Below are 53,840 nucleotides of genomic sequence, written 5' to 3'. Positions count from 1 at the left end.
GTTGCCGCGCTGCTGATCACCACCGAGGCGATGATCGCCGAGCGGCCCGAGAAGAAGGCTCCGGCCGGCGCTCCGGGCGGCATGGGCGGCATGGGCGACATGGATTTCTGATCCCTCAACGGATCGGAGTTGCTGCAGAGGGGGCGGTCCGCAAGGGCCGCCCCCTTCGCCGTTTCGGGGCTGCTGGGCGTGGCAGTTTTCGTTGACAGACCATTAACGATCTGCCCCACTAATCGGCAGCCAACCGCTTCCGCTCGCCTTGCCGTGCCTCCGGAGACCCGGTCGCCTTCAAGCCGTCCCGGGACATCGGCTGGGTCCATGGCAGCGGCGCTGGTGCTTCTGCCGACGCGAAGAGGAGTGCATCGCATGGCGATTGGCACCGTGAAGTGGTTCAACGCGACGAAGGGCTTCGGCTTCATCGTCCCGCAGGATGGCGGCAAGGACGTCTTTGTCCACATCACCGCCGTGCAGAAGGCCGGGCTGCAGGGCCTGCAGGAGAACCAGAAGATCAGCTACGAGGTGGTGATGGAGCGCGGCAAGGCCGCGGCCACCAACCTCAAGCCGCTCTGAGCGGCCAAGGCCGCCGGCGGCACCGGCCCCGGCGGCACGGAACCGGGAGGGCGCCACCCTCCCGGGCTTCAGACCATCTGGTAGCGGGCCTTGGCGGCGCGCTCGATGGCGCCGGCGACCAGCCGGTCGATATCCATCTCGATCCGGAAATCCTGCAGGAAACGCAGCTCCTCCTGAGTGGCATCGCCATCGGCGGCGGCGACCTCGCAGGCCAGGAGATAGGCGGTCTCGCGCAGGCGGGGCGGCAGGGCCTCGCGCATCAGCGAACAGGCATGGTCCAGCCCATCGCGCTCGCGAAGCAGGGTCAGGCAGGATTCGGTGACGAGCTCGATTTCCTCCGCCCGGAAACCGGTGAAGACCGGCAGCTCCTGGACCAGCCGCGACATCATGTTCAGCTCGGCGTCGGACATCTGCTGATCGGCGGCGGACATCAGCACCATGGCGCAGACCAGGGCCTCCTGCGCCGTGAAGCGGATTTTCGGGTGCTGCATCGAGGGGCTCCTTCCAGGCGCAGGCCTATCCTAGCGCAGGCCGCCGTTCAACACCCGGGCGGCGCAGGGGTTTGTGACAAGAACGCGGCTGTTTGCCGCACCGCCTCGGCCAGACCCAGGCGCTGCGGCACCACGCCCTCCGGCAGGCCGGCCAGCAGGCGGGAGGGCGTGCGGGGGTCGAGCAGGACGAAGACGCCACGGTCATCGGCGCGACGGATCAGGCGGCCGAAGGCCTGGCGCAGCCGGTGGCGGGCGATGGCGTCGTCATAGCCACCGGGGCGGCCGCCGGAGAGATGAATGCGGCGCTCGCGGTGCAGGATGGAAGGGCGCGGCCAGGGCACGCGGTCGAAGACCAGCAGGCGGAGGGCGCGGCCGGGGACATCCACGCCGTCCCGCAGGGCATCGGTGCCGAGCAGGCAGGAATCCTCCTCGGCGCGGAAGATGTCCACGAGGGTGGCGCTGTCCATCGCGTCCACATGCTGGGCGTAGAGGGGCAGGCCGGCTTCCGCCAGGGCGGGGGCGATGCGGGCATGCACGTCGCGCAGCCGGCGGATGGCGGTGAACAGGCCGAGCGCGCCGCCCCCCGCCGCCCGGAAGAGCTGCTGCATGGCGGCGGCGATCTGGCCGGGGCTGTCGCGGGTGATGTCCTCCACCACGAAGGCGCGGGTGTTGGCGGCGTAGTCGAAGGGCGAGGGGACGGCGGCGCGGATCGCGGGGCTGGGCAGGTGCTGCACGCCGGTGCGCGCCTCCGCCTCGCGCCAGGCGGATTCGGGGTCCTTGCGGGCGGCGTCGCGCAGGGTGGCCGAGGCGATCAGCACGCCATGCGCCGGCGCGGCGACCTGGGTGGCGAAGGGCACCGTGGGATCGAGCCAGTGGCGATGCAGGCCGGCATCAATGTCGCGACCCTCACGGCGGGAGAGGGCGAACCAGTCCACATAGGTCGGGCGCTGGCCGGGCTCGGCGGACGGCTCGCGCAGCCGGGCGAGCATGGCGGTCCAGGCGGCGAGCGGCATCAGCGCGCGGCGCTCGATGCTGCGGGTGGCGGTTTCCAGGCGGATGCGGGCGCCGGTCTCCAGCTCCTGCTCCGGGTCCTCCAGCAGGTCGGCCAGCAGCTTCGACAGATGTTTCAGGGGTGCGCGCAGGCGCTCCAGGGCGTCCTCCAGCATGGCGGCGGCCTGGGGCAGGTCGTCGTGCAGCGGGTGGAGGTCGCATTCGGCGTCGTAGAGCGGATCGGCCTCGGCGGTGCGGGCGAGGATCTGCGCGCGGACGGCGCGGAGGAAGGTTTCGGCCGGGCTGGGCGGGGAGGCCGCGGCGGCGGGAAGCGGGCGCGGGTCGTCCGGCGCCTCGCCGAGATCCTCGGCGCGCTGCTCCTCGGCCTGCGGCAGGGCGGCCCAGCGGTCCCACCAGCCGGGGGCGGGCAGAATGCGGGCGTTGCGCTCGACCAGTTCCAGGGGGGGCAGCAGGGCAGGATGTTCGGCCAGCAGCTCCTCCAGCCGGCGGCGCAGGCCGCGCGCCCGGCCGCGCCCGCCCTCGCTGCCCAGCAGCCAGCGGCGCAGCTCCGCCATCTCGGCGCCGGAGAGCTCGGCCGAGAAGGCGCCATCGGCGGCGTCGAAGAGGTGGTGGCCCTCGTCGAAGACGTAGCGCAGGGCGGGGCCGTCCTCGCCGCCGCCGAGCGCGGCCTGGACCATCACCAGGGCATGGTTGGCGACCACCAGATGCGCACTGGCGGCACGGCGGATGGAGTGCTCGACGAAGCAGCGCTTCCAGTGCGGGCAGGCGGAGTGGATGCACTCGCCGCGCCGGTCGGCCAGGAGGGAGATGGCGCCGGCGGGGAAGAGCTCCATCAGCCAGCCCGGGAAGTCGCCGCCGAGCAGGTCGCCGTCGCGCGTGGCCAGCGCCCAGCGGGCGACCAGGGCCAGCGGGACGAGGCGGCCGGGCATGGCGCCGCTGGCGGCCTCGTCATAGTTCAGCAGGCAGAGGTAGTTCTCGCGGCCCTTGCGGATGACGACGCGCTGGCGGCGCTCCTCCGGCTCCGGGTAGAGGCGGGCCAGTTCCTGGTCGAGCTGGCGCTGCAGGTTGCGGGTGTAGGTGGCGATCCAGACCGGGGCACCGTTGCGCTCGGCCCAGAGGCTGGCCGGGGCGACATAGCCCAGCGTCTTGCCGGTGCCGGTGCCGGCTTCGGCCAGCACGAGCTGCGGCTCGCCGGGCGCCTCGCGGGCGGCGAAGGCGAGCGAGGCGGCGGAGGCGAAATCAGCCTGGGAGGGGCGCTGCTCGGCGCCTTCACCGAGGATTTCGGCCAGGCGGCTGCGGGCTTCGGCGGGGGAGACGGGCAGGCTGGCGGGCGGCGGAGGCGGGGCGGCCTCCTCCCATTCCGGCAGGGCGCGCCAGACCTTCAGGGCGTCCCGGCCGGGGCGGGCGGTGGGCTGGCCGAGGGCGGCGAGGATGGAGTCCGCCCAGGGCCAGTCGGCGGCATCGCGCAGGCGGGCGGCGAGAGCGGCGGCATCGCGGTTCAGCGGGGCGTTGCGGGCGCGGGCGAGGCGGCGCAGCAGTTCGGTGGCGATCTCGGGCAGCAGAGCGGCAGCAGCCTCCGCATCGGCCGGCGGCGGCAGGTCGAGCGCCAAAGCGAGGCCGCGGGGGGTGGGCGGTGCCGCCAGGGCGGGCTGGCAGAAGGCGAAGAGCTCCAGCAGGTCCCAGGCGCCGGGGATGGCAGGGAGGTTCAGCCGCTTCGCGGTGGCGGGGGCGTGCACCAGGATCGGCGGGCCAAGCTCGCGCAGCGCGGCGGGCACGGCGCCGGCGCGCAGCGTCGAAAGCTCGCCATCCGGGGTCAGCAGGACGGCGCTGCCGGGAGCGGGCGCGACCAGCGCCGGAGCGTCGGGCAGCAGGAGGCGGGGAGGGAGGGCACCGGCTGCGCCCTTCATGGTCGACACGCCCGGAAACTAGGGGCAAAAGGCGAACAAGGCCAGCTTTGGCAAGGGGTTCGCTCAAAGATGACGGCTGCGCAAGGTTCCGGGGGCTGACTTGCCGCAGCAGCGCGTTGACCAGGCGCCCCGGCGCTGGCAAGGGGGCTGCCATGACCGCCGATCCATCCCTCCGTTCCGTCAAGGCCTGGCCCTTCGAGGAAGCCGCCAAGGTCGCCGATCGTATCGCGCAGGCCGGGAAAGCGGTGGCGCTGTTCGAGACGGGCTACGGGCCCTCGGGGCTGCCGCATATCGGCACCTTCGGCGAGGTGGCGCGCACCACCTGGGTGCGGAAGGCCTTCGAGCGGATGACGGGCCTGAAGGGCCGGCTGATCGCCTTCTCGGACGATATGGACGGGTTGCGGAAGGTGCCGGACAATGTTCCCAACGGGGAGATGCTGCGGCAGCATCTCGGCAAGTCGCTGACCGCCATCCCCGACCCCTTCGGCACGCATGAGAGCTTCGGGCACCACAACAACGCCCGGCTGCGCGCCTTCCTGGATGCCTTCGGCTTCGAGTACGAGTTCGCCTCGGCCACCGACTACTACCGGTCCGGCCGGTTCGACGCGGCGCTGCTGCGGATGCTGGCGGTGCATGAGGAGGTGCGGCAGGTGATCCTGCCGACGCTGGGGCCGGACCGCCGCGCCACCTACTCGCCCTTCCTGCCCGTGCATCCGCGCACCGGGGTGGTGATGCAGGTGCCGATGGAGGCGGTGCGGCCGCAGGACGGCACCGTGGTCTGGCGCGACCCGGAGACGGGGGAGCGCTTCGAGACGCCGGTGACGGGCGGCCATGTCAAGGCGCAGTGGAAGGCCGACTGGGCGATGCGCTGGTTCGCGCTCGGCGTCGATTACGAGATGTCGGGCAAGGACCTGATCGACAGCGTGCGGCTCTCCTCGCAGATCTGCCGGGTGCTGGGCAGCGAGCCGCCGGTGGGCTTCACCTATGAGCTGTTCCTCGACCAGGGCGGGCAGAAGATCTCGAAGTCCAAGGGGAACGGGCTGACCATCGAGGAGTGGCTGCGCTACGCGCCGCCGGAGAGCCTGGCCTATTTCATGTACCAGGCGCCGGGGCGGGCGAAGCGGCTCTATTTCGACGTGATCCCACGGGCGACCGACGAGTATCTCACCTTCCGCGAGAAGCTCCGCGCCAACCCCGATCCGGCCAACCCGGACTGGCACATCCATGGCGGCGAGGTGCCCAATACGCCGGAGCCGCCGCTGACCTTCGGCATGCTGATGAACCTCGCGACCGTCTCGGCGGCGGACACGCCGGAGCGGCTGTGGAAGTTCGTGCGCAACTACGCGCCGGAGGCCACGCCGGAGACCCAGCCGCTGCTGGGGCAACTCGTCGAGTATGCGGTGGCCTATTCGCACGACTTCATCCTGCCCGGGCTGACGCCGCGCGCGCCGGCGGCGGAGGAGCGGCCCTGCTTCCTCGCGCTGGCGGCGATGCTGCGGGAGCACCAGGGGGAGATCGAGGCCCTGCCGCACGGTCTGCCGCAGGCGGAACGCATCCAGACGCTGGTCTATGACGCGGGGCGGCGGGAACCCTTCATCCAGATCCAGAAGGACGGTTCGCCGGGGGTGGCGCGCGGCTGGTTCAACGCGCTCTACCAGGTGCTGGTGGGGGCCGATCAGGGGCCGCGCTTCGGTTCCCTGGCGGCGGCCTATGGCGTGCCGGAGACGATCCGGCTGATCGAGGAGGCGCTCGCCCGTCCGCCACAGGCGGCCGCGGCGGAGACGAGCCCGGCGTGAAGGGCCTGCTCGGCGCGCTGCGCCGGCACGGGCCCACCGTGTTCGGCCTGCTGCTGCTGGCCGGTGCGCTCTTCGTGGTGCAGCGCGAGGTGCGCCACCTCTCCATGGCCGAGATCCGCGAGGCGCTGGCGGCCATGCCGTCCAGCGCGCTCTGGATCGCGGGCGGCTGGACCGTGCTGGCCTATGGGGTGCTGACCATCTACGACCGGCTCGGCTCGGTCTATGCGGGGCGGCCGGTGAGCTATCTGCGCACCTCGCTGGCTTCCTTCTGCGCCTATACGCTGGCGCATAACCTGGGCTTCGCGGCGGTTTCCGGCGCGGCGGTGCGCTACCGCTTCTATGCCGCCTGGGGGCTGAGCCCAGGCGAGATCGCGAAGGTCATCGCCTTCACCAGCCTCACCTTCGGACTGGGCGGCATGGCGTTGGGCGGCATGGTGCTGATCTGGGAGCCTGAGGTGCTGCCCTGGGTGGCCGAGAACCTGCCGCACTGGGTGATGCGGGGGCTAGGGGCGACGCTGATCGGGGTGGTGGCAGGCTATATCCTGCTCTCGCGCTTCGTGCCGCATTTTACCCTTTTCGGCCACCGCATCGACCTGCCGGGCTTCCGCATGGCCTGCATGCAGACGGTGCTGGCGGGGGTGGATGTCGCGGTCACCGCGATGATCTTCTACGCCCTGCTGCCGGCGGCGGACGGGCTGACCTTCCCCCGCTTCGTCGGCATCTATTTGGCGGCCTATGCGGCGGGGCTGGCGGCCAATGTGCCGGGCGGGCTCGGCGTGTTCGACAGCGCGGTGCTGATCGGGCTGCAGCCCTATGCGCCGGCGCCGCAGGTGATCGGCGCGCTGCTGCTGTTCCGCTTCTTCTACTACATCATTCCCCTCTTCCTGGCGGGGGTGCTGTTCGCCGGCTTCGAATTGAACCAGCGACGGCATCTGCTGGGGCGGTTGGGCGCCGAGTCGCAGGTGACCGATGCGCTGGAGGGGCCGGCGCTTGCCGGGCTCTCGGGGCTGGCCGGGGTGGTGCTTCTGTTCATCGGCGCGCTGCCGGCGCGCGGCTCGCCGCTGGCGGAATGGGCAGGGGAATGGGCGGCGCTGGCCAGTCACTTCGCCGCCTCGCTGATCGGCTCGCTGTTGCTGGTGGTGGCCTATGGCATGGTGCGGCGGCTGCGCATCGCCTGGGTCTCGGGCATCCTGCTGCTGATGCTGGGCGGCATCGTGACGCTGCTGCGCGGGGAGCCATGGTTCGTGCCGGTCGGTTTCCTGTCGCTGGCGGGGCTGCTGGCCTGCCTCCGCACCGCCTTCTATCGTGACGCGCGGCTGACCGGCGAGCCGCTGACCGGCAGCACCCTGGTGCCGCTGGCGGCCAGCGTGGTGGCGGCGCTGATCCTGGCGCAGATTGCCTGGCGCGGGCCGGTGGCCAACAACCCCTGGTGGGCGGTGCCCTTCTCGGAGGAGGCGCCGCACACGCTGCGCTTCACCGTGGGGCTCTGCGGCGTGCTGATGCTGGTGGCGGTGTTGCGGCTGCTGCGGCCGGCGCGCATCCGGGTGCCGGCCTATGACCTCGCCACCCGGGCGCGGCTGGCGGCGCTGGGCGCGCGTACGCCACGCCAGGCGGATGGCGCCATCTTCGCGGAAGGAGGAAGCGGGGCCGGATTTGCCTTCGTCCGGCGCGACCGGGTGTGGATCGGCATCGGCGATCCCGCGGGGGACAATGACGCCCGCATCGCCGCGCTGTGGCGCTTCCGCGACCTGTGCGAGCGCAACGGCGTCGCCCATGCCTTCTGGCAGGTCGGGCCGGAACTGCTGCGGGCCTATGAGGATACCGGGCTGGCCGCGGTGCCGCTGGGCGACGGGCGCTTCCTGGTCTGCCGGGCGGAGGGCGACCCGCAGCGCCTGCTGGAGGAGCTGACGGCGGGGCGCTGACGGGCTATTGGCTGGCCCAGACGATCCGATGCATCCAGGTGATCTCCGACAGGTCGAAGCTGTAGTTCGGGTGCGCCGGGTTGAGGCTGGCCAGCTCGATCCGCCGGGCGGATTGGCGGATCAGCTCCTTCGCCATCACTTCGCCGCGGTTGGTGCGGGCCACCACGCGGTCTCCGCGCCGGACCGGCGAGTTGGGCGAGACGATGACCAGGTCCCCGTCGCGGAACACCGGCTCCATGCTGTCGCCCGAGATCTCCAGGGCATAGGCGTTGGGGTCGGTGAATTCAGGGGTGCTGATCTCGTCCCAGCCGCCGCCGACGGGATAGCCACCATCATCGAAGAAGCCCTCCCCGCCGGCCTGAGCCAGGCCGATCAGCGGAATGCGCCGGCCGGGCGGGATGCGGCCGGCGCTGTTGAGCGCCGGGGCGCCGCTGACCAGTGAGGCGAAGCTCTCCATGTCCGTGCCGGTCGCGGCCAGGATCTTGGCGATGCTCTCGGTCGAGGGCCAGCGCGCCCGGCCGTCGTTGCCGACGCGCTTGGAAGGGTTGAAGGCGGTGGGGTCCAGTCCCGCCTTGCGGGCGAGGCCGGAGGGCGACAGCCCGTGCTCGGCCGCCAGGGCATCCACCGCCCGCCAGATATCGTCATGACGCATGGGCCGATTATCCTAGGATGCAGGTCGGAAAGCAATAGGAAGATCATCACAAATAGGTGTTGACGCCTATAAATCGAATCGTAATGATTGGCGCTGCTGCAACCAAAAGGCGAATCCCCCGATGACTGCACTCCGCCGTTCCTCTGCCTCCCCCGTCCTCGCCAGCATGACCAAGATGGAGCCCTTCGGCAGCGCCGAAGAGGCGTGGTTCTGGACCATGGCGGCGCTGGTGGCGCGCCGCGAGGGCGCCCGCGTCGTCGCCGGTGCCGGCCGCGTCCAGCGACCCTGCGAACCGGACGACGTGGTGAAGTGCCTCGACCGGCTCTACCGGCAGCGGCGGATCGATCTGGTGCATGCCCGCATCATGCGCCTCTGGGGCGAGCGCGGCGCGGCGCCCGACCCTCGGCATGCCAGCGAGAAGGCCGACTGGCGCATCTGGAACGAGGCCATGCAGCGACTCGATTGGCCACTGCGCATGAAGGGGATCGTGGCGGGGCCGGTGATGCCGCTGCCCGCCGGCGGCGACGTGGTGGTGGCGCTGCAGGGGCGGGTTTCCGAGTGAGCGTATCGCGGCGATCGCAGGGCGCGGTGCCGCGCATCGCGCCGCGCCACGCGCTCGCGGAAGGCGAGCAGCAGGTCTGGATCGGCTTCGGTGGCCGGGCGGACCGGCTTTGGCTGCGGCTGCTGCGCCCGGGTTTCCGGCACTGCTTCGCGGTGCTGGGGGATGTACGCGGCTGGACGGTCGTGGAGCCGCTTTCGGGCCGCCTGCTGGTGGCGCGGCCCGAAGTGGGGCCGGATTTCGACCTGCCTGATTTCTACCGTCGCGCGGGTCTGGAGGTGCTGGGGCCCTTCCAGCCGGGGGCGCCCTTCTGTGGTGCGATGCCAGGAATCCTGCCCTATTCCTGTGTCTCCGTGTGCCGTGCGCTGCTCGGGGAAGGGGCGCCGCGCGCCCTGACGCCCCGCGGACTCTTCCGTCGGTTGCAGAAAATGGCGGTTATGGGAAAAAATTCCTTGACGGTGCCGATCGCGGCCGGTAAGAAGGTCCTCGTCAACGGGTGAGTTGCGCCCGCTGACCTCCTCCCGATCCCCACTGCGCGGGCCCGTCCGGACCATTCCGGACGGGCCCGCGGCTTTTTGGGGCGACCTTTCCGCTGAACCGCAAAGGAGCCGCACGCGCATGGGTGGCCTGTTCCGTGCCCCGAAGCCGGTGGTCGTGACCGCGACCGAGCCGGTCGCCTCCCCGCCCACCGGGCCGAGCCCCGACGCCGCCGAGCAGACCGCCCGGACGGCGAATCAGGACCGGTCTCGCCGCGGCCTCGCCGGCACCATCGCCACCTCGGCGCGTGGCGTGCTGGAGCCGCTGCCGCCGGGCCTCGCCGGGTCCCGCAAGACGCTGCTCGGGGAGTGAGGCGGATGACCCTTTCGCCCGAGACCATCCTGACCCGCCATGTCGCCGCGCAGGAGCGCCGCCGCCCGTGGGAAAGCGTGTGGCAGGAGTGCTACGACCATGTGCTGAACGGCACGCCCGGCAGCGGAGGCCCCGCGCTCTATGACGCGACCGCGCCGGATGCCGCCGAGCAGCTCGCCGCCAGTCTGCTGGCCGAGCTGACCCCGCCCTGGTCCCGCTGGTTTGGCCTGGCCCCGGCCCGGATGCTGGCCGACGGCCCGGAGGGCGCCGCCGCCGCTGAGGCGCTGGAGGCTGCGGCGGAGACGCTGCAGGGGCACCTGGACCGCTCGAACTTTGCGCTGGAGATGCACCAGGCGCTGCTCGACCTGGTGGTCGCCGGGACCGGCGTGCTGCTGGTCGAGGAGGCGCCGGCGGGCGGGCTCTCGGCGCTCCGCTTCACGGCCGTGCCGCTGCGCGAGGCGGTGCTGGAGGAGGGGCCGAGCGGCCGGCTGGACACCGTCTATCGCTGCGTGGCGCTCGATGCCGCGGCGATCCAGGCGCGCTATCCTGAGGCCGAGCTGCCGCCCGCGCTGCTGGGCGGCGGCGACGAGAGCGAGGCGCCGCGCCGCTACCGCGTCGTCGAGGCAGTGTGGCCGGAGCGGACGGGCAGCGGCTACCTCGCCGTGCTCGACCATGACGGGCAGGCGCTGCCGCTGGCTTTCGGGCGCTTCCTGGAGAGTCCCTTCATCGCCTTCCGCTGGATGAAGGTGCCGGGCGAGGTCTATGGCCGCGGCCCGGTGATGAAGGCGCTGCCGGACATCCGCACCGTCAACAAGGTGGTGGAGCTGGTGCTGAAGAACGCCTCCATCGCCGCGACCGGTATCTGGCAGGCGGAGGATGACGGGGTGCTGAACCCCGCTACGGTGCGGCTGGTGCCAGGCGCCATCATTCCAAAGGCGCCCGGCTCCTCCGGGCTGACGCCGCTTGCCGCACCCGGCAACTTCGATGTCTCGCAGCTGATGCTGGACGACCTGCGCGGGCGCATCCGCAGCGCCCTGCTGGCCGACCGGCTGACCGCGCCGAAGGATGCGCGGATGACTGCCACGGAAGTGCTGGAGCGCAGCGCCGAGACGGCGCGGCTGCTCGGCGCGACCTATGGCCGGCTGCAGGCCGAGCTGCTGACGCCGCTGATCGGCCGTTGCCTCAGCATCCTGCGGCGGCGCGGCGAGGTGCCGCCGCTGCTGCTGGACGGCCGCGAGGTGCGGCTGACCTACCAGTCCCCGCTGGCCCGTGTGCAGGGCCGCGCCGATGCGGCGAACACGCTGCTGTTCCTGCAGGCGGTGGCGGCACTGGGCCCGCAGGCGGCGGCGCAGCTCGACCTGGCCGCCGCCACCCGATACCTGGCCCGGACGCTCGCCGCGCCGGCCGGGATTCTGAACCCTGTCGAGGAGTGACGCTCCGCATGTCCGAGAACTTGCTTGAGGCCGCGATGGCGGAGGGCGCCGCGCCGGCGGCCGCCGAGGAGATCCCGGAGAAGTTCCGGGACCCGGAGAGCGGCGCGCTGCGCGTGGAGGCGCTGCTGCGCTCCTACCGCGAGCTGGAGAAGCGCCTCTCGCAGCGCTTTGCGCCGCCCGGCCCGGAGGCGCCGGAGGAGGAGCGGACCCGCTTCCGCCGCGCCATCGGCGTGCCGGACAGCCCCGAGGGCTATCAGGTGGAGCCGAAGCACGAGCTGTGCGGCCCCGACCCGGAGATCAACCAGCGCCTGCACGAGGCGGGCTTCACCTGCCACCAGGTGCAGCTCGTCTATGATCTCGCGGCCGAGCGACTGCTGCCGCTGATCGCCGAGGCGGCGGCCGACTACGAGGCGCAGAAGCAGGTGACGCGGCTGGCGCAGGAGTTCGGCGGCGAGGAGCAGTTCCGCCGGATCGCGCCGCAGATCGCCGCCTGGGGGCGCGCCAACCTGGCGCCGCCGGTCTTCGAGGCGCTCTCCACCACCGCCGAGGGCGTGCTGGCGCTGCATCGCATGATGGCGAAGAGCGAGCCGAGCCTGGCGCGCAGCGCAGAGCCCGCCGAATCGCTCGACGAGCAGGCGCTGCGCAAGATGATGCGCGACCCGCGCTACTGGCGCTCGCGCGAGCCGGAATACGTCAAGCGCGTGACCGACGGCTTCAAGCGCCTGTTCGGCCAGGGCTGACGCTTCGCCGGGGCCGTGCCGGCCCCGTCTTCCACCCGTTTTCCGCTGTGGCGCAACCCGCATTGCCGGGTGCCGCGGCGTGCCCGCCGCTCCGGCCCCGCGTGGCCAACCGGGGCGGCAGGCTGACCCCACCCCATTCTTTCTTCCGCCTCTCTGAAGGAAATCGGCATGTCCGCTTCCATCGACCAGGTCTTCACGAAGCAGTTCCAGTCCGAGGTGCATGACGCCTATCAGCGCCAGGGCAGCAAGCTGCGCCCGACGGTGCGCAGCAAGACCGGTGTGCGCGGCGCTTCCACCGTCTTCCCGATCGTCGGCCGTGGCATCGCGGCGGCGAAGGCGCGCAATGGCTCCGTGCCGGTGATGAACCTTTCGCATTCCAACGTGGAGTGCTTCCTGCAGGACTACTATGCCGGCGAGTGGATCGACCGGCTCGACGAGCTGAAGACCAATATCGACGAGCGCCAGGTGGTGGCGAGTGCCGGTGCCTATGCGCTGGGCCGCAAGACGGACGAGCTGATCATCGCCGCACTCGACACCGCGACCAATGAGGCGGTGGGCACCGCGCCCGGCACCGGTGATACCGATGGGCTGACCAAGGCGAAGGTGCTGATGGCCTTCGAGATGCTCGGCGGCGCCGATGTGCCGGATGACGGCAACCGCTTTGCCATCGTTGGCTGGAAGCAGTGGAGCGAGCTGCTGCAGATCGAGGAGTTCGCCAACGCACAGTATGTCGGCGACGACGACCTGCCCTGGAAGGGCACGCAGGTGAAGCGCTGGCTGGGGGCGACCTGGATGCCGCATTCCGGCCTGACCAAGAGCGGCAACCTGCGCTTCTGCTACTTCTACCACAAGACGGCGATCGGCCACGCCGTGGCGCAGGAAGTGGTGACCGACATCACCTGGCACGGCGACCGCGCGGCCTTCTTCGTCAACAACATGATGAGCCAGGGTGCGGTGATGATCGACGCGGCTGGCGTGGTGCGGATGCGCGCGGCCGAGTGACCGGCCGGGCCTGAGAAAGTGCGGGGGAAGGAATTCCCCCGCACCCCCATCTTTCTTTTGTCAGTTCCGGCGAAGGCTGTGAGCGCAGGCGGGAACTGACAGAAAAAAGATGGGGGCCTGGGGGAATTCCTTCCCCCAGCCTTCTTTCCAACCTCCGGGAGTTCCGACCGATGGCGCTGTCCGCCCTCGTCCTCTGCTCGCGCGCGTTGCTGAAGATCGGCGCACAGCCCATTGCCTCCTTCGACGAAGGCACCGCCGAGGCGGAAGTGGCAGCGCATCTCTATCCGCTGGTGTGTGATGCGCTGCTCTCCGCGCATCCCTGGTCCTTCGCCACCGGGCAGATGGTGCTGCCGCGCCTGCTGGAAACGCCGCATGCCGACTACGCCTATGCCTTCCAGCTGCCGCCGGACTTCCTGCGGGTGCTCTCTGCCGGGGATGGTGGCCGGGGTCGCGGGCTGGAGTACCGGCTGCACGAGAGCCGCCTCCATACCAATGCGCCGCAGGTGACGCTGACCTACCTGTTCCGGCCGACCGAGAGCAGCTTTCCCGCCTTCTTCGCCGCGGCGCTAGTGACGCGGCTGGCGGCCGAGTTCTGCATTCCGCTGACCGAGAGCTCCTCGCGCACGGAGATGCTGCACCGGCTGGCGGAGACGGAATTCCGCCGTGCGCGCAGCACCGACAGCCAGCAGAACACGGCACGCGCGATCGACGACTTCCCGCTGATTTCCGCGAGGGGATGAGACATGGCGGGCGACCGCAGCACCAAGACGAGCTTCACCGCGGGTGAGCTGAGCAGCGAACTGCTCGGCCGTGGCGATCTGCGCGCCTTCGAGAATGGCGCGCGGCGGTTGCGCAACGTGTTCATCCAGCCCACCGGCGGCGTGATGCGGCGGCCGGGGCTGCGGCACGTGGCGATGTTGCCTGGCGCCGCACGGCTGATCGCCTTCGAGTTCAACACCGAGCAGACCTATCTGCTGGTGCTGACTCATGAAAGGTTGCAGGTGTTCATGGGCGACACCGAGGTGGCCACTCTGGGCGCACCCTGGACTGCAGCGATGCTCGACCAGATCGCCCATACGCAGAGCGCCGACACGCTGCTGTTGATGCATCCCGAGATGCCGCCGCAACGGGTCACGCGCAGCAGCCACACCGCCTGGAGCATCGGGAACTGGCCCTGGGCGGCAGAACCCTTTTTCCGCTTCGCCGCGCCGGAGGTGACGCTGGCCACCAGTGGCACCAGCGGCAGTATCACGCTGACGGCCAGTGCTGCCTTCTTCCAGGCGAATCATGCCGGCGTGCGGCTGCGGCTGCGGGGCAAGCGGCTGCGGCTGACCGCGATCCTCTCCGGCACCAGCGCCATCGCCGAAATGGAGGAGGCGCTGACGGAGACCACGGCCAGCGCCGACTGGGACGAGGCGGCCTTCAGCCCGGTGCGCGGCTGGCCCGTCTGCGCCTGCTTCCATCAGGACCGCCTGGTGCTCGGCGGCTCGCGCGATCTGCCCAACCGACTCTGGCTCTCCCGCTCGGGCGACCTGTTCAATTTCGATCTCGGCACCGGCCTGGACGACCAGGCGATCGAGTTCGGCCTGCTCTCCGACCAGGTGAACGCGATCCGCGCCGTCTTTTCGGGGCGGCACCTGCAGGTTTTCACTTCGGGCGCTGAATGGATGGTGACGGGCGACCCGATGACGCCGGCCTCGATCCAGTTGCACCGGCAGACGCGGATCGGTTCGCCGGTCAACCGCATCATCCCGCCCGTGGATGTCGATGGCAGCACGATGTTCGTCGCACGGTCGGGGCAGGCGGTGCATGAATATGCCTATACCGACGTGCAACAGGCCTATCAGGCGAACGACCTGGCACTGGTGGCGCGGCATCTCGTGGCGGCGCCGGTCTCCATGGCTTATGACCAGACACGGCGGCTGCTGCACGTGGCCATGGCCGGCGGCTGGCTCGCCACGTTGACGCTCTACCGCGCTGAGCAGGTCACCGCCTGGACACGCCAGGATACCGACGGCGCCTTCCGGACGCTGGCGGAGATCGACGGCACCATCTGGTGCGTCATCGAGCGGGACGGTTCCCTGCGGTTGGAGCGCTTCGACGACGGCCTCGCCGTGGATGCCGGTCTGACCGGCGACAGCGCCACGGAGCGGACGCAGTGGAGCGGCCTCGGCCACCTTGCGGGCCGCAGCGTCCAGGTGGTGGCGGATGGCGCACCGCGTGGCAGCGCCGTCGTCACCAGCGGTGGCGTGAGCATCGATCCTGGTGCCTTCTCCGTGCAGGTCGGGCTTGGCTACAGCCATGTCATCGAGCCGCTGCCGCCGCAGATGATGAGCGCGGGCGGGTCGCGCAGCGGGCCGATCCGGCTGCTCTCCATCGGCTTCCGGATTCTGGAGACCGCTGCGCTGACGGTGGATCTGGGGCGCGGGTTGCAGACGGTGCCGTTCCGCCGGATGGATACGCCTTTGCTGGATGCCGCACCGCCACGCTTCACCGGCGATGTCACGCTACGCGCCTTCGGCTGGCGGCGTGACACCATGTTGCCGCTCTGGCGGATCGAAGGCGATACGCCGCTGCCACTCACGCTGCTTTCCGTCACCACCGAGACGAGGATGACCGACTGATGGCCCAGCTTGCCCCCATCGCCACGCTGATCGGCACGGGCGCCTCGCTGTATGGAACGGTGCGCCAGGGCCAGGCACAGGCCGCCCAGGCCAAGGCGCAGCAGCAGCAGCAGGCGGAGGCGCTCACCGCGCGCCAGCAGCAACTCGCCGCGCAGCAGGAGAGCGAGGCGCGTGCCCGAAAGGACCGGCTGGAGCGCACCGTCGCCTCCACGCGCGCTCGGCTGGCCGCCTCCGGCATCAGCCCCGACCAGGGATCGGCTGGCGCCATCACCGCCGGGCTGGAGCGCGACGCCGCCGAGGCCGCGGAGGACAGCAATGAGGCCTTCGCCGCCCGAATGGCGGCAGGCCGCTCCTCGCTGCTCAACAGCGACGGCTCGTTGACCACCTGGCTGCGCGCCGGCAACAGCTTCGGAGGTGCGCTGCGCTCGCTGCTGGACTAGCGCGGCTGCCGCGCGGCGGCGCAGGTCCGTCCATCCATCCAGGGCTGCGAGCATTTTCCGTGAATGCGAGGGACGGGAAATGCTCCGGCGCGCCCGCGGCCGCCCGGCCGTTCCGTTTCCCTTTCTGCATGAGAGATCAGCATGGCCGAGCATATCCGCATCGGCGACGTCGCGCCGCGTGTGCACTACGTGGCGGACGGCGCGCAGACCGTCTTCATCTATCCATTCCCGATCTTCGAGAGCGCTGATCTTGAGATCCGGCTGGATGGCCTGGTGCAGTACGAGGGCTTCACCGTCACCGGTGCCGGAGAGTCGGAGGGTGGCCGGGTGGTGTTCGCCGTGCCTCCTGCGGCAGGCCGCCAGCTGCTGATGCGGCGCGTGATGCTGATCGAGCGCGTCACGGATTTCCAGCCGAACGGCGTGCTGCGGGCCAAGACGCTGAACGATGAGATGGACCGCCAGGTCGCATCGCTGCAGGAGATGCGCGAGAACCTGACGGGGGCCATCCGCACTGATCCGGGCGACGCGCCCGCGACGCTGGTACTTCCCGGGCGCAATGGCCGCGCCAACCGGCTGCTCGGCTTTGACAGCCTCGGCAACGTCACTGCCGTGCCGCGCGATCCGGTGCTGCTCGCGCCCTTCGGGGGCGCCATTCCGCGCACCGTCGAGGACAAGCTGGCCGAGCGGCTCTCCGCCCGCGACTTCGGCGCCGCCGGCGACGGCGTCACCGACGACGGGCCGGCGTTGCAGGCGGCGATGAACGCCGCCGCCGCCGCCGGCAAGCACCTCGTCATCGGCGAGGGCACGCACCGTACCACGATTCCGCTGATGCTGCCCGGCGCTGCAGCGGGGCTGACGATGCGCGGCAGCATTCTCTATGCCGGCCCCGGTGGCGTGACGGCGCTGACCCTTGGCGACGGCGCCGCTGCGCGCAACCAGACGAAGCTCTACCAGGGGCTGCGGGTGCTGCGCGCCACCGTCACTGACTGGCTGGATGAGCGCGATATCGGCATTCTGTTGCGCAACCTTGACGCCTCCGTGGTCGAGATCCGGCAGGTGGAGGGCTTCACCATTGGCGCGCGGACCGAGGGCGTGGAACTCGGTTTCGAGGACAGCACCCTCTATCTCGGCCGCTTCGTGAACAACCGCATCGGCCTCGACGTGCACACCGCGACGGCGGCAGCTTGGAACAACTCGGTGCGCTACATCGGCGGCCACTTCGCCAACAGCGCCGCCACCAATCCCACGCGCGACCGCTTCGGTGTGCGCTTTTCCTGTGCGCCGGGGGCTTATCCGCGACACAATGCGCATTTCTTCACCGGACCGGCCTTCGAATTGCAACGGCAGGGCAGCCCGGGCACAGTGGCGGCGATTCCCTTCCTGCTGGAGGCGGGCGACGAACGCGGCATCATCGCCCGTGGCGTGCGGATGGAGCAATGCAGCCCCTATGTGGCCCGCCACGCCGGCGGTGCGAATGACTGCCTCTACGAGGTCGTCTATGTCGGCACCTACGCCTTCACCGGCGCCGACATCGAGTACACGGCCACGGCGACGCGGGCCGGCGGCACGGTCATTCCGCTGCACCAGGCCAGCGCGGCGCAGGGCACGCCGCGGCTTGTCGCGGCGGCGGAGAATGTGCGGCGCCGGGCCTTCCGACAGACCATCGACAGCACCGAGGGTGTCGGCTTCGAGCAGATGGCGGTGCTGTCCGGAAATCCCTCCGGGCCGCCGACCACGCTTACCGGCTTCGCCTTCGCGGGGCTGTCGCAGTTCACGTTGAATCCGGACAGCGTCGGCATCCCGACCAGCCGTGCCCTGGCCTTCATCGTGGATTGCAGCGTCTGCAAGGAATTCTTCATTGCCGCCGAAGGCTCCGAGCTGCGGCCGGTGGTCATGCAGTTCGATGCCAATGAGGTGGTGCTCGGTGCCACGAGTCCGGCATTGCTCTCCAACATGAACGCCGTCTGGGCGGACAGCCCGTCCTTCTTCTGGGAAGGCAACGCCGATCTCGACAGCCTGGTCGGCGGGCTGCCGATCAACCGCCTGCAGCGCGTCACGTTGCATGCCAATGCCCGCTTCGCGGCGATCGGTGTGCGCGGCGGCAGCGCCAACGCTGTGCTGAAGGCGCTGCGGCTCTACTGCTCGCCGCTGCATGCGCCGGCGCTGCTCTATGGCGGCAGCCGGAAGTGGGGGACGCGCGAGTATGGCGTGACCGATGCCGGCTGGGTGGTGCCCAGCCTCGCCGCCGGGGCCAGCACCGTACGCGACATCACGCTGCCCGGTGTGCGGCAGGGCGATTTCGTCCAGGCCAGCTTCGCCAAGAGCAGCGGCTACCAGAATGGCGGCGTTGTCTTTCATGCCGCTGTCGGCGGCACGGCGAGCGCTGACCAGGTGCGGGTCACGGCACAGAATGTGAGCGGCGGCAGCGTTGCCGTGGATGCCGGCACGCTCTACGTGCGCGCCGTGAAGCCGAGGGTCTGAGGATGGCCCTTCTGCTTCATGGAGGTTCGGGCGGTGCAGGAGCGGCGGCGCCATGAGCCGGGTGGACGTGGTCGCGATGGAGGACCTGCAACCTGCCATCCGGCATGTGATCGAGGACTACAACGCCTTTGTTGCACGCGGGCCGGCGCCCGGCGCGCATGACGATGCCAAGGCCTTCGCCGCGCATCACGCAGCGGCGAAGGCGGCCCTGGCACATCTGGAGCATCTGCTGAAGCTCGCCCGCGCCGCCGGCGCCGGTGAGGATGAGACCGGCCTCGCCCGGGCCGCCGCGCTGCTGCGCCAGGCGCGCGGCGCGCTGGCCGCGGAGTCCCCTACTGAGGAGGAGTGCGAAGCCGATGACGGACCGTCCGGCTGAACTGGCGGAATTCGTCTGGATCTGGAACAACCTGGCGGGGCAGGGCACGCCGGCCGTCCATCGCCGCATCCTGCGCTGGTTGGAGGCGCGGCGCGAAGCCGATGACCGACGCCTGCTGCTGATGGCTTTCCGCGGCTGCGGCAAGTCCACGCTGGTCGGGCTTTACTGCGCCTGGCTGCTGTTCCGCTGGCCGGAGACGCGCATCCTGGTGCTCGCAGCCGATCATCAACTCGCCGCCAAGATGGTCGGCACGGTGCGGCGCATCGTCGAGCGGCACCCGCTGTGCTGGCCACTGGTGCCTTCGTCGCCGGAGGCCTGGGCGGTGGACCGCTTCACCGTCAACCGGCAGGGCGCGCTGCGCGATCCGTCGGTGCTGGCGGCAGGGCTCGGCGGCAACATCACCGGCATGCGCGCCGACGTCATCATCTGCGACGACGTCGAGGTCGCCGGCAACTGCGACACGCCGGGCAAGCGCGCCGAGCTGCGCGAGCGGCTGGCGGAGACGGAGTTCATCCTGACGCCGGGCGGCACCATTCTCTATGTCGGCACGCCGCACTGCGCGGAAAGCCTTTATCTGCATCCGGATGAGGGCGAGGCCTATCTCGCCGGCTATAGCCGGTTGCGCATCCCGCTGCTGGACGGGGCCGGGCGCAGCGTCTGGCCGGAGCGCTTCCCGGCTGCGCTGGCGGCGCAGATGCGTGAGCGCGTCGGGCCGATCCATTTCGGGCGGCAGATGCTGCTGCGGCCGGTGGCGAGCGGCGCGGCGCGGCTCGATCCGGCGCAGATCATCCGCTACGAGGAGGAGACCGACTACCAGGAGGCGCAGGGGCGGCCGGTGCTGCGGCTGCTCGGGCGCCGGATGGTCTCGGGGGGCGGCTTCTGGGACCCGGCCTATGGCCGGCCCGGCTCGGGCGACGGCAGCGTGCTGGCCGCCACCTATGCCGATGCCGAGGGCAACCACTACCTGCACCGGCTGAGCTACCTGACGCATGAGCCGGGCGGCGCGGAGGACCCGGCGACGCAGCAATGCCAGAAGGTGGCACGCATCGCGCGCGAACTGCTGCTGCCGGTGCTGCGCGTGGAGACCAACGGCATCGGCCGCTTCCTGCCCGCCATCCTGCGACGGGAGCTGGCGCGCGCCGGCGTGCCCTGCGCGGTGGTCGAGCAGCACAGTCACCGGCCGAAGCAGGAGCGCATCCTGGCCGCGCTCGATCCGGTGCTGGCGGCGCGGCGGCTGCACGCGCATGCGCAGGTGTTCCGCACGCCCTTCCCGACGGAGATGGCGGAGTGGAAACCCGATACGCCAGGCACGCGGGACGACGCGCTGGACGCGCTGGCCGGCTGCCTGCTGGCCGAGCCCGTGCGGCTGCCTGGCGCGCCGCCGGCGCCGCGTGGCATCGGCTGGCGCGGGATCACCTAGAGCATTTTCCGTTCGCTCTGGCTCACGGAAAACGCTCTAAATGTTTGTTTTTGCTAGCATCTTCGCCCGTTCCGATGATACCATCGGAACGGGATCTGCTCTAGCGGCGCTCTCGCCGCCGAAATCCTATTGTTGGCCAAAGGAAGAAATAGTGGAAGCCGGCTCCCCCGGAAGAGCCGTCTCTCGCCTCAGGCGAGTTTCTGTCCCGGAATGTTCACTTTTTGTTGACTCTGCTGCGGCCCCTGTCTTACGCTCCGCTCGTCAACGGCCGAACTGCGTCCGCTGACCGCTCAGGCCGCGGGCCTGCTCCTCAGCACTTCTCGTTCATGCCGCGCCTCACCCTCCGGGGTGATGCGGAAACGGTCGTCTGCCTGCTGCACCGCCAGCCCCATCCCGGCCAGGCGATGCAGGCAGGGGCCATCCTTCAGCCCGTCCGGGCGACCGAGCGCGCCGCTCAGTTCCAGCCGATGCAGGGCGGAGCGGCAGCAGGTCTCAAGGTAGGGTTCGTTCCACATCATTCCATCGCAATCGTTTCCGGCCGGCGCCGGTGCCGCCCTCCCCAGGGTGGCGCCGGCGCCGTTGTCGTTCAAGAAGGCCGAGGAGGGCCGGATGAACCCGCTCGATCTGGAACCCCAGACGCTGGCCACTGCCGTGCAGGCGCCGATGTTGGGCGTACTGTTCTGGATGCTGCACGGGCTGCGGCGCGGCCTGCCCGACCGGCCGGTGGACTGCGCCGAGCCGCCGCGCGTCGAGAGCGACGCCCTGGCGCGCACGCGCGACGAACTCGCCGCCTTCAAGCTGGAGGTCGCCCGCACCTACGTTCCGCTCTCGCTGATCCGCGACGTGGACCAGCGGCTGAGCCGACAGCTGCTCCGCATCGAGGAGAAGCTGGACGCCGTGTCCCGCGCCTCGGCCGCCACCGCCGCGCTGCAGGCTGCCCGGCGCGGCCGCGATGCCGACGATCACCTCTGAACAACCCCCCCCCGAGAAAGACTGCCCCATGAGCCACCTTCCCCTGGCTGCCCCTGTCGCCGGCACTGGCCTTTCCGCGCAGGAGGTCCTGGCCATGACGCTCTGGGCCGAGGCCGGCACCCATTCCGTGCGCGCCATCGAGGCGCTGGCCGCCACCATCATGAACCGGGTGCGCCTGGCGGAGCGGGGCGGCGTGACGCATTGGGGGCGGGGGCTGGCGGCGATCTGCCGGGCGCCCTTCCAGTTCTCCTGCTGGAACCGCAACCATCTGCGGCACCTGCTGATGCAGTCCATCCCGCCCGGCGATCCGGCCATGGCCGTCTGCCGCCGCATAGCCGCCCGCGCCGCGGCCGGCGCGCTGACCGACCCGACCGGTGGCGCCACCCACGCGCATGATGCCGGCGAGCTGCCGCCCTGGGCCGTGGGCGAGGCGCCGCTGGCCGAGATCGGCGGGATGCTGTTCTACCGCCTCGCCGTCCGGTAAACCCTGGGCGCATGGAGCCCATCATCTACACCATGGTTCGTGACGTGGACTGGCGTGAGGCGCGCGCCGGCGGCGCCTATCGCGGCAGCGCGGAGGATGCGCGGGACGGCTTCCTGCACTTCTCCACCGCAGCGCAGTTGCGGGAGAGTGCCGCTAGGCATCGCGCCGGCCAGCGCGATCTCTGGCTGGTGGCGGCGGACGCCGCGGCGCTCGGCCCGGTGCTCCGCTGGGAGCCCGCCAGCGGCGGCAGGCGCCCGGGGCTCTTCCCGCATCTCTACGGGCCGCTGCCACTCGCGGCCGTGCGCTGGTCCATGCCGCTGCCCTTGCAGGCGGACGGTACGCATCTGTTCCCTGAAGAAATCCCCTGAGCGGCGGAAAAGCTCGGGGGACGGAATTTCCCCGAGCCCCCAGCCTTTTTCTGTCAGTCTGGCGCTCCGCTTCCCTTTGCGTAGGAAACTCGAAGAAAAAAGAAGGGGGTCTGGGGGAATTCATTTCCTCAGCCTTGCTTTCACTCCACCCGCAGCGCCGCCCGCAATTCGAGCGCCCCGGCGGGGTCGATCATCCCATGCAGGCGGCCGGCGGCGAGCCTGGCATAGCGCAGCAACAGGGACTTGCGCCGCGCCGGCGGCAGCCTGTGCTCCGCCGGATGCCGCAGCATCGCCGCATCCCCATCCTCCGCCACGATCAGCCCGGCTTCCTCCGGCAGCAACTCCTGCGGAAAATCCAGGTCCACGGCGAAGTAAAGCCGGTCGCACCATGCGCGGTACTCATGCCATTTATTGTCCGACTGGAAGTCGCGCGCGCAGCTCTTCACCTCGATCGCGGTGAAACCGCCATCCGGCTGCAGCGCCAGAATATCGAGGCGCCGGCCACTCGGCAGCGGTACTTCCAGCAGGGGCGCCCAACCCAGCCGGCCACACAGGCGGGAGGCGGCGCGGCAGACGCGCAGCGTGCGTTCAGGAGGTGAAAGCTCGGACATTGGGGCCCATGTTCGCTCTCCGTTCCCTCCCGCGTCAAGCCTCGAACGCCTAGAATAAGGCAATGGGCGCCGAACCTCCGTTCTGGAAGACCAAGCTGCTCGCCGCGATGACACGCGCCGAATGGGAGAGCCTGTGCGACGGCTGCGGCCGTTGCTGCCTGCACAAGCTGCGCGACGAGGACACGAACGAGCTGGCCTGGACCGAGGTGGCCTGCCGTCTGCTCGATGGGCAGAGCTGCCAATGCCGCGACTACCCCAATCGCCGTGCGCACGTCCCCGACTGCGTGAAGCTGACGCCGAAACGGCTGGCGAGGATCGATTGGCTGCCGCCGAGCTGCGCCTACCGCTTGGTCGCCGAAGGCCAGGACCTGCCCTGGTGGCATCCGCTGGTCTCCGGCCGGCCCCAGACTGTGCACGAGGCCGGTGCTTCGGTCCGCGGCCGCGTGGTGGCGGAACGCGAGGCCGGCGACCTTGAGGACCACATCGTCGAATGGCCGGGCGAATGGCCGGCAGCAGCGAAGGAGGAGCGCAAGCCATGAGCCAGTCCAGTCCCGGGCGCCCGGAGGCCATTGCGGAGCCGTTGCGCTGCCGCCCGCCCGCCACCGCCACCGTGCAGATCGACAATGCCGAAATGCGCGCGACACGCTGGGATTTCCCGCCCGGAGCGGAGACGGGCTGGCACCGGCATGGCTATCGCTATGTCGTGGTGCCGCTCTCGGCGGGGCGGATGCTGCTCGAGCTGCCCGGCGGTGCCACGGCAGAGGCGGAAATCAGCCCGGGCGCGTCCTATGAGCGGCCGCCCGGCGCCGAGCACAACGTGGTCAATGCCGGCAGCACGCCCTTCAGCTTCGTCGAGATCGAGCTGAAGGGCTTCCCCGGCTAGGATCCGGCGCGCCGCGCCTGTGGCGCGGCCAGGTTCGCCCTTTCGGTTCCCCTGGCAGGGGTGTAACCACCATGGCTAATAGGCGGGATTGGTTCATTGCGGGAAGCCTCAGGACTCATGCCGATGGATTTCGGACGGCTGCTCGATGCCGCGCCGCACCCCTACGTCGTCATGAATCCGCAGTTCGTGCTTGTCTGGGCCAACCGCGCCTATTTCGCCGTCACCGGGCGGCGCGCCGAGGATATCATCGGCCGCAACATGTTCGAGGCCTTTCCCAGCGGCCCGCATGATCCCGGCGGGGAGGGCATGCGGCAGCTCCGCCACTCGCTGAAGATAGTGGTGCAGACCCGTGCGCCGAACAGCATTGCGCACATCCGCTATGCCATCCCGATCAGCGGGCCGCAGGGCATTCGGTTCGAGGAGCGCTTCTGGAGCGCCACGCACGCGCCGATCCTCGACGAGACCGGCGAGGTGGCCTTCATCCTGCAGCAGACCGACGACATCACCGAGATGCAGCCCCTGCGGCGCCGCCCGGAGAGTGAGGGAGCGGCTGGGCTGGAAGAAAGCGTCTTCCGCCGCGCTCAGGCGGTCGAGGCGGTCAACCGCGCGCTGGACGCCGAGCGTGCGCATCTGCGCCGGCTGGTGGAGCAGGCGCCGGCCTTCGCAGCCTTCCTGCGTGGCCCGGAGCATGTGTTCGAAATCGCCAACGAGGCCTATTGCCAGCTTGTCGGGCGCGAGGATCTGCTCGGCAGGCCCGTGCGGGAGGCGCTGCCGGAACTCCAGGGGCAGCCCTTCTTCGGCATCCTGGATCGTGTCTTCGCGACCGGCGAGGTCTTCAGCGCCCGAAGCATGCCGGCGCGCCTGCGCCGCCATGCCGGCACGCCGGTCGGCGAGCTCTTCCTCGACTTCGTCTACCAGCCGATCCTCGATTCCGACGGTAGTGTCTCGGGCATCTTCGTGCTGGGCTACGACGTCACCGAGCAGAAGCGCGTTTCCGACGAGCTGGAGCGCTATAAGGATCAGCTCGAGGACATGGTGCGCGTTCGCACCCGGGCGCTGGAAGAGAGCGAGGCCGAACGTCGCCGCACCGAGGCCGCGCTCCGCCAGTCGCAGAAGATGGAGGCCATCGGCCAGCTCACCGGCGGCGTGGCGCATGACTTCAACAACCTGCTGCAGATCCTGAGCGGCAACCTGCAGATGCTGCAGCGGAGGATCGTGGCATCGGAGGACAAGCGCCGGCTGGAGGCTGCGCTGAACGCAGTGGACCGCGGCGCCAAGCTGGCCTCGCAGTTGCTCGCCTTCGCCCGGCGCCAGCCGCTGGAGCCGCGTGCCGTCAATCTCGGCCGGCTGGTGCGGGACATGGACGACCTGCTGCGCCGCGCGCTCGGCGAGGCGATCGAGCTGGAGACGGTGATCGCCGGCGGCCTGTGGAACACCCTGGCGGACCCCGACCAGGTGCAGAACGCGCTGCTCAACCTTGCGGTCAACGCGCGCGACGCGATGGACGGTTCGGGCCGGCTGACCATCGAGGCCGGCAACGCCATGCTGGACGAGATCTATGCCCTGCAGCACGAGGACGTGCAGCCCGGCCAGTACATCATGCTTGCCGTGTCGGACACCGGCTGCGGCATGGCGCCCGAGGTGCTGGAGAAGGTCTTCGAACCCTTCTTCACCACCAAGCGCGAGGGGCGCGGCACCGGCCTCGGCCTGTCGATGGTCTATGGCTTCGTCAAGCAGAGCCACGGGCACATCAAGATCTATTCCGAGATCGGGCAGGGGACCACGGTGCGCATCTACCTGCCGCGCACCCACAGCGCCGAGGAGACGGTTCCACAGCTTGCCATCCTGCCCGTCGAGGGCGGGCACGAAACCATCCTGGTGGTGGAGGATGACCCGGTGGTGCAGGCCACCGTCGTCGACCTGCTCACCGATCTCGGCTACACCGTGCTGCGCAACTCGGACGCGCAGAGCGCCCTGGATCTGGTGAAAAGCGGCGTCTCGATCGACCTTCTGTTCACCGATGTGGTGATGCCAGGGCCGGTGCGGGCGCCCGAGCTGGCGCGCCAGGTGCAGGCCTTGCAGCCGCATGCAGCGGTGCTCTTCACCTCCGGCTATACGGAGAACGCCATCGTGCATGGCGGCCGGCTCGACCCCGGGGTGAACCTGCTGTCCAAGCCCTACCGGCGTGAGGATCTCGCCCGCAAGGTGCGCCACACCCTGAACAATCGCCGCCAGGCCCTGGCCGCCGCCGCCGCCCCGCGGGTCCCGGCGCCCATCCGCCCACCGGCGGCCCCCGCCACCGGCGCCCGCGTGCTGCTGGTGGAGGATGATCCGCTGATCCTGATGGACAGCGAGGACATGCTGAGCAGCCTCGGTTACACCGTGATCAGCGCGCGTGATGCCCGTGGCGCCCTGCGCGAGCTGGAGCGCAACAGCTTCGAGGTGCTGTTCACCGATATCGGCCTGCCCGGCCAGTCCGGCGTCGAACTGGCGCAGCAGGCCCTGCAGCGCTGGCCCGGCCTGCGGGTCGTGTTCGCCTCCGGCTATGGCGCCCCGCAGCTGGCGGACGGCATGCCCGGGGCGCTGTTCCTGACCAAGCCCTATGGCCCCCGGGCGTTGACGGAGATCATGCGGCGCGCCGTGAACGGCACGGAGGCCTGACCGGCGGGGCCGCGGCATGACGCCACCGCCGGAAGCCACAGAGCGAATCCTGCTCCGCGCCACGCCGGGCACACCGTCGTTGCGCTGCCCTCTGCGCTGGCGCGTCTCCTCCCGGGCGCGGCAGGTTTCCCTGCGCATCGACCCCGTGCGGGGCGAGGCCGTGATCACCCTGCCGCACGGGGCCGGCCGGCGTATCGGCCTGGCCCTGCTGCGCCGCCATGCAGGCTGGGTGGCGGCCCGACTGCAGGCACTGCCACCGCCCCTGCGGTTCGCCCCCGGCGCGGCAGTGCCGGTCGGCGACATACCCCATCTCGTTCATCACGAGGCCGCCCATCCCGGTCCAGCCCTGCTGCGCGAAGGCCGCATCCTGGTGGGCGGCGCGGAGGAGGCACTGCCGCGGCGCGTCCTGGCGCTGCTGCGTGCCGAGGCTGCGCAGCGCATTGCTCCCCGCGCCTGGCGCCATGCCGCCAACCTCGGTGTCACGCCCCAGGCCATCCGGCTGAAGGACCCGCGCAGCCGCTGGGCGAGCTGCGCCGTGGATGGCACCCTGGCCTTCTCCTGGCGGCTGGTGATGGCGCCGCCCTGGGTGCTCGACTACGTGGTGGCGCATGAGGTGGCGCATCTCCGGGAGATGAACCACTCGCCCCGCTTCTGGGCCAATCTGGCCCGGCTCACGCCGCACCGCACGGCGGCGCATGGCTGGCTGCGGCAGCATGGTCCCCGCCTGCTGCGCGTCGGCTGACGGAAAAAAGGCTGGGGGAACGAATTCCCCCAGACCCCCATCTTTTTCTTCAAGTCCCCGCGCTGCAGAAGGCACAGCGCCAAACTGACAGAAAGAAGATGGGGGCTCGGGGGCATTCCTTCCCCCGTCCTTGTTTGCCGAGCGGGCTTCCCTCGCTCTGGGCGCGCTGCCATACGGGACAGGCACCGAGCCAGGAGCCAGTCGCATGATCCTTCTCGTCACCGGAGCCACTTCCGGCTTCGGCGCCTCCATTGCGCGCCGCTTCGCGCAGGATGGCGCCCGCATCATCGCCATCGGCCGCCGCGCCGACCGGCTGGAGGCCCTGGCTCGGGAGCTGGGCGAAGGGCAGGTGCTGCCGCTTGCGCTGGACGTGCGCGATAGTGCCGCCATCCAGGCCGCCATCGCCGGCCTGCCGGCCGACTGGGCGGAGATCGACGTGCTGGTGAACAATGCCGGCCTTGCCCTTGGCCTGGAGCCGGCCCAGCGCGCCAGCCTGGCCGACTGGGAGATGATGATCGACACCAACGCCAAGGGGCTGGTGGCGATGACGCATGCCGTGCTGCCGGGCATGGTGGCGCGCAACCGCGGGCATGTGGTGAACATCGGTTCCACGGCGGGCGAGTGGCCCTATCCCGGCGGCAACGTCTACGGCGCCACCAAGGCCTTCGTGCGCCAGTTCAGCCTGAACCTGCGCGCCGACCTGCACGGCACTGCGGTGCGCGTGACCGACATCGAGCCCGGTCTGGTCGGCGGCACCGAGTTCTCCACCATCCGCTTCGGCGGCGATGCCGCCAAGGCCGCCGGCGTCTACGAGGGCACGGAGGCGCTGACGCCGGAGGATATCGCCGATGCAGTGCACTGGGTCGCCACCCGCCCGGCGCGGGTCAATGTGAATACCCTGCAGGTGATGCCGGTCTGTCAGGCCTTCGGCCCGCTGCGCGTGCACCGCGGCTGAGGGCGGCGCTGCCCCGCTCAGGCGGGGGCGGCTGGGACGCTCAGCCCCTGGAGCGGACAGGGCGGTCCGACCAGATCGCCCTCCCTGGATCAGGGCGCAGCTCTCGTCCAACTGCCGGGTCAGCTGATGGCGGAGGCGAGGCGGTGCGGCAGCCCGGCCAGCAGGGCGAAGCGCAGCTCATGCTCCTGTGTCAGGCATGCATGGACCCTTACCCTCCACGCCGGCCTCTCCAGCCGGGCGGCGGCCGCTGCTGCTGCTGCCGGCAAGAGGCAAGGACCTGCCCGCGCTTCCGGATCATGATCTTGCGCGAATCGTGAAGCTTTGCCGCGGTGGGGCAGCATGCCGCACCGCAGCCTCCGGTCAGAGGCTGGGAGGAGCGCCTGGAAGCGCCTGCAGCGCGCGAAGGGTGGCATCAAGGATGCGTTCGATCTCCTCCAATTCCTGCGAGCCGGCCTGCGGAGGGATTGGGCCGAGCGCCAGGCGCGCCTGCCGCTCCAGGGCCTGAGCGCCGATCGAGGCGGCCGTCCCGGCCAGCGCATGCGCGCTGCGCCGGCAGCCTTCCGCATCCGCCCGCTGGGCTGCCTGCCGCATTTCCCCGGTGAGGCGGGAGAGGTCGGCCGCGAAGGTGCGCACGACTTCGTCAAAGACGTTGGGCGGCAGCTCGGCGGCAAGTTGCAGAGCGATCTGAGGGTCGAGGACATCCACGTCGTGACGGTGGCAAACCGCTCGCGCCGGGTCAACGCGCCGGGGGCTCAGGACCATGTCACCGTGCTCACGCAGCCTGCCTTGCGCCGCGCAGCGCCAGCTGGGCGCCGAGCGCGCAGCCGGCCATGGTGGCCGCCGTACCAATGCCCGAGCCCAGTTCGACCGCACCGGCCAGCAGTGTCATCACCGCGCCGCAGGCCATCTGCGCCGCCCCCACCAGCCCCGAAGCGGTGCCGGCAAGTTGTGGCCGCACGCTCACGGCGGCGGCGACGGCGCTGGGCTGTGACAGGCCGTTGCCCAGGGCCACGATGCTCATCGGCAGGAAGAACAGCAGCAGGGAAGGCGGCAGGAGTGCCTGCACCGCCACTCCCAGCAAGGTCCCCGCCGTGCTGCCCGCGAGGCCGAGATGCAGCATCCGCGCCAGTCCCAGCCGCGCGGAGAAGCGGCCGGCCAGGAAGGAGCCGGCGGCGAAGGCGACCGAGATGGTCATGAAGGCGATGGCATAGACCCGCGCCGTATGCCCCATCCCCTCCATGATCACGCGCGGCGCACCCGACATGAAGGCGAAGAACACGCCAGAGGTGCAGGCGGTGATGGCGGCGTAGCAGCGGAAGGTCCGCACGCCCGCGAGCTGCCAATAGCCCCGCGCCATGCCGCTCAGGCCGGGCAGCGGCTGCGGCTCGGCGAGGGTCTCGGGCATGCGCAGCGCCAGCAGCGCGATGACCGCCCCGAACAGCACGCAGGCCAGCATGACGGCCCGCCAGCCGAAGGCCGCCGCCAGTTCCGCCCCGATCAGCGGCGCCAGCATCGGCGCCACCGTCATGCCCATCATCACGAAGCCGATCTTGCTGGCCGCCTGGTCGCGCGGGAAGACGTCGCGGATGATGGCGCGGGAGAGCACCATGCCGGCGCAGCCGCCAGCCGCCTGTGCCGCCCGCGCCACCACCAGCCAGCCGATGGCGGGCGCCAGCAGCGCCGCCAGCGAGCCCAGCAGATAGACCCCCATCCCCAGCAGCAGCACGGGCCGCCGGCCGAAGCGGTCGGAGAGCGGTCCATAGATCAGCTGCCCCAGCGCGATGCCGATCAGATAGACGGTCAACGTCATCTGCGCGGTGGCGTAGGGCACGCTGAAGATCACTGCCAGCAGCGGCAGGGAAGGAATGATGATCTGCATGCTGAAGGGGCCGAGGCCCATCAGCAGGGTCAGCACCCAGGTCTGCGGCACTTTCCGGGGTGGCGGCAGGGCTGCCGGCAGCAAGGACGGGTCCGGTTGTACGACGTCACGCGGGCTCATGCCGCAGCCTATGGGAATGCTCCCCAAGAGCACCAGCCGTGCCGCACCGCTATCGCGCCGGAAGGCATGCTTCCGGCGCGGGTCTGGTGCGCGCCCGTCTTGACGCTTACCAGCGCAGGCTGCGCAGCGCGGCCATCGGCCGCACCCCCTCCCGTTCCGCCTCGCGGTCCAGCAGGGCCGGGGAGGGATCAGCTCCCAGATTGTCGGCGGCCAGCCCGGTCAGCGCCCAGATGGCATCGATGCCCACCGCCGCCGCGCCGGCCAGATCGGTGTGCGGCGTGTCGCCAATGGCGACGATCCGCCCGGCCGGCATCGCCAGGGTGGCGAGCACCGTCTCGTAGACCATGGCGTCGGGCTTGCCGATCTCCATCACGTCGCCACCCAGTTCCAGGTAGCGGTCGGCGAAGGCGCCGGCGCAGATCAGCCGCTGGCCGCTGACCATCACCGCGCGGTCCGGGTTGGTGCAGACCATCGGCAGCTTCGCCGCCGCGCAGGCCGCCAGCATCGGCTGGTAGGGTTCCACGCTCTGCCGGCCATGCTCGAAGTCCGGGCCGGTGTTGAGCACGAAATCCGCCTCTTCCGGCCGCGTGGCCAGTGGCACGTCCAGTTCCTCGATCACCGAGAGGTCGCGCTCCGGCCCGATATGGAAGGCGCGGCGCCCGAGCCTGGCGAACCAGGGATGCGTCCGGTCGCGCAGCAGCGTCCAGGCGACCTCGCCGCTGGTGACGATGCGGTCGAACAGTTCCGGCTCCAGCCCCATCTCGGCCAGTGCCGCGCCGACCGTCCAGGCGCGCCGCGGTGCGTTGGAGAGCAGCACGATGCGCTTGCCACGCCGCCGCATCTCCCGCAGCGCCTCCGGCACGCCGGGATAGGGCTTCTCGCCGTCGTGCAGCACGCCCCAGATGTCGAGGACGAAGCCGTCATGGCTCTCGGCCAGCGGCGCCACGGATTCCAGGATCTTCATCGCAGGTCGGCTCCCACCGCGTCATGGACATGGGCAAATCCGTCGCGCCGGAGCAGCGCGGCCAGCTCGCGTTTCAGTTTCGGCACCAGCGCCGGCCCCGCATAGGCGAAGGCGGCGTAGAACTGCACCAGCGAGGCGCCGGCGCGGATCTTGGCATAGGCCTGCTCGGCGCTGGCGACGCCGCCGCAGCCGATCAGCACCAGCCGCCCCGCCGCCAGCCCATAGACCCGCCGCAGCAGCGCGGTCGAGGGCGCGAAGAGCGGCTGCCCGGAAAGCCCGCCCGTCTCGCCCTTGTGGGCGCTGCGCAGGCTGGCGGGGCGGGCGATGGTGGTGTTGCTGACGATCAGCCCCGCAACCCCATGCGCCACGCAGGTCTCGACCAGCGCCGGCACCGCCTCCTCCGCGAGGTCGGGCGCGATCTTCACCAGCACCGGCGGCTGGCGCGGCGCCCCGGCCCGGGCCTCGGCGACGGCGGCGAGAATGGCGGCCAGCTTCGCCTCGCCCTGCAGGTCCCGCAGCCCCGGCGTGTTGGGCGAGGAGACGTTGATCGTGACATAGTCCGCCTGCGGCGCCACGGCGCGGTAGAGCGAGGGGTAGTCGTGCTCGGGGGCGGCACCTTCCTTGTTGATGCCGATATTCGCCCCGAGCACCGCCGGAAGCGGCCGCCGCAGCGCCGCGAGGCGCGCCATGAAGGCCTGCACCCCCTCGTTGTTCATGCCCATGCGGTTGATCACCGCTGCGTCCTCCGGCAGCCGGAACAGCCGGGGCCGGGGGTTGCCCGACTGCGGCCGCGGCGTGGTGGTGCCGGGCTCGACGAAGCCAAAGCCCAGCCGCATCAGCGGCGCCACCGCCACGGCGTCCTTGTCGAAGCCCGCCGCCAGCCCGATCGGGTTGCGGAAGTCGAGGCCGAGGGCGCGCGTCGCCAGCACCGGGTCGTCCGGCGTGCTGTCGGCGCCGGCCAGGCCGAGCGCCAGCGCCTTCAGGGCCAGGCGGTGCGCGCGTTCGGGGTCCATGCCGCGCATCAGCGGCATCAGGGCGGAGGCGAGGGCAGGGGTCATGTCAGGCCCGCTTGTGCCTCGCCGCGCCGCACATGGAAAGCCGCGAATTGACGCCGCGGCCTGCGCACCGCAGAAGCCCAGCCTCAATCCTGGGGGGGAGGAGGCGCGGCCTTGCGGGGTTCCGTGCTGATGCTGGCCGCGCTCGGCCTGTTCGCCGCGCTGGATGCCAACAGCAAGCTGCTGTCCGGCAGCTATCCGGTGGCGCAGGTGGTGCTGATCTGGCATGTCGTGATGCTGGCGCTGCTGGCGGCCGCGCGGCTCGCCCGCCCCGGCCTTGGCAGCGAGCTCGGCACCCGCCATCCCGGCCTGCACCTGCTGCGCGCGGCCGCGATGCTGGGCTCTGCCTTCGGCTTCTTCCAGGCGCTGCGCGAGATCCCGCTGGTCGAGGCCTATCTCGTCTACTTCACCGCGCCCTTCATCACCCTCGCCCTCGCCGCGACGGTGCTGGGCGAGCGGATGCCGCGCGCTGCCTGGCTGTGGAGCGGGGTTGGCTTCCTCGGCGTTCTGGTGGCGATGGCGCCCGGCCTGCGCGCCGGCGGCAGCCTGCTGGCCTATGGCTATTCCCTGCTCGGCGCGGTGAGCTACGCGCTGGTGCTCACCATCAACCGCGGCCTGCGGAACGAGCCCGGCGTCGCCCGGCTGATCCTGTGGTCGGCGCTGCCGGGCGGGCTGGTGCTGCTGCCCTTCACGCTGGGGCACTGGGTGCCGCCCGCGCCGGCGGACTGGTTCTCTCTCGCGCTGAACGGGGTGATCGCCGGGGCAGGGACCATCTGCCTCGCCCTGGCCTTCCGCCATGCCAGCGCGGCGCAGCTCGCGCCGCTGGAGTTCTCGGCGCTGCTCTGGGCGGTGCTGGCGGATGCCACCCTCTGGGGTGTGCTGCCTTCTCTCGCCACGCTGGCCGGCGCGGCGATCGTGGTGCTGGCCTGCGTCATGAGCCAGCGCGCACAACGCGCGGCAGGCTGAGGGAAAAAGATCGGGGGAAGGAATTCCCCCGAACCCCCATCTTCTTTTTGTCTGTTTCAGGCGGCGCGAGCCGCCAGCGCGGGCAACTCGAAGAAAAAAGAAGGGGGGCGGGGGAATTCATTCCCCCGGTCTTGCCGGCCTCACCGCCGCCGCGGCCCTGCCTCGTTCAGCGCCAGGTTCTGCTGCGCCAGGTCCGCCGCGGCGCTGTCCGGCGCCAGGCGGATGGTTTCCTGCCAGTCCGCCCGCGCCCCCGCCGCGTCGCCCTTCAGTTGCCGCAGGATGCCGCGCTCCAGCAGCGCCTCGGCATGGTTCGGGTCCAGCGTAAGCGCATGCTCGACATCCCGCATCGCCTCGTCCGTGCGGTCCAGGTGGCGCAGCGCGGCAGCGCGGAACACCCAGCTGTCAGGTCGGCTGCCGTCCTCGGCGACGGCGTGGTCGAGATCTTGCAGCGCCTCGGAATAGCGGCCGAGGCTGGCGGCGGCCACGGCACGGTCCACCAGCAGCGAGGGATCGTCCGGCCGCAGGGTCAGGGCCAGGGTGCTCGCCCCATAGGCGCGCTGGGGCGCGCCGACCATCATCCAGGCCTGCGAGGCCTGGGCGAAGACCGAAGCACGCGCTGCCGCGCTGGCACCCGAACCGGCGGCCAGCCGCTCCAGGCGCCCTGCTGCGCTCTCCAGGTCGCCGGCGGCCAGCAGGCCGAGCGCCAGGCAGTGCCGCGCCCCGTCACCGCCGCCGCGTTCCTCCCAGGCCCCGGCACGAGTGATGGCCGCCTCCGGGTCGGTGCGCAGCAGGGCGAGGCAGGCGTCGTATTCCGGGCCTTCGGCGAGGCGTGGCGGCTCGGGCGGCAGGGGCAGCGCCTCGGCGCCGGGGATGGGTGGCGCGGCGCGCCTTTCCGGCTCCGCGGCTTCCAGGGGGGTAGGGTCGTGCAGCAGGAAGCTGGCACCCGCCAGCATCGCCATCGACACGCCGGCGAACGCGCCCAGCAGCGCGGTGCGGAGGGGGGCTCGCATGGCCGGCACTCTAGCGCCGCCCCGGAGACTGCGCCACATGCCGGAAATGACACAGCCAATCTTGAAGTCCATGGTCGTGCTGGGGCTGGGCTATGCGGGGCAGGCGGTGGCGCGCGCCGCGCTGGCCGCCGGCTTCCCAGTGGCCGCCACCCGCCGTGCGCCCCGGCCAGGCGAGGCGCCCGCGGGCATCACGCTGTTGCCCTTCGCCGAGGCGGGGCCGGCTATCGCCGCCGCCACGCATCTGGTCATCACCGCCGGACCGGACGCGGCAGGGGAGGACCCGGTGCTCGCCACCCATCGCGAGGCCCTGCGCGCCGCCACCGGGCTGCGCTGGGCCGGCTATCTCTCCACCACCGGCGTCTATGGCGACCGCGGCGGCGGCTGGGTGGACGAGGCCACGCCCCCCGCGCCGCTGCAGGAGCGCACGCGGCGCCGCCTCCGCGCCGAGCAGGGCTGGGCCGCCGCGCTGGCCGGCACCGGCGCGGCGCTGGACCTGTTCCGCACCGCCGGCATCTACGGCCCCGGCCGCAGCGTGCTGGACGACCTGCGCTCCGGCCAGGCGCGGCGGGTGGACAAGCCCGGCCACCTCTTCTCCCGCATCCATCGCGACGACATCGCCGCCGCCGTGATCGCCGCCGCGCTGAACCCGCCCCCGCCCGGCGGGCCGCCCCGCGTGCTGCACTTGGCTGACGACGAGCCTTCCCCCAGTGCCATCGTGACCGAGGAGGCTGCCCGCCTGCTCCGGATCGCCCCGCCGCCGCTGGTGCCCTTCGCCGAGGCGCATGCCGCCATGTCCCCCATGGCGCGTTCCTTCTGGGCGGAGAACCGGCGGGTGGCCAATGCCGCGACCAAGGCGGCGCTCAGCCTTGCCTGGCGCTACCCGAGCTACCGGGAGGGGCTGCGCGGCATCCTGGCGGAAGAAGCATGCCAGCACGGCACCGATCCTGCGTGAAAACACGGCCCGACTGATCTATGCATCCGCGCATGGACACACGGCAGACGCTGCGGGCGCACTGCACGCAGCACCTCGAGACCATGCGGGCCGAAGGCCGCTATCGCGAGTTCGCCCGGCTGGAGAAGATCTCCGGCCGCTTCCCGATCTATCGCTGGCATCAGCCCGGCGCCGGCCCGGGAACGGCGCGCGAGATCACCGTGTGGTCGTCCAACGACTATCTCGGCATGGGCACCCACCCCACCGTGCAGCAGGCGGCGATCGACGCCATCACCGCCCATGGCGCCGGCGCCGGTGGCACGCGCAACATCTCCGGCACCTCGCCCTTGCACGCCACGCTGGAGGCCGAGCTGGCCGGCTGGCACGGCAAGCCCGCCGCCCTGCTCTTCGGCAGCGGCTACATGGCCAACCAGGCTGCGCTTCTGGCCCTCCTGGCCGCCCTGCCGGGGATGCAGGTCTTCTCCGACGCGATGAACCATGCCTCGATGATCGACGGCATGCGCCGCAGCCCTGCCAGGCGCCACATCTGGCGCCACAACGACCTCGGCCATCTGGAGGAACTGCTGCGCGCCGCCGATCCCGAGACGCCGAAGATGATCGCCTTCGAGAGCGTCTACTCGATGGAGGGCGACATCGCCCCGCTGCACGCGATCTGCGACCTCGCCGGGCGCTACAACGCCATCACCTACTGCGACGAGGTGCATGCCGTCGGCCTCTACGGCCCGAGCGGCGCCGGCATCGCCGAGCGGGACGGCGCGGCGGCGCGGATCGACGTCATCGAAGGCACGCTGGCCAAGGGCGTCGGCGTGGTGGGCGGCTATGTCGCCGCCGAGACCGACCTGGTGGACTACATCCGCTCCACCGCCGGTGGGCTGATCTTCACCACCGCCCTGCCGCCGCCCAACGTGGCCGCCGCGCTGGCCAGCATCCGCCACATTCGCACCGACGACGCCCTGCGCGGCCGGATGATGCAGCGCGCCGCCGCCCTCAAGGCGGCGCTGGACGCCGCCGGCCTGCCGCGCCTGCCCAGCCAGAGCCATATCGTGCCCATCCCGGTGCCGGGCGCCGATCGCTGCCGCGCCGTGGCCCGCCGCCTGCTGGAGGAGTTCGGCCTCTACGTCACCGCCATCAACTACCCGACCGTTCCGCGTGGCACTGAGCGCCTGCGGCTCTGCGCCACGCCTTTCCATGATGACGCCATGATCGCGGAGCTGGTGCGGGCGTTGGGGGCGGTGCTGCAGGTGGCTGAGGCGGCGTAAGGCCGGGGGGAATGAATTCCCCCCAGACCCCCCATCTTTTTTCTTCGAATTCCCCGCGCTGGCCGAAAGGGCAGAGCCGAACTGGCAAAAAGAAGATGGGGGTCCGGGGGAATTCTTTCCCCCGGCCTTTTTTCTACCCGCCGTACCCTGCCAGCCGCGGCAGCCAGAGCGCGATGCCGGGAAAGGCGATCAGCAGCGCGATGCCCACGGCCAGCATCAGCATGTAGGGGATGATGGAGCGGTTCACCTCGGCCAGCGGCGCCCCGGTGATCGCCTTGATGACCACGAGGTTCATCGCCACCGGCGGCGAAATGAGCGCCATTTCCAGGCTGATGGTCAGCAGCACGCCGTACCAGACCTTGTCGATGCCGAGCTGCCCGAGCACCGGCAGCACCGCTGGCATGGTCAGCAGGATGATGCTGAAGCTCTCCAGCACCAGCCCGAGCAGGAAGAGCAGCACCATCATGGCGAGCAGGAAGCCGGTGCGCGAGAGGCCCCAGGCCAGCACGAGGTCGGTCAGTTCCTGCGGCACCCGCAGCTTGGTCAGCATGTAGCCGTAGATGGCGGCCCCGGCGATGATCATCAGCAGCATGGCGCTGGTGCGGGTCGCCTCCTGCACGCCGTCCAGCAGGTCGCGCCAGGTCATGCTGCGATAGATCAGCGCGGCGATCAGCAGGGCGTAGAGCGTGCCGGTGCCGGCCGCCTCGGTGGCGGTGAAGACGCCCATGTAGATGCCGCCGAGCACGAAGACGGGCAGCGAGAGGCTCCAGCCGGCGCGCTTCAGCGCCTGCGCCGCGTTCTCCGGTGGCGGGTCGTCGGCGGGGGCGACGGCGCGGCCCTCGGTGAGGAAGCAGTAGGCGGCGAACATGGCGGCGATCAGCAGGCCCGGCAGCAGCCCGGCCAGGAACAGCGCGCCGACGCTGGTTTCCGTGACATAGGCGTAGAGCACCATGGGCGCCGAGGGCGGGATCAGGATGCCGAGCGTGCCGCCGCCCGCCACCACGCCGAAGGCGCCGCGCCGGCTCATGCCGTAACGCAGCATCTGCGGGATGGCGATCTTGCCCACGGTCAGCGCGGTGGCGACCGAGGAGCCGGAAATGGCGGCGAAGATCGTGCAGGCGGCGACCGTGGCGATGCCGACGCCGCCGCGCACCCGCCGCAGCATGGCGAAGGCGGCACCATAGAGGTCATCCACCACCCGGCCGCGCACCATCACATGCGCCATCAGCATGAAGAGCGGGATGGCCACCAGCAGATAGCCGTCGAGCTGCCCGATCACCAGTTCGCCGAGCGCGGGGAGGCCGCCCTCCACCCAGAGCAGCACGCCAAGCGGCAGCAGGAACAGCGCCACGAACATCGGCAGGCCGAGATAGAGCAGCACCAGCAGCGCCGCGAGCAGTGCGAAGAAGGTCATGGTCGGTCCGGGCGGCTTATCGGGGGGGGCGGGCTCACTCGCCGCGCGCGAGGGTGTCGCGCGGCAGCTCCTGGGCGCCCTGATCGGCGTAGTCCGGCTCCTGCCCGAGCAGCAGCACGATGGATTGCGTCAGCGAGACCACCAGCAGCACCGTCGCGCCGATCGGCAGCAGCGCCTGGATCCACCAGACCGGCACGCCCTCGATCTCGGTCATCACGCCGATCATGCGGCTGAAGGCCACCGTCTCCAGCCCCGATTGCAGCAGGATGCCGGCCACCAGCGCGACGGAGAGGGTGCCCAGCAGCCGCGCCCCGCGCGAGGCGCGGCCGCGCAGGCGGCCGGTCAGCACGTCCACGCCAATATGCTCGAAGCGCCGCTGCGCCTCGGGCGCCGCCAGCAGCACCAGGGCGACGACCAGCCAGCCGGCGGTCTTGTCGATCCAGGGCTGCGGCAGGCCGGCCAGGTAGCGCGCCCCCACCGAGATCGCCACCAGCACCAGGCACAGTACCGTGGCCAGCGCGCCAAAGGCGGCCGCGAGCCCGGAGACCCCCTTCGCCAGGCCGGAGAGAAGGCGCGCCACCCTCCTCACAGCGCGCGCATCAGTTCAAGCGCGCGCGGCCCACCCTCCGGAGCGAGGCGCAGGAAGGCGTCCACCACCGGCTTCTGCATGGCGGCGCTCCAGGCGGCGCTTTCCTCGGCGGTCTGGTCGTGCACGGTCATGCCGCGCTTCTGCAACTCGGCCTGGGCGTCCGCCGCGATCTTCTCGGTGAGCGGGATCTGGTCCTGTTCCGCCTGCTGCGCGGACCTGGCGATGATCGCCTGCTGCTCCGGCTTCAGGCCCGACCACCAGCGCGGGTTCACATAGACATGGGTGAACACGCAGAACCACGGCGCCACCGTGCCGTATTTCTGGAACTCGTAGAAGCGGCGGGAGACGGCCGCGGAGACGTCGGTCAGACCGGCATCCAGCACGCCGGACTGCAGCGCCTGCGGCACCTCGGGGCCTGGCATGGAGGAGGGCGCGGCGCCGACGGCGGTCAGCGCATGGTCGGTCAGCGCGTTCAGGCCGCGGATCTTCAGGCCCTTGAAGTCCTCGGTCTTGATGATCGGCTTCTGGTTGCTGGTGAAGATCGCCTTCCGGGTGGTGTAGAGCCACATCAGGTTGCGGACGGCGCGCTTCTGCAGCAGCCCCTCCAGATAGGTCGCGGCCGCCGAGCCCGGGAACTTCTTGATCCGCTCCAGGTCGGAGAAGAGGTAGGGCAGGGTGAGCACGTTCATTTCCGGCAGGGTGTTGCCCCACTGGAAGTTCACCGCCGCCGCCGCCTCGAAGGCGCCGCGCGCCACGGCTGGGAAGTTCTCGCCGGCGCGGGCGAGCTGCTCGGCCGGAAAGACCTGCACCTCGATCTCGCCCTTGCTCTCCGCCTTCACCCGCTCGGCGAAGGCCTGCAGGATGACGGCATGCTGATGGCTCGGCGGGAACTGGTGCGAGAGCCGCATGGTGACGGCGGGGCTGGCCGCCGCCTGGGCACGGGCCAGGCGCGGCAGGGCGGGGGCGGCGAGGCCGGCGGCGGAGGCCAGCAGCAGGCGGCGGCGATGCATGGTGGGCGATTTCCCCGAATGCTCTTGTCGCCGCTGTCCTTGCAGCGCCCGGGAAAGGCGGTCAACCTTTCCGGCAAGCTTCTGGCGCTCTTCCGATATGTTTATTTCAAACATCTCCCGCCCTGCGCAATTTGGCCTCAGGGTGGGCGGCGCCGATGACGCGGCCGGCGCCAAACGCAAAAAGCCCGCGCGGAGGCGGGCATCGGAAAGCCTGAAAGGGGGAGGTGGATGGTGGGCGCGACAGGGATTGAACCTGTGACCTTCCCCGTGTCAGGGGGACGCTCTCCCGCTGAGCTACGCGCCCATCCGGTCGGGCCGGCTCTCTATCCTGCCTGCGGGGCAAGGGCAAGAGCAGATCGGCGCCCGGACGAAAAAGCTTTGTCACGGCCCGAGTCGTGACATCAGGACGACACTGTGGCTTCATCTCTGTGGATCATGGATCTTCCGATGCCGCGCCTCGCCGGGCATGACACGCCTGGCCCTTTCCAGTTGACGCACCCTGCCGTGCAGCGGGCGCCGCTGGTCTTCGCCTCGCCGCATTCCGGCCGGCAATACCCCGAGGCGTTCCTGGCGGCCTCGCGCCTGGACGCGCATGCGGTGCGCCGCTCGGAGGACTCCTTCGTGGACGAACTGTTCGCCGCCGCGCCGGCGCTTGGCGCGCCGCTGCTGGCCGCCAATTTCCCGCGCGCCTTCTGCGACGCCAACCGGGAGCCCTGGGAACTGGACCCGGCGATGTTCGAGGAACCGCTGCCGGCCTGGGTGAACAGCGCCAGCCCGCGGGTGGGCGCCGGGCTCGGCACCATCGCGCGGGTGGTGGCCAGCGGTGAGCCGATCTACCGCCGCCGCCTGCCCTTTCGCGAGGCGGAGGAGCGGGTGCAGCGCTGCTGGCAGCCCTACCACGCCGCTCTGGCCGGGCTGATCGCCGAAACCAAGCAGCGCTTCGGCTGCTGCCTGCTGCTGGACTGCCATTCCATGCCGGCGCATCCGGCCCAGCCGCAGAACGCGCCCGACATGGTGCTGGGCGACGCGCATGGCACGGCCTGCGCGCCCCGCGCGGTGCGGCGGGTGGAGGAGCAGCTCTGGGCCATGGGCTACCGGGTCCGTCGCAACGACCCTTATGCCGGCGGCTACGTGACCCGCCATTATGGCCGCCCGCGCGAGGCGGTGCATGTGCTGCAGATCGAGACGGCCCGCGCGCTCTACATGGACGAGGGCCGGATCGAGCGGCTGCCGGGCATGGCCAAGCTGCAGCGCGACTTCGCCGCCCTGATCGCCGGCCTGATGGAGATGGACTGGGACTTCCTGCGGGGCTGATCGGCGAAGGAAGGCGGTGCAGCCCGGGCGGCGCGCAAAAAAAAAGGCGGTGCCAGAAGCACCGCCGAGTTTAGGGAGGAAACGTCCAAGAAAGACAGTCACGCAGCGTACTGCGTGGCTGCGAGAGGGAAGATATGCGGGCGGTCGTTCGTATGCAAGTGGTTTTTCGCGGTGCAGCACGGATCCTGCCTGCAGCTGGAGCATGTCCGTATGCAGAAAATGCATAACGAATGGGCTCCCTTCCCTCGATCAACAAAAAACCCCGCACGGGGCGGGGTTTCTGCCTGGAAGCTGGGCAAAATCGAGGCGGTGCAGACAGCCTCCCCGTTGGGAAAGCGGCCGCGCCTGCCCGATCTCAGGCGGCGAGGGCGTCCTCAGCGTCCAGCACGCCGGCCACGGCATGCACGACAGAGGCGATTCGCACTGCTGTCTGCACCTGCTCACTGGTCAGGCCGCCATGCTTCACAACCTTTTCATGGCTCTCCATGCACATGCCACAACCGTTGATGGCGGAAACGGCGAGAGACCACAACTCGAAATCCGCTTTCTCCACGCCCGGCTTGGCCATGACGTTCATGCGCAGCTTGGCCGGCATGTTGCCGTAGTCGCCACCCACCAGATGGGTGAAGCGGTAGTAGACGTTGTTCATGCCCATGATGGCCGCGGCGGCCTTGGCGGCCGTCAGCGCCTCCGGGGAGAGCTTCGGGCCGAACTCGGCCACCAGCGCCTTGGTCACCTCGGCATTGCGGCTGGCGATCGCGCTGGCGATGAAGGTGCCGGCGAGCTGCTGCTGATTGAGCACCGGCTCGGTCGCCAGACTGCCAAGGTTCAGCTTCAGGTCACGGGCATAGTCGGGCAGGCGGGCGCGCAAGGCTTCGAGCGACATGCGAAGGGATCCTCCGGTCTTCTCTGGGGTGGTCGGTCAGGGGGGGCGATGGGCGGAGCCGGTCCTGTGGCCGGACCGGTTCGGCGCAGTGCCGCCGGGGGAAGGGCGTGCGGCCGGCGGGGGTTCGCCCCGCCGGCGCGTCGCCGTCAGGCGGCCTGGAACAGCTCTTCCGGCTTCAGGGTGTCGGTGCCCTTGTTCCAGTTGCAGGGGCACAGCTCATCCGTCTGCAGCGCATCGAGCACGCGCAGCACTTCCTGCGGATTGCGGCCGACGTTCAGGCCGTTCACCGAGGCCCACTGGATGGTGCCCTCGGGGTCCACGATGAAGGTGGCGCGGAGCGCGACGCCCTCGGCCTTGTCGAGAATGCCGAGCGCGGTGGACAGCTCACGCTTGGTGTCCGCCAGCATCGGGATCGGCAGGTCGTGGATGTCCTTGTTGTGGACGCGCCAGTTCAGGTGCACGAACTCGCTGTCGGTCGAGGCGCCGTAGAGCACCGCGTCGCGATCCTCGAACTCGCCGGCCAGCTTGCCGAAGGCGGCGATCTCGGTCGGGCAGATGAAGGTGAAGTCCTTCGGCCAGAAGAACACGACCTTCCACTTGCCGGCATCGGACTCGTTGGTGATCTGGGTGAAGGACTTGCCCGGGCCCTCCAGGCCCTCCGCACCGCCCTTCACAGCGGCCAGATTGAACGCCGGGAACTTGTCGCCAACAGTCAGCATGTCTGTTCAGCCCTTTCTGCGTGTTCTCTCATCCGGGTCGGGATCGCCCCGTCCGGCGGCGGCCTTGGTTATGGATGCTGCGCCGCACACATGCCAATGAATAGTTTTCGATGAAACGATCGTCCGAATCGATGGCCCTTCTCCCCAGTCCGCAGCAACTCCGTTACCTCGTCGCCCTGGCCGATCTCGGCCATTTCGGCCGTGCCGCCGCCGCTTGCGCGGTGACGCAGTCCACCCTCTCGGCGGGCATCATCGCGCTTGAGCGCCAGCTCGACAGCACCATCCTGGAGCGTGGCCCCGGCAAGCGCCCGGTCTTCACGCCGCTGGGGCTGGAGCTGGTCGGCCGGGCGCGCCACGCCCTGGCAGCCCTGGCAGCGGTTTCCGAGACAGCGGCGGCGGCGCGCGACCCGCTGGCCGGTCCGCTGCGGCTCGGCGTCATCCCGACCATCGGTCCCTTCCTGCTGCCGCGGCTGATGCCGGCGCTGCGCCGCGCCTTTCCGCGACTGCAGCTCTGGCTGCGCGAGGACCTGACCAACCGGCTGGCCGACGACCTCGCGGCCGGCCGTCTCGACCTGCTGCTGCTGGCGCTCCCGGCTCCCTTGCCCGAGGCTGAGACCCTCTGCGTGGCGCATGACCGTTTCATTGCCGCCCTGCCGGAGGGGCACCGCCTCGCCGCTGCGCCGAGTCTTCCCCTCTCGGCACTGGGAAGCGAGCGGATGCTGCTGCTGGAGGACGGCCATTGCCTGCGGGATCAGGCGCTGACCGCCTGTGGCCTGCCCGGCGTGGGGGATACCTTCGCCGCCACCAGCCTGCACACCTTGGTGCAGATGGTGGCCGGCGGCCTGGGCGTGACGCTGCTGCCGCAACTGGCGGTTGAGGGCGGCGTGCTCGCGGGCGCCGCCGTCGTTCTGAAGCCGCTCAGCACGCCGCAGGGGCGGGAGATTGGCCTGGCCTGGCGGGCGCGCTCGCCCCGCGCGGCGGAGTTCCGCGATATGGCGCCCACGATCGCCCAGGCCATTGCCCCCTCGGCTGCCCCGCAGACAAATTGACGTGCGCTGTTAGCAAAAATGAAACACGCCCGCCTCCCCTTGTGTTTTTCTACCTGCAAACGGCGGGAGGGCGGAAACCATGTCCGGTGCGGGGGAGGGCGATCGCCTGGCTCGCGCTCTACTGCGCGGCGCCTTGCGGCGGCGCGCGCAGCAGCGGCAGGGCATGGGCGTTCCTTATGGATGGCGCGCGGAGTTGTTCCGCGTGCTGCAGGGCGCGGCAGTGCGGACGCGCCACGGCTCGCCTCTGGCGGGCCTCCCCGCAGGCACGGAATGGTTGACAGCCCGGCCCCCGGCCCCTAAACGCGGGCGCTCGAAGAGGGTGACCCATGAAGATCCGCAACAGCCTGAAGAGCGCCAAGATGCGCGACAAGAACTGCGTGCTGGTCCGTCGCCGCGGCCGCATGTATGTTCTGAACAAGAAGAACCCCCGCCTGAAGGCCCGCCAGGGCTGACAGCCGTGGCCGCCGTCGTGGTGGCCGCGCCTGGGTACTTCGGTTGAAAACGGCGCCGCGGGTCTCCCGCGGCGCCGTTTTCGTCTGTGCGGTGCTTCGTCTGGCCGCTTGCCCGCACTCCGCCGCCGCCCCATCCTCCGCCGCAAGAACCGGCGTGAGGAAAGCGGACCATGATCGACCTGCCGAAGCCAAACCCGGCCGTGCTCGCCCGGCGCGGCGAGATCCTGGCCGCGCTGCATGCGCTGGTGCCCGATGGCCCCTTCGGCCAGGGCGTCATTGGCGACCCGCACCGCCTGCGCGCCTATGAGACGGATGGGCTTTCCGCCTACCGCCAGCCGCCGCTCGCCGTGGTGCTGCCCGCCACCACGGAGGAAGTGGCCGCCGTGCTGCGCTACTGCCACCAGAACGGCATCCGCGTGATCCCACGCGGGGCCGGCACCAGCCTCTCCGGCGGCGCCCTGCCGCTGGCCGACGCCGTGGTGGTCGGCATGATGCGGATGAACCGCATCCTGGAGGTGAACACCGCCGACCGCTACGCCGTGGTGGAGGCCGGCGTCACCAATATCGGCATCACCCAGGCGGTCAGCGCCGAGGGCTTCTTCTACGCGCCCGACCCCTCCAGCCAGCTCGCCTGCATGATCGGCGGCAACGTCATGATGAATTCGGGCGGCGCGCATTGCCTGAAATACGGCGTCACCGCCGGCAACCTGCTGGGCGTGAAGTTCGTCACCATCGAGGGTGAGGTGGTCGAGATCGGCGGCCAGTACCTGGACGCGGCCGGCTATGACTGGCTCGGCCTGATCACCGGCAGCGAGGGCCAGCTCGGCATGGTGACGGAGGTGACCGTCCGCATCCTGCGCGCCGCCGAGGGGGCGCGCGCCATGCTGGCCGCCTTCCGCGCCAACGAGGTGGCGGGACAGGCGGTGGACGCCATCATCGCCAGCGGCATCATTCCCGTCGCCCTGGAGTTCATGGACCGCCCGGCCATCCATGCCTGCGAGGCCTTCGCCCAGGCGGGCTACCCGCTCGATGCCGAGGCCATGCTGATCATCGAGGTCGAGGGCAGCACCGAGGAGCAGGACACCCTGCTCGCCCGGCTGAAGGAGATCTGCGCCCGCTTCGACCCGATCTCGCTGCGCGTCGCCGAGACGCCGGAGGAGAGCCTGGCCATCTGGAAGGGCCGGAAGGGCGCCTTCGGCGCGGTCGGCCGTATCTCGCCCGACTATCTCTGCATGGACGGCACCATCCCGACCGGCGAACTGCCGCATGTGCTGCGCCGCATCGGCGAGATGAGCGACAGCTACGGCCTGCTGGTCGCCAACATCTTCCATGCCGGCGACGGCAACCTGCACCCGCTGATCATGTTCGACGCCAACGACCCCGAGAGCTTCCGCAAGGCCGAGACCTTCGGCGCCGACATCCTGAAGCTCTGCGTCGAGGTCGGCGGCTGCCTGACCGGCGAGCACGGCGTCGGCGTCGAGAAGCGCGACCTGATGCCGGTGCAGTTCACCGCGGCCGAGCTGGCGCAGCAGCGCCGCATCAAGTCGGCCTTCGATCCGCAATGGCTGCTGAACCCGGCCAAGGTCTTCCCGCTGGAGGGCAACCCGGCCCTGGCGCCCGCCGCATGAGTGTCGCGACCGAAGCCCTGGCCCCGGCGGACGAGGCCGGCATCGTCGAGGCGGTGCGGGAGGCGGCGGCGAGCCGCACCCCGCTGGCGATCGAGGGCCATGGCAGCAAGCGCGGCATGCTCCGCCCGGTGCAGGCCGGGCGCACCCTTTCCACGGCGGGCCTGACGGGCATCACGCTCCATAAGCCCGCCGAGCTGGTGCTGTCCGCCCGCGCCGGCACGCCGGTGGCCGAGATCGAGGCGGCGCTGGCGCGGCACAACCAGATGCTGGCCGCCGAGCCGCCGGATTTTTCCGTGCTGTCCGGCCATGACCGCCCCGCGACGCTCGGAGGCATGGTGGCCGCCAGCCTGTCCGGCCCGCGCCGCATCGCCGCCAGCGGGGCGCTGCGCGACCAGGTGCTCGGCCTGCGCGCCGTCACCGGCCGTGCTGAGGTGATCCGCTCGGGGGGCCGTGTCCACAAGAACGTCACCGGGCTGGACCTGTGCAAGCTGCTGGCCGGCAGTCACGGCACGCTGGGCGTCCTGACCGAGATCACCCTGAAGCTGGCGCCGCGCCCCGAGGCGGGTCTGACGCTCGCGGTCGGCGTGGCCGACCTTGCCGCCGGGGTGGCGGCGCTCTCCACGGGCCTGGGCAGCCCTTTTGGCGTCACCGGCGCCGCGCTGCTGCCGCGCGGCATGGCGGAACTCGGCCTGAGCGGCCCCACCGCCCTGCTGCGGCTGGAGGACATGGCGCAATTCCTGCCGCACCGCGCCGGCCGGCTACGGCAGGACCTCGCCGGCTTCGGCGCGGTCACGCTGGTGGAGGGCGAGGCCAGCCAGGCGCTGTGGCGGGCCGTCCGCGACGCCCGCCCGCTGCAGGCGGCGCCGGAGGATGCGGTATGGCGCCTTTCGGTGAAGCCCAGCGCCGGCCCGGCGGTGGCGCGGCGGCTGGAGGAGGCTTTCGGCGCCCGGATGCTGCTGGACTGGGGCGGTGGCCTGGTCTGGGCCGCCGGCCCGGCCACCGATGCCGCACATGCGGCGGTGATGGCGGCCGCGCAGGCGGCGGGCGGCACCTTCCTGCTGTTCCGCGCCCCTGATTCGCTGCGCAGCGCCGTTCCCGTCCTGCCGGAGGAGCCGCCGGCGCTGGCCGGCATCGCCGCTCGCGTGAAGGCGGCGATGGACCCTGAGGGCCTTCTCAACCCCGGCCGCCTGCGCGGCTGAGGCGCGGCGCGGGGTCCGGGGTGGCACGGTCACCCCGGCGGAGGGCGCGCGGAAGAGGCGGCGCCTCCCCCGATCCAGGCCGCCTCATGGCTGCCCAGCGGCATGGCCGGTGCCTCCCACCGGGCGGGCGTGGCACTCATCCGCGCGGCATGACGGATGGCCCTGAGCCGTCCGAAACCGCTTTCGCTCTCCTCCAGCAGATCGGCGACTTCCGCCTGCCCCGGATCGGGCGCGGCGAAGCCGTCGGCCACCCGCCCCAGCCCACGCAGCCACTGCCCCGTGGCGGCGAGGGAGACGCGGACCCGCCAGGAGCCGCCTTCCTCGGCGCGCCGCAGCAGGGCCGCCATGGCCCCGAGGGCCAGGAGATAGCCCGAGGCGTGGTCCAGCGCCTGACAGGGCAGGGGGCGGGGCTGCCCTGGCGTGCCGGCGGCCTCGGCCTCTGCGTGGTTGAAGCCGGTGGCCGTCTGCACCAGCGAGTCGAAGCCGCGCCGCCCTGCCCAGGGCCCCCGATGCCCATAGGCGGAAAGCGAGACGCAGATCAGGCCGGGCCGCAGCGCCGCCATCGCCGCCTCGCCGAAGCCGCGCCCCGCCAGCGCACCGGGCCGGTAGGACTGCAGGAAGATGTCCGCTCCCTGCAGCAGCTCCCGCAGCCGCGCGGCCCCGTTTTCCTGCCGCAGGTCCAGCCGGGCGGTGCGCTTGCCGCGTCCGGTGTCCATGTCGAGACCCGGGATGGAGGGCAGATGGGCGGCGCTGACATGCAGCACCTCCGCGCCATGCGCGGCGAGGCAGCGCCCCGCGACCGGCCCGGCGACGATGCGCGTCATCTCCAGCACCCGCAGCCCGGCGAGTGGCCGCGCGCCGAACGGGGGCAAAGGCGTGGGCGGCGCGTCGCCCATGCGCTCGATGACGAGGGGCGGCTGACCGGCGAGGGCGCGGCCCTGCGGATGCGCCTCCCAGCCGGCGAAGTCGCGCAGCATCGCGACGCAGAGTCCGGCCTCGGCGGCGGCCTCCTCGAAGGCGGCGGCGGACCAGCCCCGCAGTGCGGCGGCGACGGCCTCGCGCTCCGGCGGCAGGCCGCCCAGCAGGGCCAGGATACCGTCCCGGTGATGCGGGAAGTTGGTGTGCAGCCGCACCGCCCCGCCCTCACCGCAGCGATAGAGGCCCGCCAGCGCATCCCAGGGATCCGGCGGTGGGGCATCATCCAGCCGCAGGTGGCGCTCGCTGCGGAATTCGGCCAGGGCATGGCGTAGCGGAACTTCCACATGCTGGGCCGGACCACCACGGCGGCGATGGATCTCGGCGGCGGCCAGGGCGGCGGCGGCGATGCTGGCCTGCGCCGCGGCGCCGACGCGGAAGGAGGAGGGCAGGCCGGGCTCGTCCCCCGGCAGCGCCACGGCCTCCGTGCATGCGGCGGGCAGGGAGGCGCTTTCGAGCAGGCCGCGCAGGGTGGCGAGGGCGGGGCGGTTCAGGGCGGTGGCTCCGTCATGGTGCGGGCGCCACAGCTTTTCACTGCCCCGGCCGCCCGGCAAGCGGATCTCAGCGGCGCTCGGGCCCGCCAGGCCGACGGCGCGGCGGCTCGGCGACCAGGGAGGGCGCGGCATGGCCCACCCGCAGCAATGCTGCCCGCCGCGCCGTCTCCTGGGGGCCGCCAGGGGCAGGGCTCAGGCGCTCCGCTGCGGAGGCGGGCGCCGGGGGATGCGGGTCGGAAGACGGCAATGGCATGGGATTTACTCAAAAGGTAATCTCGTTCCCATTTTACAGCGGTGTTCGTATAATGAATCGTTGATTCCGGGGCCGATCACTCGACGGCCGGCGATTCTTTGGGCCCGGCCCCCGCGCCAACTGCTTGCGCCGCCACCACTTCCCTTCCACCCTGCCGCGGAGGAACGGACCAGGCGATGCAGACCAATTTCACCCCGGAACAGCTTGCCGACCCTGACACGCGGGAATCCAACACGATCCTGCGGACCTGCGTGCATTGCGGCTTCTGCACCGCCACCTGCCCGACCTTCGTGCTGCTCGGGGACGAACTGGATTCGCCGCGTGGGCGCATCTACCTGATCAAGGACATGCTGGAGAGTGGCCGTCCGGCCGGCGAGGCCGAGGTGCGGCATGTGGACCGCTGCCTCTCCTGCCTGTCCTGCATGACCACCTGCCCTTCGGGCGTGCACTACATGCACCTGGTGGACCACGCGCGCCGCTACATCGAGGAAACCTACACCCGCCCCTGGCCGGAGCGCGCGCTGCGCCGGCTGCTGGGCGCCACGCTGCCCTATCCGCGCCGCTTCCGCCTGGCGCTGGCGGCGGCGCGCCTCGCCCAGCCGCTGCGCGGCCTGCTGCCCGCCCGCGGCACCACCGCCCGGCGGCTGCGCGCCATGCTGGAACTGGCGCCAGCCCGCCTGCCCGCCGGGAACGAGGCGCAGCGCCCCCAGGTCCACCCCGCCCACGGCCCGCGCCGGGGCCGCGTGGCGCTGCTGACCGGCTGCGCGCAGACCGTGCTCGCCCCCTCGATCAACGAGGCGACCATCCGGCTGCTGACGCGCATGGGGGTGGAGGTGGTGGTCACCGCCGGACAGGGCTGCTGCGGCGCGCTGAACCACCACATGGGCCAGCACGACGCCGCCATGGCCCTGGCCCGTGCCAACATCGAAGCCTGGACGCGGGAGATCGACGGTGAGGGGCTGGACGCCGTCGTGGTGAACGCCTCGGGCTGCGGCACCACGGTGAAGGACTACGGCTTCATGTTCCGCACCGAGCCCGGCCCCTGGCCGGCGCGGGCGGCCGCGGTGGCGGAGCGGGCGCGGGACATCTCGGAGGTGCTGCTGCAGTTCGGCTACGCGCCCTCCCGCGAGGCGCCCGGGCTGACCGTCGCCTACCACGCGGCCTGCAGCCTGCAGCATGGCCAGAAGATCACCACGGCGCCGAAGCAACTGCTGACCAGGGCCGGATTCGCGGTGAAGGAGCCGGCGGAGCCGCATCTCTGCTGCGGCTCGGCGGGGACCTACAACCTGCTGCAGCCCGACATTGCGGCGCAGCTCAAGGCGCGCAAGCAGCAGAACCTGGCGCGCACCGGTGCCAGGGTGATCGCCAGCGGCAATATCGGCTGCCTGACCCAACTCGGCGACGGCGCGATGCCGGCCATCCACACGGTCGAGCTGCTGGACTGGATGGCGGGCGGCCCGCGGCCGGCGGCGCTGCCGGCGGCATAGGGCGCCGGCCGCTCAGGCCGCGCGCTTGCGGGCGGCGCTGTCGCGCAGCAGCGCCGAGATGGCGGCCGCCACCAGGCTGGCCGCCTCCTCCGAGCCGGCATCGAGGCAGCAGCGCTCGACATGGCTCATCAGGCGCAGCACGGCCTGCATGTCGCGTTGCGCCTGGTTGGTCCAGAGGACCGCAGCGATCGGGGTATCCATGGACATCGGCTCAGCTTGAGGTTACCGCGCGGGACGCCGCTTACACCCCGCGTCGCCGCAAGGCCAGGGCGGCAGCGGGGCTACTGGAGGGTGATGGTGGCGGGGAGGGCACGTGACGGGGAGTCGGACAGGGCCGCCGCCGCCAGCGCCGCATGCCGCGCGGCCTCCGGCACGCCGAGCCGCCGGCACTCCGCCTCAATATAGGATAGCATCAGAAGCAGGGCTTCCTGGTCCACTTGCTTTTCAAGACTGGCCGCGGAGAGGCGCGCAGAAGTCGCAGAGGCGGTCATCGTGTCCGGCCCGAAAGACGATACGCGCGGGGGTGCACCGTATCACATTGCTGTGACTATGGTTTTTTCGTTCCGGCGGCAACAGCGAAATGCATCCGGCCACGATCGGGCTTGGCGGTGTTGCATTTATGCCCATAGGCTCTGGGCCTTGGTCTGGAAAGTGATTCGATCATGCGTCATGCCTTGGGCCTGCTTGCACTCCTGCCGCCGCTGCTGACTGCCCTCCCCGCCGCCGCCGGTCCGACCCTGGAAGGGGTGCGCGCCCGCGGGCAGGTGGTATGTGGGGTCAATACCGGCGTCGCCGGCTTCTCCGCGCCCGACAGCCAGGGCAACTACCAGGGGCTGGACGCCGAGTTCTGCCGCGCCGTGGCCGCCGCGACCCTGGGCGACACCGCCAAGGTCCGTTTCGTGCCGACCACCTACCAGACCCGCTTCGTGGCGCTGCAGGGCGGCGAGATCGACCTGCTGGCCCGCAACGTCACCCAGACCCTCACGCGTGACACCGCGCTGGGCTTCAACATGGCCGGGGTGAACTTCTACGACGGCCAGGGCTTCATGGTGCACAAGTCCGCCGGCCTCACCGCCGCGAAGCAACTCGACGGTGCCACCGTCTGCGTGCTGCCCGGCTCGACCAGCGAGCTGAACCTCGGTGACTTCGCCCGCCGCGAGAAGATCACCATCCAGCCCGTCGTGCTCTCCTCGATGGACGAGATGACGGGGGCCTATCAGTCCGGCCGTTGCGACGCCATGACCACGGATGCCTCCCAGCTCGCGGCGCTGCGCGTCTCCGCGCTGCGCGACCCGGCGGAGCACATGATCCTGCCGGAGCGCATCAGCAAGGAGCCGCTCGGCCCGATGGTGCGGCACGGCGACGAGGAATGGCGCGACATCGTCGCCTGGACGCTGATGGCGATGATCGAGGCGGAGGAGCTTGGCATCACCCGCCAGAACGTGGAGGCGATGCGCGCCAGCCCGGACCCCAACGTGCAGCGCGTGCTCGGCGTGGCGCCCGGCTTCGGCAAGGCGCTGGGCCTGCCGGAGGACTGGGCCTTCCAGGTGATCCGCCAGGTCGGCAACTACGGCGAGGTGTTCGAGCGCAGCCTGGGCAAGGACTCGCCCATCGGCCTGGAGCGCGGCCTCAATGACCTGTGGACACGAGGCGGGCTGATGTACGCCCTGCCGTTGCGCTGACCCTGTGCGGCGGCCCTCCGGCCGACCACAAGAACTTGATTCAGCACAGGGACATGGCGTCCCGGCCGGCGCTGTGATGCCATAGGCGAGCGGCGCCGCCACGGCGCCGCCAAATCCTTTGGGAAGGGAGGCTTCTCCTATGGCACGAGTGGCACTCGTCACTGGCGGGCAGCGGGGCATCGGCGCCGCCATCAGCGAGCACCTGCAGAAGGCGGGCCGCAAGGTCATCGCCTCCTATGCGGGAAATGACGCCGCGGCGTCCGCCTTCACCGAGCGAACCGGCATCCCCTGCATCAAGTTCGACGTCTCGGACTTCGAGGCCTGCAAGGCCGCCGTGGCGAAGATCGAGGCGGATCACGGCCCGATCGAGGTCCTGGTCAACAATGCCGGCATCACCCGCGACGGCACCATGAAGCGCATGGACCGCAAGATGTGGGACGAGGTGATCGACACCAATCTCGGCTCCTGCTTCAACATGGCCAAGCTGGTCTGGGACGGGATGACGGCCCGCAAGTACGGGCGCATCGTCAATATCGGCTCGATCAACGGCCAGGCCGGGCAGTACGGCCAGGTGAACTACGCCGCCGCCAAATCCGGCATCCACGGCTTCACCAAGGCGCTCGCGCAGGAAGGCGCGCGCTCCGGCATCACGGTCAACGCCATCGCCCCGGGATACGTGGACACCGAGATGGTCCGTGCCGTGCCGGAGGACGTGCTGCAGAAGATCATCGGCCGCATTCCCGTGGGCCGGCTCGGCACCGCGGACGACATCGCGCGCGGCGTCTGCTTCCTGACCGCGGACGAAGCCGATTTCATCACCGGCTCCACCCTCTCCATCAATGGTGGTCAGCACATGTACTGAGGCTTCTGGCGGGGCAGGCCGGGGGCGTTCCCCCGGCCGCCGCCTCAACGCGCCGCTGCCGCGTCGCGGTCGCCGATCGCGCGGTTGACGAGCCAGGACACCACGGCGACGATGATCGCCCCGAAGAACGCGGCCCAGAAGCCGGAGATCTGCATTCCCGGCATGACCAGCGCCGTCAGCCCCAGCATGGCCGCATTCACCACCAGGGTGAACAAGCCCAGCGTGATGATGTTGAGCGGCAGCGAGAGCAGGATCAGCACCGGCCGGATCAACGCATTGATGATCCCGAAGATGATGGCCGCGATGAACAACGCGAATGGCCCGGCGAAATTGATGCCGTCGATCAGCATGTCCGCGCACCAGAAGGCGAAGGCGGTGATGACGGTGCGGGCGAGGAAACCCATGATCCAACTCCCTGACGATTCGCCGGCGGAACGCCGCCTGTACGGCCCAGTTTCAGGATGGCCGGCATGAACCGGGCGACACTGGCCGGTTGTGGCGCCATTCTACTCTGGGCTTTCCTCGGTGTCCTGGCGCGTCTGGCGGCGGGGGTGCCGCCGCTGGAACTGACCGCGCTGAGCATGGCGGTGGGTGGGCTGCTCGGGCTCGGCGTGGTCGCCGCGCGCGGCTCGCTCGGTTTGCTGCGGCAGGAGGGGCTGGCCTGGGCGCACGGGGTCGGTGGCCTGTTCGGCTACCACGCGCTCTATTTCGCGGCGCTGGCCCTGGCTCCGGCGGTGGAGGCCAACCTGCTGAACTACCTCTGGCCGCTGCTGATCGTGCTGCTTTCCGGCCTGTTGCTCGGCATGCCGCTGGGCAGTCGTCGGCTGCTCGGCGTGGCGCTGGGCTTCGCCGGCTGCGCCCTGCTGATCGGCGGCGGCGCCCGCTTCCCCGCCGGAGCCTTGCCGGGCTTCCTCTGCGCCGTGGCGGGGGCCGTGGTCTGGGCCACCTATTCCGTCACCGCCCGCCGCCTCGCCCGCGTGCCGACCGAGGCGGTGGCGGGCTTCTGCCTGGTCAGCGCCCTGCTTGCCGGGGTGCTGCACCTCGTCTTCGAGGCGACGGTCTGGCCGGACGCCCGGCAGGCGCTGGCCATCCTGCTGCTCGGCCTGGGGCCGGTCGGCTCCGCCTTCTTCCTGTGGGATCTCGGCATGAAGCGCGGCGACCCGCGCCTGCTCGGTACGCTGGCCTATTCGATTCCCGTGCTTTCCACCCTGCTGCTGGTGGCGGCCGGGGAGGGGCGGGCGGATGAGCGCGTGCTGGTCGCCGCCCTGCTGGTGGCGGGGGGCGGGGTGCTCGCCTCCTGGCAGCGGTCGCGCCACCTGCCGGCGTAGAAAAAAGTCCGGGGGAAGGAATTCCCCCGGACCCCCATCTTTTTCTTCGAGTTTCCCGTACTGGCGGTCCGCGCGGCGCCAGAACCGACAAAAAAAGAAGGGGGCTCGGGGGAATTCTTTCCCTCGACCTTTTTCAGCCCGGTTTCTGCCAGAGGCCGCGCACCACCTCGGCCGGCCCCTGATGGCGCGGCCCTTCATCGAGCCGCACGGTGCCTTCCAGGCATTCCAGCAGGGTCAGCTCCGGGAAGGCGGCTTCGGCGGCGGCGCGGGTCCAGAGCAGGTCCGGGTCTTTCGGCCCGCCGCTGCGGCGGCCGCCCTGGGCGAGGGTGAAGCCTTCCAGCAGCA

The 53,840-nt window shown here is 70.8% G+C and carries 56 protein-coding genes and 1 tRNA gene (2 of these 57 cut by a window edge); 36 read left to right on the top strand and 21 right to left on the bottom strand.

All coding sequences use genetic code 11. From position 1 onward, the window contains the following. Both groL and QMO56_RS01345 read left to right on the top strand, forming a co-directional pair. A protein-coding gene (gene groL, locus QMO56_RS01350) for a chaperonin GroEL (protein ID WP_283523222.1) crosses the window boundary here: on the top strand, window positions 1-111 show its final stretch. Its footprint begins 1,530 nt before the window's first position; 111 of the gene's 1,641 nt are visible here — the last part of the coding sequence; the start codon falls outside the window, past its left edge; the stop codon is at window positions 109-111. Window positions 112-366: 255 nt separating this feature from the next. Continuing rightward, on the top strand, window positions 367-570 hold the full coding sequence (locus tag QMO56_RS01345; RefSeq protein WP_283523221.1) for a cold-shock protein: 204 nt from the start codon (window positions 367-369) through the stop codon (window positions 568-570). A gap of 68 nt (window positions 571-638) precedes the next feature. Here QMO56_RS01345 and QMO56_RS01340 read toward each other — a convergent pair whose 3' ends face one another. Together QMO56_RS01340 and QMO56_RS01335 are read right to left on the bottom strand one after the other, a co-directional pair. Then, window positions 639-1,061, bottom strand: a complete 423-nt coding sequence (locus tag QMO56_RS01340; RefSeq protein WP_283523220.1) for a tellurite resistance TerB family protein — start codon at window positions 1,059-1,061, stop codon at window positions 639-641. Window positions 1,062-1,108: 47 nt separating this feature from the next. After that, window positions 1,109-3,979, bottom strand: a complete 2,871-nt coding sequence (locus tag QMO56_RS01335; protein ID WP_283523219.1) for an ATP-dependent DNA helicase — start codon at window positions 3,977-3,979, stop codon at window positions 1,109-1,111. Between the two features lie 152 nt (window positions 3,980-4,131). Between QMO56_RS01335 and QMO56_RS01330 the strand changes: the two genes are divergently transcribed. Then, on the top strand, window positions 4,132-5,775 hold the full coding sequence (locus tag QMO56_RS01330) for a lysine--tRNA ligase (RefSeq protein ID WP_283523218.1): 1,644 nt from the start codon (window positions 4,132-4,134) through the stop codon (window positions 5,773-5,775). Then, complete coding sequence (locus tag QMO56_RS01325; RefSeq protein WP_283523217.1) at window positions 5,772-7,697, top strand: phosphatidylglycerol lysyltransferase domain-containing protein; 1,926 nt, start codon at window positions 5,772-5,774, stop codon at window positions 7,695-7,697. Before QMO56_RS01330 ends, QMO56_RS01325 begins: the two co-directional genes overlap by 4 nt. Window positions 7,698-7,701: 4 nt before the next feature. Here the strand turns inward: QMO56_RS01325 and QMO56_RS01320 are convergent, their stop codons facing one another. Then, window positions 7,702-8,349 (bottom strand): helix-turn-helix transcriptional regulator, encoded by a 648-nt coding sequence (locus tag QMO56_RS01320; RefSeq protein ID WP_283523216.1) that lies wholly within the window; start codon window positions 8,347-8,349, stop codon window positions 7,702-7,704. A gap of 121 nt (window positions 8,350-8,470) precedes the next feature. Here QMO56_RS01320 and QMO56_RS01315 point away from each other — a divergent pair, with 121 nt between their 5' ends. The 12 genes from QMO56_RS01315 to terL all read left to right on the top strand — a co-directional run bounded on the left by QMO56_RS01315 (window position 8,471) and on the right by terL (window position 20,273). After that, complete coding sequence (locus QMO56_RS01315; RefSeq protein WP_283523215.1) at window positions 8,471-8,911, top strand: hypothetical protein; 441 nt, start codon at window positions 8,471-8,473, stop codon at window positions 8,909-8,911. A gap of 26 nt (window positions 8,912-8,937) precedes the next feature. Further along, window positions 8,938-9,408 (top strand): hypothetical protein, encoded by a 471-nt coding sequence (locus QMO56_RS01310; RefSeq protein ID WP_283523214.1) that lies wholly within the window; start codon window positions 8,938-8,940, stop codon window positions 9,406-9,408. A 118-nt stretch (window positions 9,409-9,526) separates the two neighbouring features. Then, the gene (locus tag QMO56_RS01305; protein ID WP_283523213.1) at window positions 9,527-9,757 is read left to right on the top strand and encodes a hypothetical protein; all 231 of its coding nucleotides are present in this window, start codon (window positions 9,527-9,529) and stop codon (window positions 9,755-9,757) included. Between the two features lie 5 nt (window positions 9,758-9,762). Continuing rightward, on the top strand, window positions 9,763-11,190 hold the full coding sequence (locus QMO56_RS01300; RefSeq protein ID WP_283523212.1) for a portal protein: 1,428 nt from the start codon (window positions 9,763-9,765) through the stop codon (window positions 11,188-11,190). Between the two features lie 8 nt (window positions 11,191-11,198). Next, complete coding sequence (locus tag QMO56_RS01295; RefSeq protein ID WP_283523211.1) at window positions 11,199-11,930, top strand: capsid assembly protein; 732 nt, start codon at window positions 11,199-11,201, stop codon at window positions 11,928-11,930. A gap of 168 nt (window positions 11,931-12,098) precedes the next feature. Continuing rightward, window positions 12,099-12,932, top strand: coding sequence for a phage capsid protein (locus tag QMO56_RS01290; RefSeq protein ID WP_283523210.1), 834 nt, complete (start codon window positions 12,099-12,101; stop codon window positions 12,930-12,932). A 170-nt stretch (window positions 12,933-13,102) separates the two neighbouring features. Next, a complete protein-coding gene (locus QMO56_RS01285; protein WP_283523209.1) occupies window positions 13,103-13,672 on the top strand; it encodes a hypothetical protein in 570 nt (189 codons plus the stop codon). Window positions 13,673-13,675: 3 nt separating this feature from the next. Then, a complete protein-coding gene (locus QMO56_RS01280; protein WP_283523208.1) occupies window positions 13,676-15,556 on the top strand; it encodes a hypothetical protein in 1,881 nt (626 codons plus the stop codon). After that, window positions 15,556-15,996, top strand: a complete 441-nt coding sequence (locus tag QMO56_RS01275) for a hypothetical protein (protein ID WP_283523207.1) — start codon at window positions 15,556-15,558, stop codon at window positions 15,994-15,996. The genes QMO56_RS01280 and QMO56_RS01275 overlap by 1 nt, the downstream gene beginning before the upstream one ends. 141 nt (window positions 15,997-16,137) lie before the next feature. Beyond that, window positions 16,138-18,477 (top strand): glycosyl hydrolase family 28-related protein, encoded by a 2,340-nt coding sequence (locus QMO56_RS01270; RefSeq protein ID WP_283523205.1) that lies wholly within the window; start codon window positions 16,138-16,140, stop codon window positions 18,475-18,477. Between the two features lie 52 nt (window positions 18,478-18,529). After that, the gene (locus QMO56_RS01265) at window positions 18,530-18,853 is read left to right on the top strand and encodes a hypothetical protein (RefSeq protein WP_283523204.1); all 324 of its coding nucleotides are present in this window, start codon (window positions 18,530-18,532) and stop codon (window positions 18,851-18,853) included. Beyond that, on the top strand, window positions 18,834-20,273 hold the full coding sequence (gene terL / locus QMO56_RS01260; RefSeq protein WP_283523203.1) for a phage terminase large subunit: 1,440 nt from the start codon (window positions 18,834-18,836) through the stop codon (window positions 20,271-20,273). Before QMO56_RS01265 ends, terL begins: the two co-directional genes overlap by 20 nt. Before the next feature lie 290 nt (window positions 20,274-20,563). Here terL and QMO56_RS01255 read toward each other — a convergent pair whose 3' ends face one another. Next, window positions 20,564-20,788: a hypothetical protein gene (locus tag QMO56_RS01255; protein ID WP_283523441.1), complete on the bottom strand. Its 225-nt coding sequence runs from the start codon at window positions 20,786-20,788 to the stop codon at window positions 20,564-20,566. Window positions 20,789-20,882: 94 nt separating this feature from the next. Between QMO56_RS01255 and QMO56_RS01250 the strand changes: the two genes are divergently transcribed. The 3 genes from QMO56_RS01250 to QMO56_RS01240 are packed head-to-tail and all read left to right on the top strand — an operon-like array spanning window position 20,883 to window position 22,097. Beyond that, on the top strand, window positions 20,883-21,245 hold the full coding sequence (locus QMO56_RS01250) for a hypothetical protein (protein ID WP_283523202.1): 363 nt from the start codon (window positions 20,883-20,885) through the stop codon (window positions 21,243-21,245). 28 nt (window positions 21,246-21,273) lie between these two features. Next, window positions 21,274-21,729 carry a cell wall hydrolase gene (locus tag QMO56_RS01245; protein ID WP_283523201.1) on the top strand — a complete coding sequence of 152 codons (456 nt, stop codon included), beginning with the start codon at window positions 21,274-21,276 and terminating at the stop codon, window positions 21,727-21,729. Window positions 21,730-21,740: 11 nt separating this feature from the next. Beyond that, window positions 21,741-22,097, top strand: coding sequence for a DUF952 domain-containing protein (locus QMO56_RS01240; RefSeq protein ID WP_283523200.1), 357 nt, complete (start codon window positions 21,741-21,743; stop codon window positions 22,095-22,097). Between the two features lie 140 nt (window positions 22,098-22,237). Here QMO56_RS01240 and QMO56_RS01235 read toward each other — a convergent pair whose 3' ends face one another. After that, window positions 22,238-22,708 carry an MmcB family DNA repair protein gene (locus QMO56_RS01235; protein ID WP_283523199.1) on the bottom strand — a complete coding sequence of 157 codons (471 nt, stop codon included), beginning with the start codon at window positions 22,706-22,708 and terminating at the stop codon, window positions 22,238-22,240. A 62-nt stretch (window positions 22,709-22,770) separates the two neighbouring features. Here QMO56_RS01235 and QMO56_RS01230 point away from each other — a divergent pair, with 62 nt between their 5' ends. The 5 genes from QMO56_RS01230 (at window position 22,771) to ydfG (ending at window position 27,949) form a co-directional block, all read left to right on the top strand. Next, a complete protein-coding gene (locus QMO56_RS01230) occupies window positions 22,771-23,247 on the top strand; it encodes a YcgN family cysteine cluster protein (RefSeq protein WP_283523197.1) in 477 nt (158 codons plus the stop codon). Next, window positions 23,244-23,591 (top strand): cupin domain-containing protein, encoded by a 348-nt coding sequence (locus QMO56_RS01225; RefSeq protein WP_283523196.1) that lies wholly within the window; start codon window positions 23,244-23,246, stop codon window positions 23,589-23,591. The genes QMO56_RS01230 and QMO56_RS01225 overlap by 4 nt, the downstream gene beginning before the upstream one ends. A gap of 123 nt (window positions 23,592-23,714) precedes the next feature. Continuing rightward, on the top strand, window positions 23,715-26,252 hold the full coding sequence (locus QMO56_RS01220; protein ID WP_283523195.1) for a response regulator: 2,538 nt from the start codon (window positions 23,715-23,717) through the stop codon (window positions 26,250-26,252). A 16-nt stretch (window positions 26,253-26,268) separates the two neighbouring features. Continuing rightward, complete coding sequence (locus tag QMO56_RS01215; protein ID WP_283523194.1) at window positions 26,269-26,994, top strand: M48 family metallopeptidase; 726 nt, start codon at window positions 26,269-26,271, stop codon at window positions 26,992-26,994. Between the two features lie 205 nt (window positions 26,995-27,199). Then, window positions 27,200-27,949: a bifunctional NADP-dependent 3-hydroxy acid dehydrogenase/3-hydroxypropionate dehydrogenase YdfG gene (ydfG, locus tag QMO56_RS01210; protein WP_283523193.1), complete on the top strand. Its 750-nt coding sequence runs from the start codon at window positions 27,200-27,202 to the stop codon at window positions 27,947-27,949. A gap of 360 nt (window positions 27,950-28,309) precedes the next feature. Here ydfG and QMO56_RS01205 read toward each other — a convergent pair whose 3' ends face one another. The 4 genes from QMO56_RS01205 to QMO56_RS01190 form a co-directional block, all read right to left on the bottom strand. Next, entirely contained in the window at window positions 28,310-28,711 is a 402-nt protein-coding gene (locus tag QMO56_RS01205; RefSeq protein WP_283523192.1) for an Hpt domain-containing protein, read from the bottom strand. 10 nt (window positions 28,712-28,721) lie between these two features. Further along, window positions 28,722-29,948, bottom strand: a complete 1,227-nt coding sequence (locus tag QMO56_RS01200; protein WP_283523191.1) for a multidrug effflux MFS transporter — start codon at window positions 29,946-29,948, stop codon at window positions 28,722-28,724. Between the two features lie 106 nt (window positions 29,949-30,054). Continuing rightward, complete coding sequence (locus QMO56_RS01195) at window positions 30,055-30,912, bottom strand: TIGR01459 family HAD-type hydrolase (protein ID WP_283523190.1); 858 nt, start codon at window positions 30,910-30,912, stop codon at window positions 30,055-30,057. Continuing rightward, the gene (locus QMO56_RS01190; RefSeq protein ID WP_283523189.1) at window positions 30,909-31,970 is read right to left on the bottom strand and encodes a quinone-dependent dihydroorotate dehydrogenase; all 1,062 of its coding nucleotides are present in this window, start codon (window positions 31,968-31,970) and stop codon (window positions 30,909-30,911) included. The genes QMO56_RS01195 and QMO56_RS01190 overlap by 4 nt, the downstream gene beginning before the upstream one ends. A gap of 111 nt (window positions 31,971-32,081) precedes the next feature. Here QMO56_RS01190 and QMO56_RS01185 point away from each other — a divergent pair, with 111 nt between their 5' ends. Continuing rightward, window positions 32,082-32,933, top strand: coding sequence for a DMT family transporter (locus QMO56_RS01185; RefSeq protein ID WP_283523188.1), 852 nt, complete (start codon window positions 32,082-32,084; stop codon window positions 32,931-32,933). Window positions 32,934-33,073: 140 nt separating this feature from the next. On the opposite strand, the gene QMO56_RS01180 is transcribed toward QMO56_RS01185, so the two are convergent. Then, complete coding sequence (locus tag QMO56_RS01180; RefSeq protein WP_283523187.1) at window positions 33,074-33,943, bottom strand: tetratricopeptide repeat protein; 870 nt, start codon at window positions 33,941-33,943, stop codon at window positions 33,074-33,076. Between the two features lie 70 nt (window positions 33,944-34,013). Here QMO56_RS01180 and QMO56_RS01175 point away from each other — a divergent pair, with 70 nt between their 5' ends. Together QMO56_RS01175 and hemA are read left to right on the top strand one after the other, a co-directional pair. Next, window positions 34,014-34,895, top strand: coding sequence for an SDR family NAD(P)-dependent oxidoreductase (locus tag QMO56_RS01175; RefSeq protein WP_349362335.1), 882 nt, complete (start codon window positions 34,014-34,016; stop codon window positions 34,893-34,895). A 32-nt stretch (window positions 34,896-34,927) separates the two neighbouring features. Then, window positions 34,928-36,154: a 5-aminolevulinate synthase gene (gene hemA / locus QMO56_RS01170; RefSeq protein ID WP_283523186.1), complete on the top strand. Its 1,227-nt coding sequence runs from the start codon at window positions 34,928-34,930 to the stop codon at window positions 36,152-36,154. Window positions 36,155-36,287: 133 nt separating this feature from the next. Here hemA and QMO56_RS01165 read toward each other — a convergent pair whose 3' ends face one another. The 4 genes from QMO56_RS01165 to QMO56_RS01150 form a co-directional block, all read right to left on the bottom strand. Further along, window positions 36,288-37,568: a TRAP transporter large permease gene (locus tag QMO56_RS01165; RefSeq protein ID WP_283523185.1), complete on the bottom strand. Its 1,281-nt coding sequence runs from the start codon at window positions 37,566-37,568 to the stop codon at window positions 36,288-36,290. Window positions 37,569-37,602: 34 nt separating this feature from the next. Further along, window positions 37,603-38,148, bottom strand: coding sequence for a TRAP transporter small permease (locus QMO56_RS01160; RefSeq protein WP_283523184.1), 546 nt, complete (start codon window positions 38,146-38,148; stop codon window positions 37,603-37,605). Window positions 38,149-38,153: 5 nt separating this feature from the next. After that, complete coding sequence (dctP, locus tag QMO56_RS01155; RefSeq protein ID WP_283523183.1) at window positions 38,154-39,167, bottom strand: TRAP transporter substrate-binding protein DctP; 1,014 nt, start codon at window positions 39,165-39,167, stop codon at window positions 38,154-38,156. A gap of 229 nt (window positions 39,168-39,396) precedes the next feature. After that, window positions 39,397-39,471: transfer RNA gene (locus QMO56_RS01150), tRNA-Val, on the bottom strand. A gap of 131 nt (window positions 39,472-39,602) precedes the next feature. On the opposite strand from QMO56_RS01150, the gene QMO56_RS01145 reads away from it, so the two are divergent. Beyond that, on the top strand, window positions 39,603-40,481 hold the full coding sequence (locus QMO56_RS01145; RefSeq protein WP_408906492.1) for an N-formylglutamate amidohydrolase: 879 nt from the start codon (window positions 39,603-39,605) through the stop codon (window positions 40,479-40,481). A 355-nt stretch (window positions 40,482-40,836) separates the two neighbouring features. Here QMO56_RS01145 and QMO56_RS01140 read toward each other — a convergent pair whose 3' ends face one another. Both QMO56_RS01140 and QMO56_RS01135 read right to left on the bottom strand, forming a co-directional pair. Next, window positions 40,837-41,367, bottom strand: coding sequence for a carboxymuconolactone decarboxylase family protein (locus QMO56_RS01140; RefSeq protein ID WP_283523181.1), 531 nt, complete (start codon window positions 41,365-41,367; stop codon window positions 40,837-40,839). Window positions 41,368-41,513: 146 nt separating this feature from the next. Then, window positions 41,514-42,086, bottom strand: coding sequence for a peroxiredoxin (locus QMO56_RS01135; protein WP_283523180.1), 573 nt, complete (start codon window positions 42,084-42,086; stop codon window positions 41,514-41,516). A 131-nt stretch (window positions 42,087-42,217) separates the two neighbouring features. On the opposite strand from QMO56_RS01135, the gene QMO56_RS01130 reads away from it, so the two are divergent. From QMO56_RS01130 to QMO56_RS01115, 4 genes are all read left to right on the top strand, one after another. Further along, complete coding sequence (locus tag QMO56_RS01130) at window positions 42,218-43,135, top strand: hydrogen peroxide-inducible genes activator (protein ID WP_283523179.1); 918 nt, start codon at window positions 42,218-42,220, stop codon at window positions 43,133-43,135. 326 nt (window positions 43,136-43,461) lie between these two features. Further along, window positions 43,462-43,587: a type B 50S ribosomal protein L36 gene (ykgO, locus tag QMO56_RS01125; RefSeq protein WP_160936804.1), complete on the top strand. Its 126-nt coding sequence runs from the start codon at window positions 43,462-43,464 to the stop codon at window positions 43,585-43,587. Between the two features lie 170 nt (window positions 43,588-43,757). Then, entirely contained in the window at window positions 43,758-45,215 is a 1,458-nt protein-coding gene (locus QMO56_RS01120) for an FAD-linked oxidase C-terminal domain-containing protein (RefSeq protein ID WP_283523178.1), read from the top strand. Further along, a complete protein-coding gene (locus QMO56_RS01115) occupies window positions 45,212-46,414 on the top strand; it encodes an FAD-binding protein (protein WP_283523177.1) in 1,203 nt (400 codons plus the stop codon). The genes QMO56_RS01120 and QMO56_RS01115 overlap by 4 nt, the downstream gene beginning before the upstream one ends. A 29-nt stretch (window positions 46,415-46,443) precedes the next feature. Here the strand turns inward: QMO56_RS01115 and QMO56_RS01110 are convergent, their stop codons facing one another. Then, the gene (locus QMO56_RS01110; protein ID WP_283523176.1) at window positions 46,444-48,015 is read right to left on the bottom strand and encodes a CoA transferase; all 1,572 of its coding nucleotides are present in this window, start codon (window positions 48,013-48,015) and stop codon (window positions 46,444-46,446) included. A 297-nt stretch (window positions 48,016-48,312) separates the two neighbouring features. On the opposite strand from QMO56_RS01110, the gene glcF reads away from it, so the two are divergent. Continuing rightward, entirely contained in the window at window positions 48,313-49,623 is a 1,311-nt protein-coding gene (glcF, locus tag QMO56_RS01105) for a glycolate oxidase subunit GlcF (RefSeq protein WP_283523175.1), read from the top strand. A gap of 12 nt (window positions 49,624-49,635) precedes the next feature. Here the strand turns inward: glcF and QMO56_RS01100 are convergent, their stop codons facing one another. Together QMO56_RS01100 and QMO56_RS01095 are read right to left on the bottom strand one after the other, a co-directional pair. Next, window positions 49,636-49,824, bottom strand: a complete 189-nt coding sequence (locus QMO56_RS01100) for a soj family protein (RefSeq protein WP_283523174.1) — start codon at window positions 49,822-49,824, stop codon at window positions 49,636-49,638. Between the two features lie 80 nt (window positions 49,825-49,904). Then, window positions 49,905-50,036 carry a hypothetical protein gene (locus tag QMO56_RS01095; RefSeq protein WP_283523173.1) on the bottom strand — a complete coding sequence of 44 codons (132 nt, stop codon included), beginning with the start codon at window positions 50,034-50,036 and terminating at the stop codon, window positions 49,905-49,907. A 249-nt stretch (window positions 50,037-50,285) separates the two neighbouring features. On the opposite strand from QMO56_RS01095, the gene QMO56_RS01090 reads away from it, so the two are divergent. Continuing rightward, window positions 50,286-51,305 (top strand): amino acid ABC transporter substrate-binding protein, encoded by a 1,020-nt coding sequence (locus QMO56_RS01090; protein ID WP_283523172.1) that lies wholly within the window; start codon window positions 50,286-50,288, stop codon window positions 51,303-51,305. A 139-nt stretch (window positions 51,306-51,444) separates the two neighbouring features. Then, the gene (gene phbB, locus QMO56_RS01085) at window positions 51,445-52,167 is read left to right on the top strand and encodes an acetoacetyl-CoA reductase (RefSeq protein WP_283523171.1); all 723 of its coding nucleotides are present in this window, start codon (window positions 51,445-51,447) and stop codon (window positions 52,165-52,167) included. Window positions 52,168-52,211: 44 nt separating this feature from the next. Here phbB and QMO56_RS01080 read toward each other — a convergent pair whose 3' ends face one another. Beyond that, on the bottom strand, window positions 52,212-52,571 hold the full coding sequence (locus QMO56_RS01080) for a phage holin family protein (RefSeq protein WP_283523170.1): 360 nt from the start codon (window positions 52,569-52,571) through the stop codon (window positions 52,212-52,214). A gap of 66 nt (window positions 52,572-52,637) precedes the next feature. Between QMO56_RS01080 and QMO56_RS01075 the strand changes: the two genes are divergently transcribed. Then, the gene (locus QMO56_RS01075) at window positions 52,638-53,495 is read left to right on the top strand and encodes a DMT family transporter (protein WP_283523169.1); all 858 of its coding nucleotides are present in this window, start codon (window positions 52,638-52,640) and stop codon (window positions 53,493-53,495) included. 133 nt (window positions 53,496-53,628) lie between these two features. On the opposite strand, the gene QMO56_RS01070 is transcribed toward QMO56_RS01075, so the two are convergent. Beyond that, window positions 53,629-53,840, bottom strand: partial view of a bifunctional 2-polyprenyl-6-hydroxyphenol methylase/3-demethylubiquinol 3-O-methyltransferase UbiG gene (locus QMO56_RS01070; RefSeq protein ID WP_283523168.1) — the end only. The gene runs 397 nt beyond the window's last position; the window shows 212 of its 609 coding nt (coding positions 398-609); the start codon falls outside the window, past its right edge; the stop codon is at window positions 53,629-53,631.

The sequence above is a fragment of the Roseomonas sp. E05 genome, from assembly GCF_030063475.1.
Lineage (GTDB): Bacteria > Pseudomonadota > Alphaproteobacteria > Acetobacterales > Acetobacteraceae > Pseudoroseomonas.
The sequence above is the reverse complement of the archived record's forward strand: the minus strand, read 5'-3'. Positions and strand labels throughout refer to the sequence as shown.

Excerpts from the sequence above, each read along its gene's own strand:
- QMO56_RS01345 (WP_283523221.1), top strand. The coding sequence starts at position 367 with ATGGCGATTGGCACCGTGAAGTGGTTCAACGCGACGAAGGGCTTCGGC.
- QMO56_RS01340 (WP_283523220.1), bottom strand. The coding sequence starts at position 1,061 with ATGCAGCACCCGAAAATCCGCTTCACGGCGCAGGAGGCCCTGGTCTGC.
- QMO56_RS01335 (WP_283523219.1), bottom strand. The coding sequence starts at position 3,979 with ATGAAGGGCGCAGCCGGTGCCCTCCCTCCCCGCCTCCTGCTGCCCGAC.
- QMO56_RS01330 (WP_283523218.1), top strand. The coding sequence starts at position 4,132 with ATGACCGCCGATCCATCCCTCCGTTCCGTCAAGGCCTGGCCCTTCGAG.
- QMO56_RS01320 (WP_283523216.1), bottom strand. The coding sequence starts at position 8,349 with ATGCGTCATGACGATATCTGGCGGGCGGTGGATGCCCTGGCGGCCGAG.
- QMO56_RS01315 (WP_283523215.1), top strand. The coding sequence starts at position 8,471 with ATGACTGCACTCCGCCGTTCCTCTGCCTCCCCCGTCCTCGCCAGCATG.
- QMO56_RS01305 (WP_283523213.1), top strand. The coding sequence starts at position 9,527 with ATGGGTGGCCTGTTCCGTGCCCCGAAGCCGGTGGTCGTGACCGCGACC.
- QMO56_RS01300 (WP_283523212.1), top strand. The coding sequence starts at position 9,763 with ATGACCCTTTCGCCCGAGACCATCCTGACCCGCCATGTCGCCGCGCAG.
- QMO56_RS01295 (WP_283523211.1), top strand. The coding sequence starts at position 11,199 with ATGTCCGAGAACTTGCTTGAGGCCGCGATGGCGGAGGGCGCCGCGCCG.
- QMO56_RS01290 (WP_283523210.1), top strand. The coding sequence starts at position 12,099 with ATGTCCGCTTCCATCGACCAGGTCTTCACGAAGCAGTTCCAGTCCGAG.
- QMO56_RS01285 (WP_283523209.1), top strand. The coding sequence starts at position 13,103 with ATGGCGCTGTCCGCCCTCGTCCTCTGCTCGCGCGCGTTGCTGAAGATC.
- QMO56_RS01280 (WP_283523208.1), top strand. The coding sequence starts at position 13,676 with ATGGCGGGCGACCGCAGCACCAAGACGAGCTTCACCGCGGGTGAGCTG.
- QMO56_RS01275 (WP_283523207.1), top strand. The coding sequence starts at position 15,556 with ATGGCCCAGCTTGCCCCCATCGCCACGCTGATCGGCACGGGCGCCTCG.
- QMO56_RS01270 (WP_283523205.1), top strand. The coding sequence starts at position 16,138 with ATGGCCGAGCATATCCGCATCGGCGACGTCGCGCCGCGTGTGCACTAC.
- QMO56_RS01265 (WP_283523204.1), top strand. The coding sequence starts at position 18,530 with ATGAGCCGGGTGGACGTGGTCGCGATGGAGGACCTGCAACCTGCCATC.
- terL (WP_283523203.1), top strand. The coding sequence starts at position 18,834 with ATGACGGACCGTCCGGCTGAACTGGCGGAATTCGTCTGGATCTGGAAC.
- QMO56_RS01255 (WP_283523441.1), bottom strand. The coding sequence starts at position 20,788 with ATGTGGAACGAACCCTACCTTGAGACCTGCTGCCGCTCCGCCCTGCAT.
- QMO56_RS01250 (WP_283523202.1), top strand. The coding sequence starts at position 20,883 with ATGAACCCGCTCGATCTGGAACCCCAGACGCTGGCCACTGCCGTGCAG.
- QMO56_RS01245 (WP_283523201.1), top strand. The coding sequence starts at position 21,274 with ATGAGCCACCTTCCCCTGGCTGCCCCTGTCGCCGGCACTGGCCTTTCC.
- QMO56_RS01240 (WP_283523200.1), top strand. The coding sequence starts at position 21,741 with ATGGAGCCCATCATCTACACCATGGTTCGTGACGTGGACTGGCGTGAG.
- QMO56_RS01235 (WP_283523199.1), bottom strand. The coding sequence starts at position 22,708 with ATGTCCGAGCTTTCACCTCCTGAACGCACGCTGCGCGTCTGCCGCGCC.
- QMO56_RS01230 (WP_283523197.1), top strand. The coding sequence starts at position 22,771 with ATGGGCGCCGAACCTCCGTTCTGGAAGACCAAGCTGCTCGCCGCGATG.
- QMO56_RS01225 (WP_283523196.1), top strand. The coding sequence starts at position 23,244 with ATGAGCCAGTCCAGTCCCGGGCGCCCGGAGGCCATTGCGGAGCCGTTG.
- QMO56_RS01220 (WP_283523195.1), top strand. The coding sequence starts at position 23,715 with ATGGATTTCGGACGGCTGCTCGATGCCGCGCCGCACCCCTACGTCGTC.
- QMO56_RS01215 (WP_283523194.1), top strand. The coding sequence starts at position 26,269 with ATGACGCCACCGCCGGAAGCCACAGAGCGAATCCTGCTCCGCGCCACG.
- ydfG (WP_283523193.1), top strand. The coding sequence starts at position 27,200 with ATGATCCTTCTCGTCACCGGAGCCACTTCCGGCTTCGGCGCCTCCATT.
- QMO56_RS01205 (WP_283523192.1), bottom strand. The coding sequence starts at position 28,711 with ATGGTCCTGAGCCCCCGGCGCGTTGACCCGGCGCGAGCGGTTTGCCAC.
- QMO56_RS01200 (WP_283523191.1), bottom strand. The coding sequence starts at position 29,948 with ATGAGCCCGCGTGACGTCGTACAACCGGACCCGTCCTTGCTGCCGGCA.
- QMO56_RS01195 (WP_283523190.1), bottom strand. The coding sequence starts at position 30,912 with ATGAAGATCCTGGAATCCGTGGCGCCGCTGGCCGAGAGCCATGACGGC.
- QMO56_RS01190 (WP_283523189.1), bottom strand. The coding sequence starts at position 31,970 with ATGACCCCTGCCCTCGCCTCCGCCCTGATGCCGCTGATGCGCGGCATG.
- QMO56_RS01180 (WP_283523187.1), bottom strand. The coding sequence starts at position 33,943 with ATGCGAGCCCCCCTCCGCACCGCGCTGCTGGGCGCGTTCGCCGGCGTG.
- QMO56_RS01175 (WP_349362335.1), top strand. The coding sequence starts at position 34,014 with ATGGTCGTGCTGGGGCTGGGCTATGCGGGGCAGGCGGTGGCGCGCGCC.
- hemA (WP_283523186.1), top strand. The coding sequence starts at position 34,928 with ATGGACACACGGCAGACGCTGCGGGCGCACTGCACGCAGCACCTCGAG.
- QMO56_RS01165 (WP_283523185.1), bottom strand. The coding sequence starts at position 37,568 with ATGACCTTCTTCGCACTGCTCGCGGCGCTGCTGGTGCTGCTCTATCTC.
- dctP (WP_283523183.1), bottom strand. The coding sequence starts at position 39,167 with ATGCATCGCCGCCGCCTGCTGCTGGCCTCCGCCGCCGGCCTCGCCGCC.
- QMO56_RS01145 (WP_408906492.1), top strand. The coding sequence starts at position 39,603 with ATGGATCTTCCGATGCCGCGCCTCGCCGGGCATGACACGCCTGGCCCT.
- QMO56_RS01140 (WP_283523181.1), bottom strand. The coding sequence starts at position 41,367 with ATGTCGCTCGAAGCCTTGCGCGCCCGCCTGCCCGACTATGCCCGTGAC.
- QMO56_RS01135 (WP_283523180.1), bottom strand. The coding sequence starts at position 42,086 with ATGCTGACTGTTGGCGACAAGTTCCCGGCGTTCAATCTGGCCGCTGTG.
- QMO56_RS01130 (WP_283523179.1), top strand. The coding sequence starts at position 42,218 with ATGGCCCTTCTCCCCAGTCCGCAGCAACTCCGTTACCTCGTCGCCCTG.
- ykgO (WP_160936804.1), top strand. The coding sequence starts at position 43,462 with ATGAAGATCCGCAACAGCCTGAAGAGCGCCAAGATGCGCGACAAGAAC.
- QMO56_RS01120 (WP_283523178.1), top strand. The coding sequence starts at position 43,758 with ATGATCGACCTGCCGAAGCCAAACCCGGCCGTGCTCGCCCGGCGCGGC.
- QMO56_RS01115 (WP_283523177.1), top strand. The coding sequence starts at position 45,212 with ATGAGTGTCGCGACCGAAGCCCTGGCCCCGGCGGACGAGGCCGGCATC.
- QMO56_RS01110 (WP_283523176.1), bottom strand. The coding sequence starts at position 48,015 with ATGCCGCGCCCTCCCTGGTCGCCGAGCCGCCGCGCCGTCGGCCTGGCG.
- glcF (WP_283523175.1), top strand. The coding sequence starts at position 48,313 with ATGCAGACCAATTTCACCCCGGAACAGCTTGCCGACCCTGACACGCGG.
- QMO56_RS01100 (WP_283523174.1), bottom strand. The coding sequence starts at position 49,824 with ATGGATACCCCGATCGCTGCGGTCCTCTGGACCAACCAGGCGCAACGC.
- QMO56_RS01095 (WP_283523173.1), bottom strand. The coding sequence starts at position 50,036 with ATGCTATCCTATATTGAGGCGGAGTGCCGGCGGCTCGGCGTGCCGGAG.
- QMO56_RS01090 (WP_283523172.1), top strand. The coding sequence starts at position 50,286 with ATGCGTCATGCCTTGGGCCTGCTTGCACTCCTGCCGCCGCTGCTGACT.
- phbB (WP_283523171.1), top strand. The coding sequence starts at position 51,445 with ATGGCACGAGTGGCACTCGTCACTGGCGGGCAGCGGGGCATCGGCGCC.
- QMO56_RS01080 (WP_283523170.1), bottom strand. The coding sequence starts at position 52,571 with ATGGGTTTCCTCGCCCGCACCGTCATCACCGCCTTCGCCTTCTGGTGC.
- QMO56_RS01075 (WP_283523169.1), top strand. The coding sequence starts at position 52,638 with ATGAACCGGGCGACACTGGCCGGTTGTGGCGCCATTCTACTCTGGGCT.